The organism is Pseudomonas sp. 05N433, assembly GCF_056396925.1.
On record NZ_JBFTML010000024.1, the window covers coordinates 1 to 57,221 of the forward strand.

General features: G+C 60.1%; 57 protein-coding genes (1 of these 57 running past the window's edge). 56 read left to right on the forward strand and 1 reads right to left on the reverse strand.

The annotated features are described in order from the left end of the window. From AC1DIS_RS14505 to flhB, 43 genes are all read left to right on the forward strand, one after another. Positions 1–1,383 (forward strand): calcium-binding protein (locus tag AC1DIS_RS14505; RefSeq protein ID WP_477780939.1); only part of this gene is annotated, 1,383 nt, incomplete at its 5' end. Positions 1,384–1,695: 312 nt separating this feature from the next. Beyond that, entirely contained in the window at positions 1,696–2,469 is a 774-nt protein-coding gene (gene rfbF / locus AC1DIS_RS14510) for a glucose-1-phosphate cytidylyltransferase (protein ID WP_019579550.1), read from the forward strand. After that, positions 2,451–3,533 carry a CDP-glucose 4,6-dehydratase gene (gene rfbG / locus AC1DIS_RS14515; RefSeq protein ID WP_026286325.1) on the forward strand — a complete coding sequence of 361 codons (1,083 nt, stop codon included), beginning with the start codon at positions 2,451–2,453 and terminating at the stop codon, positions 3,531–3,533. Before rfbF ends, rfbG begins: the two co-directional genes overlap by 19 nt. Then, positions 3,530–4,090, forward strand: coding sequence for a dTDP-4-dehydrorhamnose 3,5-epimerase family protein (locus AC1DIS_RS14520; protein ID WP_064619535.1), 561 nt, complete (start codon positions 3,530–3,532; stop codon positions 4,088–4,090). Before rfbG ends, AC1DIS_RS14520 begins: the two co-directional genes overlap by 4 nt. Further along, a complete protein-coding gene (locus AC1DIS_RS14525; RefSeq protein ID WP_477744231.1) occupies positions 4,087–5,313 on the forward strand; it encodes a methyltransferase domain-containing protein in 1,227 nt (408 codons plus the stop codon). The genes AC1DIS_RS14520 and AC1DIS_RS14525 overlap by 4 nt, the downstream gene beginning before the upstream one ends. Further along, positions 5,310–6,167, forward strand: coding sequence for an NAD-dependent epimerase/dehydratase family protein (locus AC1DIS_RS14530; RefSeq protein ID WP_477744232.1), 858 nt, complete (start codon positions 5,310–5,312; stop codon positions 6,165–6,167). Before AC1DIS_RS14525 ends, AC1DIS_RS14530 begins: the two co-directional genes overlap by 4 nt. Further along, on the forward strand, positions 6,157–7,227 hold the full coding sequence (locus AC1DIS_RS14535) for a class I SAM-dependent methyltransferase (RefSeq protein WP_477744233.1): 1,071 nt from the start codon (positions 6,157–6,159) through the stop codon (positions 7,225–7,227). The genes AC1DIS_RS14530 and AC1DIS_RS14535 overlap by 11 nt, the downstream gene beginning before the upstream one ends. Positions 7,228–7,243: 16 nt before the next feature. Then, positions 7,244–7,981: a cephalosporin hydroxylase family protein gene (locus AC1DIS_RS14540; RefSeq protein WP_064619523.1), complete on the forward strand. Its 738-nt coding sequence runs from the start codon at positions 7,244–7,246 to the stop codon at positions 7,979–7,981. A gap of 51 nt (positions 7,982–8,032) precedes the next feature. Continuing rightward, positions 8,033–10,969 carry a glycosyltransferase family 2 protein gene (locus AC1DIS_RS14545; protein WP_064619520.1) on the forward strand — a complete coding sequence of 979 codons (2,937 nt, stop codon included), beginning with the start codon at positions 8,033–8,035 and terminating at the stop codon, positions 10,967–10,969. Between the two features lie 30 nt (positions 10,970–10,999). Beyond that, positions 11,000–12,001, forward strand: coding sequence for a UDP-N-acetylglucosamine 4,6-dehydratase (inverting) (pseB, locus tag AC1DIS_RS14550; RefSeq protein ID WP_019579558.1), 1,002 nt, complete (start codon positions 11,000–11,002; stop codon positions 11,999–12,001). Beyond that, on the forward strand, positions 11,998–13,161 hold the full coding sequence (gene pseC / locus AC1DIS_RS14555; RefSeq protein WP_064619517.1) for a UDP-4-amino-4,6-dideoxy-N-acetyl-beta-L-altrosamine transaminase: 1,164 nt from the start codon (positions 11,998–12,000) through the stop codon (positions 13,159–13,161). Before pseB ends, pseC begins: the two co-directional genes overlap by 4 nt. Positions 13,162–13,167: 6 nt before the next feature. Beyond that, positions 13,168–13,863, forward strand: a complete 696-nt coding sequence (pseF, locus tag AC1DIS_RS14560) for a pseudaminic acid cytidylyltransferase (RefSeq protein ID WP_064619514.1) — start codon at positions 13,168–13,170, stop codon at positions 13,861–13,863. Next, positions 13,860–15,362: a UDP-2,4-diacetamido-2,4,6-trideoxy-beta-L-altropyranose hydrolase gene (pseG, locus tag AC1DIS_RS14565; RefSeq protein WP_477744234.1), complete on the forward strand. Its 1,503-nt coding sequence runs from the start codon at positions 13,860–13,862 to the stop codon at positions 15,360–15,362. The genes pseF and pseG overlap by 4 nt, the downstream gene beginning before the upstream one ends. Continuing rightward, a complete protein-coding gene (pseI, locus tag AC1DIS_RS14570) occupies positions 15,359–16,411 on the forward strand; it encodes a pseudaminic acid synthase (RefSeq protein WP_064619507.1) in 1,053 nt (350 codons plus the stop codon). The genes pseG and pseI overlap by 4 nt, the downstream gene beginning before the upstream one ends. A 229-nt stretch (positions 16,412–16,640) precedes the next feature. Further along, positions 16,641–17,567 (forward strand): ketoacyl-ACP synthase III, encoded by a 927-nt coding sequence (locus AC1DIS_RS14575; RefSeq protein WP_018925031.1) that lies wholly within the window; start codon positions 16,641–16,643, stop codon positions 17,565–17,567. Positions 17,568–17,649: 82 nt separating this feature from the next. After that, positions 17,650–18,942 (forward strand): motility associated factor glycosyltransferase family protein, encoded by a 1,293-nt coding sequence (locus AC1DIS_RS14580; RefSeq protein WP_477744235.1) that lies wholly within the window; start codon positions 17,650–17,652, stop codon positions 18,940–18,942. Further along, a complete protein-coding gene (locus tag AC1DIS_RS14585; protein WP_477744236.1) occupies positions 18,939–19,205 on the forward strand; it encodes a hypothetical protein in 267 nt (88 codons plus the stop codon). Before AC1DIS_RS14580 ends, AC1DIS_RS14585 begins: the two co-directional genes overlap by 4 nt. 250 nt (positions 19,206–19,455) lie before the next feature. Then, positions 19,456–20,301, forward strand: a complete 846-nt coding sequence (locus AC1DIS_RS14590) for a flagellin domain-containing protein (RefSeq protein WP_019579566.1) — start codon at positions 19,456–19,458, stop codon at positions 20,299–20,301. A gap of 71 nt (positions 20,302–20,372) precedes the next feature. Continuing rightward, positions 20,373–20,738 carry a flagellar protein FlaG gene (locus AC1DIS_RS14595; RefSeq protein ID WP_007938606.1) on the forward strand — a complete coding sequence of 122 codons (366 nt, stop codon included), beginning with the start codon at positions 20,373–20,375 and terminating at the stop codon, positions 20,736–20,738. Between the two features lie 82 nt (positions 20,739–20,820). After that, positions 20,821–22,263, forward strand: a complete 1,443-nt coding sequence (gene fliD, locus AC1DIS_RS14600) for a flagellar filament capping protein FliD (protein ID WP_064619490.1) — start codon at positions 20,821–20,823, stop codon at positions 22,261–22,263. A gap of 126 nt (positions 22,264–22,389) precedes the next feature. Next, positions 22,390–22,785 (forward strand): flagellar export chaperone FliS, encoded by a 396-nt coding sequence (gene fliS, locus AC1DIS_RS14605; RefSeq protein WP_064619487.1) that lies wholly within the window; start codon positions 22,390–22,392, stop codon positions 22,783–22,785. 10 nt (positions 22,786–22,795) lie between these two features. Beyond that, on the forward strand, positions 22,796–23,092 hold the full coding sequence (fliT, locus tag AC1DIS_RS14610) for a flagellar protein FliT (RefSeq protein WP_096479714.1): 297 nt from the start codon (positions 22,796–22,798) through the stop codon (positions 23,090–23,092). A 172-nt stretch (positions 23,093–23,264) separates the two neighbouring features. Beyond that, on the forward strand, positions 23,265–24,740 hold the full coding sequence (locus AC1DIS_RS14615; RefSeq protein ID WP_026345697.1) for a sigma-54 dependent transcriptional regulator: 1,476 nt from the start codon (positions 23,265–23,267) through the stop codon (positions 24,738–24,740). A gap of 128 nt (positions 24,741–24,868) precedes the next feature. Next, positions 24,869–26,074, forward strand: a complete 1,206-nt coding sequence (locus tag AC1DIS_RS14620; protein ID WP_477744287.1) for a sensor histidine kinase — start codon at positions 24,869–24,871, stop codon at positions 26,072–26,074. Between the two features lie 5 nt (positions 26,075–26,079). After that, positions 26,080–27,465 (forward strand): sigma-54-dependent response regulator transcription factor FleR, encoded by a 1,386-nt coding sequence (gene fleR / locus AC1DIS_RS14625; RefSeq protein WP_477744238.1) that lies wholly within the window; start codon positions 26,080–26,082, stop codon positions 27,463–27,465. Positions 27,466–27,594: 129 nt separating this feature from the next. Beyond that, positions 27,595–27,924 carry a flagellar hook-basal body complex protein FliE gene (fliE, locus tag AC1DIS_RS14630; RefSeq protein ID WP_477744239.1) on the forward strand — a complete coding sequence of 110 codons (330 nt, stop codon included), beginning with the start codon at positions 27,595–27,597 and terminating at the stop codon, positions 27,922–27,924. A gap of 15 nt (positions 27,925–27,939) precedes the next feature. After that, positions 27,940–29,727 (forward strand): flagellar basal-body MS-ring/collar protein FliF, encoded by a 1,788-nt coding sequence (gene fliF / locus AC1DIS_RS14635; RefSeq protein WP_086945865.1) that lies wholly within the window; start codon positions 27,940–27,942, stop codon positions 29,725–29,727. Next, entirely contained in the window at positions 29,720–30,739 is a 1,020-nt protein-coding gene (gene fliG, locus AC1DIS_RS14640; RefSeq protein ID WP_003184041.1) for a flagellar motor switch protein FliG, read from the forward strand. Before fliF ends, fliG begins: the two co-directional genes overlap by 8 nt. Before the next feature lie 7 nt (positions 30,740–30,746). After that, complete coding sequence (gene fliH / locus AC1DIS_RS14645) at positions 30,747–31,556, forward strand: flagellar assembly protein FliH (protein ID WP_477780940.1); 810 nt, start codon at positions 30,747–30,749, stop codon at positions 31,554–31,556. Further along, positions 31,546–32,904 carry a flagellar protein export ATPase FliI gene (gene fliI / locus AC1DIS_RS14650; protein WP_018925045.1) on the forward strand — a complete coding sequence of 453 codons (1,359 nt, stop codon included), beginning with the start codon at positions 31,546–31,548 and terminating at the stop codon, positions 32,902–32,904. Before fliH ends, fliI begins: the two co-directional genes overlap by 11 nt. Positions 32,905–32,910: 6 nt before the next feature. Further along, positions 32,911–33,360 carry a flagellar export protein FliJ gene (gene fliJ, locus AC1DIS_RS14655; RefSeq protein ID WP_018925046.1) on the forward strand — a complete coding sequence of 150 codons (450 nt, stop codon included), beginning with the start codon at positions 32,911–32,913 and terminating at the stop codon, positions 33,358–33,360. 118 nt (positions 33,361–33,478) lie between these two features. After that, positions 33,479–33,784, forward strand: coding sequence for an STAS domain-containing protein (locus AC1DIS_RS14660; protein WP_477780941.1), 306 nt, complete (start codon positions 33,479–33,481; stop codon positions 33,782–33,784). A gap of 5 nt (positions 33,785–33,789) precedes the next feature. Beyond that, positions 33,790–35,493, forward strand: coding sequence for an ATP-binding SpoIIE family protein phosphatase (locus tag AC1DIS_RS14665; protein WP_477780942.1), 1,704 nt, complete (start codon positions 33,790–33,792; stop codon positions 35,491–35,493). Between the two features lie 32 nt (positions 35,494–35,525). Then, positions 35,526–35,873, forward strand: coding sequence for an Hpt domain-containing protein (locus tag AC1DIS_RS14670; protein ID WP_018925049.1), 348 nt, complete (start codon positions 35,526–35,528; stop codon positions 35,871–35,873). A gap of 105 nt (positions 35,874–35,978) precedes the next feature. After that, positions 35,979–37,370 carry a flagellar hook-length control protein FliK gene (locus AC1DIS_RS14675; protein ID WP_477744241.1) on the forward strand — a complete coding sequence of 464 codons (1,392 nt, stop codon included), beginning with the start codon at positions 35,979–35,981 and terminating at the stop codon, positions 37,368–37,370. 215 nt (positions 37,371–37,585) lie between these two features. After that, positions 37,586–38,086 (forward strand): flagellar basal body-associated protein FliL, encoded by a 501-nt coding sequence (fliL, locus tag AC1DIS_RS14680; protein WP_064619464.1) that lies wholly within the window; start codon positions 37,586–37,588, stop codon positions 38,084–38,086. Between the two features lie 9 nt (positions 38,087–38,095). Continuing rightward, on the forward strand, positions 38,096–39,064 hold the full coding sequence (gene fliM, locus AC1DIS_RS14685; protein WP_007938639.1) for a flagellar motor switch protein FliM: 969 nt from the start codon (positions 38,096–38,098) through the stop codon (positions 39,062–39,064). 56 nt (positions 39,065–39,120) lie between these two features. Further along, entirely contained in the window at positions 39,121–39,579 is a 459-nt protein-coding gene (gene fliN / locus AC1DIS_RS14690; protein ID WP_007938642.1) for a flagellar motor switch protein FliN, read from the forward strand. Continuing rightward, positions 39,580–40,029 carry a flagellar biosynthetic protein FliO gene (fliO, locus tag AC1DIS_RS14695; RefSeq protein WP_018925053.1) on the forward strand — a complete coding sequence of 150 codons (450 nt, stop codon included), beginning with the start codon at positions 39,580–39,582 and terminating at the stop codon, positions 40,027–40,029. Next, the gene (fliP, locus tag AC1DIS_RS14700) at positions 40,029–40,787 is read left to right on the forward strand and encodes a flagellar type III secretion system pore protein FliP (RefSeq protein WP_007938646.1); all 759 of its coding nucleotides are present in this window, start codon (positions 40,029–40,031) and stop codon (positions 40,785–40,787) included. Before fliO ends, fliP begins: the two co-directional genes overlap by 1 nt. After that, positions 40,784–41,053 carry a flagellar biosynthesis protein FliQ gene (gene fliQ / locus AC1DIS_RS14705; RefSeq protein WP_007938648.1) on the forward strand — a complete coding sequence of 90 codons (270 nt, stop codon included), beginning with the start codon at positions 40,784–40,786 and terminating at the stop codon, positions 41,051–41,053. Before fliP ends, fliQ begins: the two co-directional genes overlap by 4 nt. 3 nt (positions 41,054–41,056) lie before the next feature. Continuing rightward, complete coding sequence (fliR, locus tag AC1DIS_RS14710) at positions 41,057–41,839, forward strand: flagellar biosynthetic protein FliR (RefSeq protein ID WP_018925054.1); 783 nt, start codon at positions 41,057–41,059, stop codon at positions 41,837–41,839. 3 nt (positions 41,840–41,842) lie between these two features. Next, the gene (gene flhB / locus AC1DIS_RS14715) at positions 41,843–42,982 is read left to right on the forward strand and encodes a flagellar biosynthesis protein FlhB (protein WP_086945860.1); all 1,140 of its coding nucleotides are present in this window, start codon (positions 41,843–41,845) and stop codon (positions 42,980–42,982) included. Positions 42,983–43,030: 48 nt separating this feature from the next. On the opposite strand, the gene AC1DIS_RS14720 is transcribed toward flhB, so the two are convergent. Continuing rightward, a complete protein-coding gene (locus tag AC1DIS_RS14720; RefSeq protein WP_018925056.1) occupies positions 43,031–43,180 on the reverse strand; it encodes a hypothetical protein in 150 nt (49 codons plus the stop codon). A gap of 393 nt (positions 43,181–43,573) precedes the next feature. Here AC1DIS_RS14720 and flhA point away from each other — a divergent pair, with 393 nt between their 5' ends. The 13 genes from flhA to AC1DIS_RS14785 all read left to right on the forward strand — a co-directional run. Further along, positions 43,574–45,703: a flagellar biosynthesis protein FlhA gene (gene flhA, locus AC1DIS_RS14725; protein ID WP_007938653.1), complete on the forward strand. Its 2,130-nt coding sequence runs from the start codon at positions 43,574–43,576 to the stop codon at positions 45,701–45,703. Positions 45,704–45,714: 11 nt separating this feature from the next. After that, positions 45,715–47,040, forward strand: a complete 1,326-nt coding sequence (gene flhF / locus AC1DIS_RS14730) for a flagellar biosynthesis GTPase FlhF (RefSeq protein WP_018925058.1) — start codon at positions 45,715–45,717, stop codon at positions 47,038–47,040. A gap of 116 nt (positions 47,041–47,156) precedes the next feature. After that, entirely contained in the window at positions 47,157–47,987 is an 831-nt protein-coding gene (gene fleN / locus AC1DIS_RS14735; protein ID WP_477780943.1) for a flagellar synthesis regulator FleN, read from the forward strand. Beyond that, positions 47,984–48,724, forward strand: coding sequence for an RNA polymerase sigma factor FliA (gene fliA / locus AC1DIS_RS14740; protein ID WP_018925059.1), 741 nt, complete (start codon positions 47,984–47,986; stop codon positions 48,722–48,724). Before fleN ends, fliA begins: the two co-directional genes overlap by 4 nt. A gap of 167 nt (positions 48,725–48,891) precedes the next feature. Further along, the gene (locus AC1DIS_RS14745; protein WP_167331167.1) at positions 48,892–49,263 is read left to right on the forward strand and encodes a chemotaxis response regulator CheY; all 372 of its coding nucleotides are present in this window, start codon (positions 48,892–48,894) and stop codon (positions 49,261–49,263) included. A 21-nt stretch (positions 49,264–49,284) separates the two neighbouring features. After that, entirely contained in the window at positions 49,285–50,073 is a 789-nt protein-coding gene (locus AC1DIS_RS14750) for a protein phosphatase CheZ (RefSeq protein ID WP_477780944.1), read from the forward strand. Between the two features lie 37 nt (positions 50,074–50,110). Continuing rightward, positions 50,111–52,378 (forward strand): chemotaxis protein CheA, encoded by a 2,268-nt coding sequence (locus tag AC1DIS_RS14755; RefSeq protein WP_086945859.1) that lies wholly within the window; start codon positions 50,111–50,113, stop codon positions 52,376–52,378. Between the two features lie 49 nt (positions 52,379–52,427). Further along, positions 52,428–53,558: a protein-glutamate methylesterase/protein-glutamine glutaminase gene (locus AC1DIS_RS14760; RefSeq protein WP_018925063.1), complete on the forward strand. Its 1,131-nt coding sequence runs from the start codon at positions 52,428–52,430 to the stop codon at positions 53,556–53,558. Then, the gene (locus AC1DIS_RS14765; protein ID WP_477780945.1) at positions 53,558–54,298 is read left to right on the forward strand and encodes a flagellar motor protein; all 741 of its coding nucleotides are present in this window, start codon (positions 53,558–53,560) and stop codon (positions 54,296–54,298) included. Before AC1DIS_RS14760 ends, AC1DIS_RS14765 begins: the two co-directional genes overlap by 1 nt. A 15-nt stretch (positions 54,299–54,313) precedes the next feature. Next, a complete protein-coding gene (gene motD, locus AC1DIS_RS14770; RefSeq protein ID WP_018925065.1) occupies positions 54,314–55,207 on the forward strand; it encodes a flagellar motor protein MotD in 894 nt (297 codons plus the stop codon). A gap of 43 nt (positions 55,208–55,250) precedes the next feature. Further along, complete coding sequence (locus AC1DIS_RS14775) at positions 55,251–56,039, forward strand: ParA family protein (protein ID WP_018925066.1); 789 nt, start codon at positions 55,251–55,253, stop codon at positions 56,037–56,039. Between the two features lie 30 nt (positions 56,040–56,069). Then, positions 56,070–56,936, forward strand: coding sequence for a CheW domain-containing protein (locus tag AC1DIS_RS14780; protein WP_064619453.1), 867 nt, complete (start codon positions 56,070–56,072; stop codon positions 56,934–56,936). A gap of 74 nt (positions 56,937–57,010) precedes the next feature. Further along, positions 57,011–57,221, forward strand: the start of a protein-coding gene (locus AC1DIS_RS14785) for a chemotaxis protein CheW (RefSeq protein ID WP_007938663.1). 275 nt of this gene lie beyond the right edge of the window; only the first 211 of its 486 coding nucleotides appear in the window; its start codon is at positions 57,011–57,013; its stop codon lies off the right edge, out of view.

Below are 57,221 nucleotides of genomic sequence, written 5' to 3' on the forward strand. Positions count from 1 at the left end.
ACCAGCTACGCCACTTTCTCCATGGCGGCCAACGTTGAGCGCCTGACGTATACCGGGGCGGCAGCCTTTACCGGTTACGGCAACGCCAGCGACAACATCATCAGCGGCGGTGCCGGTAATGACGTGCTGTTTGGTGGCGGCGGTGCAGACCAGTTCTTCGGCGGCGCCGGTATGGACACTGTCGGCTACACCGACAGCACCGTGGCGGTGACCCTTAACTTGATGACAGGCATCCACTCCGGTATCGCGGCTGGCGATACTTACGTCGATATCGAAACCCTCCGTGGGACCGCGCTCAACGACATCTTCATCGGTGGCACCACTGCCATGGGGTTGGACGGCGCAGCCGGTCAGGACCTGGTCAGCTATGAACAATCCACCACTGCCGTGACAATAGATTTGAAAACCAATGTCAATGCGGGCGATGCCGCTGGCGATACCTTCACCGGGATCGAGATTTTCCAGGGCAGCAGTTTTGACGACACGCTGTCGGGATCCACTGGCAGCGACATTTTCATCGGTGGCGCCGGTGCCGACCGGATCGATGGGCGTGAAGGGCTGGACAGCGCCTGGTACATCAACAGCGCAACTGCCGTGAATATCAACCTACAGACCGGGGTCACTCAGGGTGGCGATGCGCAAGGCGACGTCTTGCTCAACATCGAACGCGTAGTGGGCAGCCACTTCGACGACACGCTGACCGGTGATGCGGTCGGGAACTACCTTGAGGGTGGTCTGGGCAATGATCTGGTTTATGGCGGCGACGGTGGCGATACCATCTACGGCGGTTTGTACTCCCAGATCGGGCCATTCTCCCTTGGCGGTGTAGCAAACGGGCCTCAGGCCGACATGCTGTATGGCGGCAATGGTGGCGATGTCATCACCAGTGCTGCCGATGATCGTGGAACCATGGCTTTTGGCGAAGCTGGCAACGATAGCCTCACGGTGGTCAGCGGCACGGCCGATGGCGRTGACGGCGACGATATTTTGAGCGGCACCGGTGACAACTTCGTGTTGCTCGGCGGCGTCGGCAATGACAAGTTGACCCTGAACGTGAAGGGTGAATTCGCCTGGAACATGAAGTCTGGAGGCTTTGCCAACGGTGGAGAGGGCGATGATACCTATACCGTTAATACCAGTAAGTTGGTGACTATCCGCGATGACGGAACAAGCATCAATGACACGCTGATATTGAACAATGTCAACTCCGCAGCCGACTTGCAGCTCATGCGAGTTGACAATGATCTCTATCTCTACGATCGCTTTGATACTCAAGGCGCTGTGCCCGACCATGGTGTGAAACTGCAGGACTGGTACGCAGGCTTCACTACCATTGAGCATTTCAAGACCGCCAATGGTGACGCGTTCGATTTGTTTGGTTGAGGTTTTGGATCTTCACTCGTAATGGAGTTGAAGGTCTTCTTTGAAGTAATTGGGGAATCTGGTTGTGATTGACCCGGTTCCCCTTTTTATTGGGTCCGCATAGCTGCTAATTACCCTCTGTCGCTGATTCAAGTGCTGTCCCCCGACCTGAAAGAGCTGGCGCGTTTCCTGCAAGTCCCCCCTCATATCGCCATAAAACGAGCGCTTGCGGCCGGTACGCCAGCGCCTGACACGGCAGAGCGTTTTAGCCAGACAGCCCGCAAAAGCATGAAATAGCTTGGCCGAGCTCTGTGAAGAACAAGAGGGGAGACGATGAAGGCAGTAATTCTGGCGGGTGGCCTGGGCACGCGCATCAGCGAAGAGTCGCACCTCAAGCCCAAGCCGATGATCGAGATCGGTGGCAAGCCAATTCTTTGGCACATCATGAAACAGTACTCCGCCCACGGGATTCATGACTTCGTGATCTGCCTTGGCTACAAGGGCTATGCGATCAAGGACTTCTTCGCCAACTACTTCCTCCACACCTCCGACGTCACCTTCGACATGCGCAACAACCGCATGGACGTGCATCAGAACTACAGCGAGCCGTGGAGCGTCACCCTCATCGACACCGGCGAGGAAACCATGACCGGTGGCCGCTTGCTGCGCGCCGGTCGTTACCTCAAGGACGAAGAGGCGTTCTGCTTCACCTATGGCGATGGCGTCTCCGATATCAATATCCGTCAACTGGTGGACTACCACAGCGCCCACGGTCGTCTGGCGACCGTCACCGCCGTACAACCGCCGGGCCGTTACGGCGCCCTGGAGCGTCACGGCGATCAGGTGCTCGGTTTCACCGAGAAACCCCGTGGCGATGGTGGCTGGATCAATGGCGGGTTCTTCGTGCTGTCGCCGAAAGTGCTGTCGTACATCGGCGGTGACGAGACCACTTGGGAAGCCGAGCCGTTGACCCGGCTGGCCCAGGACGAACAGTTGAAGGCTTTCGAACACGAAGGCTTCTGGCACCCGATGGACACCCTGCGCGACAAGAACCACCTCGAAGCGCTGTGGCAGAGCGGGGAGGCCCCATGGAAGCAATGGGCCTGAGTCCGGAGTTCTGGCGTGGCAAACGGGTGCTGCTGACCGGCCACACCGGTTTCAAGGGCAGCTGGTTGACGTTGTGGCTGCAAAGCCTCGGGGCCGAGGTCAGCGGGTTTTCGCTCGATCCGTCCACCGAGCCGAGCCTGTTCGAACTGGCGCGGGTACACGAGGGCATCAACGATCAGCGTGGTGATCTGCGTGATCTGGGCGCCTTGCTGGAACTGATCGTCGAAACCCAGCCGCAAATCGTCCTGCACCTGGCGGCCCAACCGCTGGTGCGCGAAGGCTATCGCGATCCGCTTGGCACTTACTCCAGCAACGTCATGGGCACGCTCAATCTGCTCGAAGCGATCCGCCAGGTCGGCGGCGTGCGTGCCTGTGTGCTGGTGACCACCGACAAGGTCTATGCCAACAAGGAATGGCTGTGGCCGTACCGCGAAGACGAAGCCTTGGGCGGTCACGATCCTTACAGCAGCAGCAAGGCTTGTTGCGAATTGTTGGCGCAGTCTTACGCTGCCTCGTTTTTCCCGGCTGACAAGTACGCCGAGCATGGCTTGGCGTTGGCCACCGCCCGTGCTGGCAACGTGCTGGGCGGCGGTGACTTTGCGCCTGAACGCCTGATTCCCGATGTGCTCAAGGCCTGGTCGGCCGACCAACCAGTGACCCTGCGCTACCCGCAGGCCGTGCGCCCCTGGCAGCACGCTCTTGAACCTTTGGCGGGTTACCTGCAACTCGCCGCAGGCCTCTATGAGCAAGGCCCGCAGTTTGCCGGCGCATGGAACTTCGGCCCAAGCGAAGCGGACATGTGCAGCGTCGGCGAAGTGGTGGAGTTGCTCGCCAGCCGCTGGCCGCAAGCGCGCGGATTGCGTATCGAGCCGAGTGATTTGCACGAAGCCGGCCTGCTGCGCCTGGACAGCAGTCGCGCCCGTCAACGGTTGGCCTGGCAACCGCGCTGGTCGTTGCAGCAGTGCCTGACCCAGACCCTCGATTGGCACCTGGCGTGGCAGAACGGTGATGACATGCGTGAAGTCACCCTGAACCAGTTGAACCTGTACCGAGGCGCGTTGTGAGCGAGTTCTTGTTGAAAGCCTTACCGCTGGCCGGTCTGTTCAGCGTGCAGCACAAACGCTTCGAAGATGATCGCGGGCACTTCGCCCGGTTGTTTTGCGAAGGCAGCCTGAGCGCTTTCGGCCAGCCGTTTCATATCCGCCAGATCAACCACTCCTGCACTCGTGAGCGGGGCAGTGTGCGTGGTCTGCATTATCAAAACTCCAATGCGCCGGAAGCCAAGTTGATTACCTGCCTGCGCGGCGAAGTCTGGGATGTGGCGGTGGACTTGCGCCCTGACTCCGAAACCTTTCTGCACTGGCACGCCGAGCACCTGAAGGCCGGTGACGGTCGCAGCTTGCTGATCCCGGAGGGGTTCGCCCACGGCTTCCAGACGCTGACCGATGACGCCGAATTGCTCTACTTGCACAGCGCTGATTACGCACCTGCGCACGAGGGCGGGTTGTCGGTGAACGATCCACGGCTGGCGATCGCCTGGCCGTTGCCTGTCAATAATCTGTCAGCCAGGGATTCCAGCCATCCCTTGCTCGATGAACACTTCGCTGGAGTGCGTCTATGAACTGCCGTGGTTGCGGTACTCATCTGGCCTTGCCGCTGATCGATCTCGGCACCTCGCCGCCATCCAACGCCTATGTGCACGCGGATCGCCTGGAACAAGCCGAGCAATGGGTGCCATTGAAGGTCGCGGTGTGTCAGCAGTGCTGGCTGGTGCAGACCGAGGATTACACCAGCGCCGATAGCCTGTTCGATGCCGAGTATGCGTATTTCAGTTCGTTCTCCAGCACCTGGCTGGCCCATGCCGAGCGCTATGTCGCCGAGATGGTCGAACGCTTCGGCCTGACCGCTGACAGCCGCGTGGTGGAAATCGCCGCCAACGACGGTTACCTGTTGCAGTACGTGGCCGGGCGTGGCATCCCTTGTCTGGGCGTTGAACCGACCCGTAGCACTGCGCAAGCGGCGCGGGAAAAAGGCCTGGAGATTCGCGAACTGTTCTTCGGTCGCGACACCGCCGCGCAACTGAAAAACGAAGGCTGGGCCGCCGACCTGATGGCCGCCAACAACGTGTTGGCGCATGTGCCGGACATTAATGATTTCCTCGGTGGTTTCTCCACCTTGCTCAAGCCGACCGGTGTGGCGACGTTCGAGTTTCCGCAACTGCTGACGCTGATGGCCGGGCAGCAGTTCGACACGCTGTATCACGAGCACTATTCCTACCTGTCCCTGACTGCCGTGCAGACCTTGTGCGAGCGCAATGGCCTGGAAGTGTTCGATGTCAGCCAGTTGTCGACCCATGGCGGTTCGTTGCGGGTGTTCGTCCAGCGTGCCGACGGTGTTCGCCGTGAGGTGCAGCCAGCCGTTCAACAGCAGTTGCAGGCCGAACTGGCAGCGGGAGTGAAAACCCCCGAGTACTACGCGACCCTGGCGCCCGCAGCAGAACGCATCAAGCACGGATTGCTGCGTTTCCTGTTGCAGGCCAAGGCCGACGGCAAGCGCGTGGTCGGTTATGGCGCGGCGGCCAAGGGCAACACCTTGCTCAACTACGCCGGGGTCAAACCGGACCTGTTGGCCTGGGTGGCCGATGCCAATCCGCACAAGCAGGGCAAGTACTTGCCGGGCAGTCGCATTCCGATCGTTTCGCCGGCGCAGATCGATCTGGAAAAGCCGGATTACGTTCTGGTATTGCCATGGAATTTGCTGCACGAAGTCAGTCAGCAGCTGGCGCAGGTGCGTCAGTGGGACGGCCGTTTCGTGATCGCCGTGCCTGAGTTGACCGTACTGTGAAGGTGCTGGTGACCGGTGCTACCGGGTTCGTCGGCCGACATCTGGTCGCGGCTTTGCTCGCCCGTGGCTGCGAGGTGCGGGCCGTGGCGCGTAACGCCGAGACCGCCGCGCAATTACCGTGGATCAACGCCGTGGAATTCGTGGCCGCGGACGTTCATGCCGCCGACCTGGACTTCGCCGCGCTGACCGATGGCGTCGATGCCTTGGCGCATCTCGCCTGGCCGGGGTTGCCGAATTATCAGGCGCTGTTTCACTTCGAACACAACCTGATGGCCGATTACCGCTTCATCAAGGGCGCGGTCGAGGCGGGCGTATTGCAGGTGTTGGTCACCGGCACCTGTTTCGAATACGGCCTGCAGAGCGGGCCGCTCAGCGAGCAGACCGAGGCGCGGCCAAGCAACCCTTACGGGCTGGCCAAGAACACTTTGCGTCTATTCCTCGAAAACCTGCAGCGCCAACAGCCCTTCACCCTGCAATGGGCGCGGCTGTTCTACCTGCACGGGGAAGGGCAGAACCCCAACAGTTTGCTGGCGGCGCTGGACCGGGCAATCGACGCCGGGGACGACAGCTTCAACATGTCGGCCGGCGAGCAGTTGCGCGATTACCTGGCGATCGACACGGCCGCCGATTACCTCGCCACGATCCTGCAACAGCGCGAATTCGATGGCGTGATCAATTGTTCCAGTGGCCAGCCGGTATCGGTCAGGGCGCTGGTCGAACAGCGGCTGCGTGAGCGTGGCGCGACGATCCGTTTGAACCTGGGCCATTACCCATACCCGACCCATGAACCGATGGCGTTCTGGGGCGTGGCGGACCGCTTGCAACAGCTACTGGGAGCAGAGCATGAGGCATGAGTTGTATCGGGTCGCCGACCTGCCGGTGTTGCAGAACCGTACCTTTGCCGACCCGGAGTCGGCCAGGGCTTCGGCCAGCGCCGACATGCTGTTGGTGCAGGACGAGACGAGCGGGCTGATCTTCAATCAGGCTTTCGACGCCGACAAGCTCAGCTACGACGCCGACTATCAGAACGAGCAGGCGCATTCCGGCCAGTTCCAGAAGCACCTGAGCGATGTCGAAGGGATCATTGCCCACCACTTCAAGGGGCAGGAACTGATCGAAGTCGGCTGCGGCAAAGGCTACTTTCTTGAGCTGCTCAAAGGCCTGGGCTACGCCATCACCGGTATCGACCCGGCCTACGAAGGCGACAACGCCGACGTGATCAAGGCGCCGTTCACCCGCGGCCTGGGATTGTCGGCGGGCGCTATCGTGCTGCGGCATGTGCTGGAGCATATCCAGGACCCGGTGAGTTTTCTCGCCGAGATGGCCGAGGCCAATCAGGGCGGGCAGATCTACATCGAAGTGCCGTGCTTCGACTGGATTCTTGAGCACCGCGCCTGGTTCGACCTGTTCTACGAACACGTCAATTATTTCCGCCTCGATGACCTGCGCCGGATGTTCGGCACCGTGCACGAGGCCGGTCACCTGTTCGGTGGCCAATACCTGTACATCGTCGCCGACCTGGCCACGCTGCGCCTGACACCGGACCAACCGGTGCCGCGCCTGGCATTGCCGGACGGTTTCACCAGCAGCCTCGAGCGCGCGGTGCAGATCATTCAAGCGGCGCCCGAGCAAGGTTCGGCGATCTGGGGTGCCTCGTCCAAAGGCGTGATTTATTCGCTGTTCCTGCAACGCGCAGGTGTGGCGGTGGATCGCGTGGTGGATATCAACCCGGCCAAACAGGGCCGTTATCTGCCCCTGAGCGGCGTGCGGGTGTCTTCGCCCCAAGAGGCCATGGATGCCTTGCCCGAAGGCGCCAACCTGTTTGTGATGAACTCCAACTACCTCGAAGAAATCAAGCGGATGACCGGTGGACGCTACGTCTATCACGCCGTCGACAGCGCTTCGTTCCAGTGACTATTGAGATTCTAAAATGACCGACAACACCATCAATAAAGCCTTCGAAGCCGAATGCCGGGAACAGATCGCCCAGCAGGGTGACGACCAGAAACTCACCGGCCTGGCCCGGGATTTCTTCAACGAATCGGCCAAGCACAAGTACAGCTACCACTTCTCGTGGATGGGCCGTCCGATCATCCAGCTGCCACAAGACATGATGGCGATGCAGGAAATCATCTGGCAGGTCAAACCGGACCTGGTGATCGAATGCGGCATCGCCCACGGCGGCTCGATCATTTACTACGCCTCCTTGCTGGAGCTGCAAGGCCACGGCGAAGTGCTGGGCATCGACCTCGATATCCGTGCACACAACCGTGAAGCCATCGAGAGTCACCCGATGAGCAAGCGCATCTCGATGATCGAAGGTTCGAGCATCGACCCGGCCATCGCCGCCCAAGTGCGTGCTGCCGCTGAAGGCAAGAAAGTCATTCTGGTGCTCGATTCCAACCACACCCACGATCACGTGCTGGAAGAACTGCGCCTGTACGCACCACTGGTGTCGGTGGACAGCTACTGCGTGGTCATGGACACCGTGGTCGAAGACATGCCAGCCGATTTCTTCCCGGATCGTCCATGGGGCCCGGGCGATAACCCGAAAACTGCGGTGTGGAAGTACCTGGAAGAGAACAAGGACTTCGAGATCGACCAGCAGATGCAAAACAAACTGCTGATCACCGTGGCGCCGGACGGCTATCTGCGTCGCGTTCGTTAATCAAAAACAGCTTCAGGTACTTGGCGATCGGCCGGTTGTGGGGATAGGAAAATGCAGGTTCAAAGCAGCACTCAAACCAACGTGACACCGCTGAACGAGCTGTTCACGGTGGTGGTTATCACCCACAACCGCAGGGCGTTCCTGCGACGCGCCTTGCAGTACTACAGCCGTTACTCCGCCAAGGTGCTGGTGCTGGATTCGTCCGTGCAGGGCGATGAGCGCATCGCAACCGACTTTCCGTCGGTCGACTATCGTCATTTGCCGCAGTTCACCTACACGGGGTTTCAGCAAAAGCTCGGGTATGGCGTCAGCCAGGTCACCACGCCGTACATGGTGTTGGCTTCCGACGATGACTTCCTGCTGCACGATGCACTGACCGAATCGGTGAACTTCCTCGAGGCCAACCCTGATTACGGCATGTGCCACGGCTACTGCCTGATGTACCTGACGCACTCCAACTATGTGCAGTACTACCGTCGCGACAAGAAGGTAAAAGAGGATTACAACGCCGAGCGCGCGCAGGATCGCGTGCTCGACTACATGGGCCAGTACATTCCGCCGTTCTATGCGGTGCACCGCACCTCGCTGTTGCAGGACTGGTATGCGGCCATGCCGGAGGGCACGATTTTCGAGTGGCAGGAAATCGGCCATGTGTATTACATGCTCGCGCGGGCCAAGGCGCGGATTCTGCCAATGCCTTATGTGGTGCGGGAGGTCAACTACGGCCGTTCGGATCACAATACCGAAATCATTCACGTCCTGAGTTTCAAAGACGCCCGTTCGGTCGCCGAGCGTGAGCGCTTTGCCGGTTTCCTCGCCACGCTGCCGACCGACATCAGTGACCTGAACCAGAAGCAGACCGCAGAGTTCGCCCTGCAAAGTTTCCAGGCGCTGGCCGACAGCCTGGCCACGCGCAATGCATTGACTATCGAGCCGATCTTCGAGTCCTACTGGAAAGATCCCACCATTGGCCCGAAACGCGCATTCGGCACCCAGCAATATGTCGAGATGCCGTTTTACAACCAGGCGTTTTTTGATCAACTGACCGAGTGCGAATTCCTGCTCCATGCGATGCCGGCCGGCCGCTTGCAGCTGGAAGAAATGGAGGGTGCATTACTTCAGCAGCATACGTTGCAGCGCACTTATTCCAACGACACGCCCGAGACCATCCAGACTCGTTTGCTGCATGCCGTGCAGTTGGGCGCCTTCAACCGTCAGGTCGTGCAAAAACTGGTGCAGCAACTGCTGGACATGGGCGAGAGCGCCGATGCGAAAATATTGACGGACTGGATTGCCCGCCTCGGCAGCCTACCGACCTACGACAGCCGTGAGTTGCTGGGCAGCATGCCCTCCGGCCGGCTGTTGAACTGGTTGCAGGCACGCCAGCCGAACGACACCGCGGTACGGAAAATCAATCAACACCTGGCGGCCAATGAGGGCGGGCCTCAGTTTGGCATTCTGTTGCTGGATCTTGAAGCCGACATGGACAAGTTGCAGGTCACCTTTGACAGTCTGATGGAAAGCGCTTTCCGCGCCTTCAAGGTGGTGGTCTTCACCACCGGTGATTTGCCTGACGTCACCACCGAACAAAATACCGTGCATTTTGTAAAGGTCAGCGCAAGCAACTACGTCGATAAACTGAACCAGATTGCCCAGCGCTCAACCTCGGACTGGCTGCTGTTGGCCGAGGCCGGCGATGAGTTCACCGCTGCCGGCTTCCTGCGCGCCAGCCTTGAGTTGCAGGACGCGGAAGGTTGCCGTGCGGTGGCGATGGATGAGATTCATCGCCGTAGTAACGGCACATTGACCGAGGTTTTCCGCCCGGCCTTCAACCTCGACCTGCTGCAAAGTCTGCCGACGTTGACCGCCCGGCATTGGCTGATCCGACGCGAAGTGCTGGTGGATGTCGGTGGTTATGCCCGCGAGTTCAGCGATGCACTGGAATTCGACCTGCTGCTGCGCCTGATCGAAGCTGGCGGGTTGGCAGGGCTGGCGCATTTGGCCGAGCCATTGCTGATCACCCCGGCGGTGGAGTTGGCGCCGAATGAGCACCAACGTCAGACCCTGGTACGCCACCTGGCAACCCGTGGTTATCAGGCGCAGGTCAGTGCCGAGGCATTTGGTGGCTTGCGGATCGACTACCGGCATGCCCAGCGTCCGAAGGTGTCGATCATCGTCCGCAGCGAAGGCGATCAGGAGCCATTGCAGCGCTGCCTGGTGAGCGTATTGCAGCGTACGCGCTATCAGAACAACGAAATTATCATCGCCGACAACCACAGCCAGTCAGCCGATCTGCTGACGTGGCTCGACAGTCTGGAGCAAAACGGTCGCGGGCGGATTCGCCTGATCAAGAACGAGCAGCGCGTGAGCCCGTCGGCACTGCTCAACCAGGCCGCCGCGCAGGCACAGGGTGAGTACTTGATACTGCTCGCGGCAGACGCCGAGGTGGTCAATGCCAATTGGATCGAAGCTTTGCTCAACCAGGCTCAGCGGCCGGAAGTGGGGGTGGTGGGGGCCAAGCTGGTTGATCGCGAGGGCAGCGTGACCGGCGCCGGTTTGATTCTGGGGCTGGGGGACGGCGTGGCCTCTGCGTTCGTCGGCGAGAAAAAAGACGCACCGGGTCCTATGCATCGACTGTTGGTCGAGCAGAATTATTCGGCAGTTTCCGACGCTTGCCTGATGGTGCGCAAAGAGGTGTTCGATGCACTGGGCGGGCTGGATGAAGAGCATTTCGAGCAAGCGTATGCCGATGTCGACTTGTGCCTGAAAGTCGCCGATGCCGGGTTGCTGACCGTATGGACGCCGCAAGTGCAAATCGCCCACCCCGGCTCATTGCCGGATCACCCGCAGGCGGTAGCCGCCCTGCGCGACAAGTGGCAATCGCGTTTCGAACAGGATCCAGCCTACAACCAGAACCTGGCCTTGACCGGCAAGGGCTTTACTCTCGGCGAACCGACCAGTGTGAACTGGGCGCAGTTGCTCGCATAAGCCTGGCTGACAGGTAAAAGGACTCAAGGCATGTTCAACGGTAAATCGATTTTCATCTCTGGCGGCACCGGTTCGTTCGGACGCAACTTCATCCGCCGCTTGCTGGAGCAATACCAGCCCAAGCGTGTGGTGGTGTTTTCCCGCGATGAGCTTAAGCAGTACGAGATGCAGCAGACGTTCAACGCGCCGTGCATGCGTTACTTCATCGGTGATGTGCGCGACGCCGACCGTTTGCGTCAGGCCATGCGCGGTATCGATTATGTGGTGCACGCCGCGGCGCTGAAGCAAGTGCCAGCGGCGGAATACAACCCCACCGAATGCATCCGCACCAACGTCAACGGCGCGGAAAACATCATTGCCGCGGCCATCGACAACGGCGTGAAAAAAGTTGTCGCGCTGTCCACCGACAAGGCTGCCAGCCCGATCAACTTGTACGGCGCGACCAAGCTGCTGTCGGATAAATTGTTCGTGGCTGCCAACAACATTGCCGGCGAGCAACAAACCCGGTTTGCCGTGGTGCGCTATGGCAACGTCGCCGGCTCGCGGGGTTCGGTGGTGCCGTTCTTCAGCAAGCTGATTGCCGAGGGCGCCAAAGAGCTGCCGATCACCGATGAGCGCATGACGCGGTTCTGGATCACCCTCGATCACGGCGTGAAGTTTGTGCTCGACAGCTTCGCCCGCATGCACGGTGGTGAAGTATTTGTGCCGAAGATCCCGTCGATTCGCATCGTCGACCTGGCGCAGGGCATGGCTGAACATTTGCCGCACAAACACGTCGGCATTCGTCCGGGGGAAAAACTCCATGAGCTGATGGTGCCGTTGGACGACGCGCGCATGACCCTGGAGTTCGACGATCACTACACCATTCAGCCGTCGATCCGTTTCACCAGCGTCGACGTGGATTTTGCCGTGGACAAACTGGGCGAGCAGGGCCGGCCGGTGGGCGAAGATTTCGAGTACCGTTCCGATACCAACCCGCACTTCCTGTCGGTCGGCCAGATCGCCGACCTGCACGCGGAACTGTCGGCATGATTCCCTACGGTCGGCAAAGCCTCGATCAGGCCGACATCGATGCGGTGGTCGCCGTGTTGCAGTCTGACTGGCTGACCCAAGGGCCGACCATCGAGCGTTTCGAACAGGCGATGGCCGAGCGGTGCCAGGCCGATTTCGCGGTGGCGGTGTGCAATGCCACGGCGGCGTTGCACATTGCCTGTCTCGCCGCGGGCCTGGGGCCGGGCGATCGGTTATGGACCACGCCGAATACCTTTCTGGCCTCGGCCAACTGCGGTCGCTACTGCGGCGCCGACGTCGATTTTGTCGACATTGACCCGCTGACCTGGAACCTCGATGCCTACGCCTTGGCGTCGAAGTTGGAAATCGCCGAGCGCGACGGCAAGCTGCCGAAAGTGCTGGTGGCGGTAGCGTTCTCCGGGCAGAGCTGCGATATGCGCATGATCGCCGAACTGGCCGAGCGTTACGGTTTCACGGTGATCGAGGATGCCTCCCACGCGGTCGGCGCGTCCTATGCCGGGCGCCCGGTGGGTTGCGGTGAATTCGCGGCAATGACCGTGTTCAGTTTCCACCCGGTGAAGATCATCACCAGTGCCGAAGGCGGCATGGTGCTGACCAATCGCCCGGAACTGGCCGAACGCTTGCAACGTCTGCGCAGCCACGGCATGACCCGTGACCCCGAGCAGATGACCGAACCCAGCCACGGCCCCTGGTACTACCAGCAAGTGGAGCTGGGCTTCAATTACCGGATCACCGATCTGCAAGCGGCACTCGGTCTGTCACAGCTGAACAAGCTCGATGGCTTTATCGAGCGTCGACGCGAACTGGCGGCGCGTTACGACCGGTTGCTGGCGTACTTGCCGCTGACCTTGCCCAGCACGCAGCCTGAAGCCGAATCGGCGTGGCATCTGTACGTGGTGCGCTTGCAGACGGAGCGGATCAGCCTCAGTCATCGACAGGTGTTCGAAGGCTTGCGAGCGGCCGGTGTCGGGGTGAATCTGCACTATATTCCCGTGCACTTGCAGCCGTACTATCGCGACCTGGGTTTTGCCGAGGGTGATTTCCCCCAGGCCGAACGTTATTACGCCGAGGCCATCAGCCTGCCGCTGTTTCCTCTGCTGAGCGATGAACAACAGGACTATGTGGTCGAGCAATTGCGACGGCTGATCCTTGAGGAGTAGTGACTCTTGAGCTGTGTTGCGATCATTCCGGCCCGTGGTGGCAGCAAGCGAATCCCGCGCAAGAACCTCAAGCCGTTCGACGGCGTGCCGATGATCGTCCGTTCGATTCGCACGGCGTTGGAGTCGCGCCTGTTCGACCAGGTGATCGTCAGTACCGACGATGAGGAAATCGCCGACGTCGCACGAGCCAATGGCGCTCAGGTGCCGTTCATGCGGCCTTCGGCACTGGCTGACGATTTCACCGGGACTGCGGCAGTGATTGTGCATGCCTTGAATCAATTGCCACCGTTCGACCATGCCTGCTGCATCTATGCGACGGCGCCGTTGTTGCAAGCGCGTTATCTGCGTCAGGGGCATGAGTTGCTGGTGCAGCACCCGGACAAGTCTTTCGCGTTTTCAGTCACCGGTTTTGGTTTTCCGGTGCAGCGGGCCTTGACCCTCGACGCGCAGGGCGCCCTGACCTCGCTCTATCCGGAGTTTCGTGACACCCGCTCCCAGGACTTGCCCGAAGCCTTTCAAGACGCCGGCCAGTTCTACTGGGGACGCAGCGAGGCCTGGTTGCGTGGTGATGCACTGTTCTCGCCAGCGAGCCTGCCGGTGATTCTGCCGCGCTACCTGGTACAGGACATCGACACCCTTGAAGACTGGAAACGCGCCGAATACCTTTACGCCGCATTGAAGGCTGGTGGTGAGTTGCAATGAGGATACTGATCCGCGCTGACGCGTCGCCAACCATTGGCAGCGGCCATATCGCCCGCTGTCTGACCCTGGCCAGGGTGTTGCGCAAGCAGGGCACGCACGTTGCCTTCGCCTGTCGCCTGCTGCCGGGGCATCGACTGGACAGCCTGGCAAGCGAGGGCTTCGAGACCTTCGCGCTGCCGGCACGCTACCCCGATGAAGATCCGCAGCAGGCCATCGAATCGATGCTGCCCTGGCAGGCGGACATCGCCGCGCTGGCGCAAGCCCTGGAAAGCCATCCGGCTTTCGACTGGATCATCGTCGACCACTATGGCCTCGATCATCACTGGCAGACTGCGGCCCGTCGCTGGGCATCACGGATCGCCGCGGTGGATGACCTGGCCACTCGGCAGTACCGCGTTGATCTGCTGCTCAATCAAAATCTGTCGGGCACCCCAGAGGCTTATGCCTCGCTGCTGACGCCCGACTGCCAGACCTTGCTCGGTCCACGTTTTGCGATGTTGCGCGATGAGTTCTGCTGCCCGGCGGTCGAGATCAAGCCTCGGGCCAGGCGAGTATTGGTGAACTTCGGCGGCTTCGATGCGGCCATGCAGACCCACCACGCGATGTTGGCGCTGGCGGACCTTCATGAGCTGGAGGTCGATTTCGTGGCGGGGGCCAACAACCCGGCCTGGGAGCAGATGCAGGCGCTGGCGGCGTATCGTCCGAACTGGCGCCTGCACAGTTTTGTCAGCGATTTCTATCGGCTGATGACCGAGGCTGACCTGTTTATCGGTGCCGGTGGCGGCACCAGTTGGGAGCGGGCGGCCATGGGGCTGCCGACGATTTGCATTGCGGTCTCGAATAATCAGCAGGCCAACGGCGAGGTGATGGCGACCTCGGGCGCTCATGTGTTCCTGGGCAACCGCGAGCATGTCAGCGTCGAGCAGTTGCGCCAAGCCATCGGTTTTGTCGTAGGCAATCAAGGTTTTCGTCAAAGTATGGCCGAACGCTCACGGCAGTTGGTCGATGGCCGTGGCGCGCAGCGGGTGGCGGCAGCACTGGCGGGAGCGGTACTGCAGGTGCGTCGAGCCGATCCGGACGATGCGCAATTGTTGTTCGAGGGACGTAATGCCGAGGCAGTACGGCGCTGGTCGCTGGACACCCACGCCATCGATTGGCAGCGGCATCAGGTCTGGTTGGCCGCGAGCCTGAACAACCCTCAGCGACTGCTGTTGATTGCCGAGGCGGATGACGGCCCGGTCGGTATGCTGCGCTATGACCTTGACGGTACTCGGGCCGAGGTCTCGATCTATCTGTTCGAAGGCCGATTCGGCCTGGGCTGGGGCAGGGCGCTGCTGGCGCGGGGCGAAGCGTTCGTCACGGCGCATTGGCCACAACTTGAGGCCATCACCGCTCAGGTGCTGCCGGCCAATCAGCCATCGCTGAAGGTTTTCCGCGAGGGTGGTTTTACTCAGAGTGCTTGCGCGTTCACGCGCGTGTTGAAGGATCCAGAACAATGACCAGTTTCAAGATCGGTAATCGCTCGATCGGTGCCGATGCGCCGCCGTTCATCATTGCCGAGATGAGCGGCAACCATAACCAGTCGCTGGACATGGCGATAAAAATCGTCGAAGCCGCGGCCAAGGCCGGCGCCCATGCCTTGAAGCTGCAAACCTACACCGCCGAGACCATGACCCTGGACTTGTCCGAAGGCGAGTTCTTCATCAAGGACCCCAACAGCTTGTGGGCCGGTTCTTCGCTGTATGCGCTGTACGAAAAGGCCCACACGCCGTGGGAATGGCACGCGCCGATTTTCGCCCGGGCCAAAGAGCTGGGCATGCTGGCGTTCTCCACACCGTTCGATGACACCGCGGTGGACTTCCTCGAGAGCCTCGATGTGCCGGCCTACAAGATCGCCAGCTTCGAGAACACTGATCTGCCGTTGATTCGTCGGGTTGCGGCCACCGGCAAGCCGCTGATCATTTCCACCGGCATGGCCAGCATCGCCGAGCTCGATGAAACCGTGCGTGCCGCCCGTGAGGCCGGTTGCAAGGATCTGGTGTTGCTCAAGTGCACCAGCACTTACCCGGCGACGCCCGCCAACAGCAACGTGCGCACGATTCCTCATCTGCGTGAGTTGTTTGGCTGTGAAGTCGGTTTGTCCGACCATTCGATGGGTGTCGGGGTGTCTGTCGCCGCCGTAGCGCTGGGGGCGACGGTGGTGGAAAAACACTTCACCCTCGACCGTGCCGCCGGAGGCGTGGATGCCAGTTTCTCGCTGGAACCGGCCGAACTCGCCAGCCTGGTGGTCGAAACCGAGCGCGCCTGGCAGGCCATGGGCCAGGTGCATTACGGCGTGACTGACGCCGAGCGCAAGTCCCTGGTGTACCGCCGGTCGCTGTATGTCACCCAGGACATGATCGCCGGAGAGCCATTTACCGCCGCCAATCTGCGGGCCATCCGTCCGGGCCTGGGGCTGGCCCCGAAACACGCTGAAACCCTTCTGGGCCGCCGTGCCCGCCAGGCCATCAAGCGCGGAACGCCGCTGGACTGGTCGCTGGTCGAATAACCGCTTGTGGGGCTGATTCGGCAAAATAGCGTGACCTGCGAGTCATTACGCGCATCTTCACTGTATTGTATAAATAGGGAAGAGGGCGCCTGGCCTGCTTTTGGCTCAGTGATGGCCTTTTACTCTTCCCGCTGTCACCTCGTTGAGGGCGACGTTATTCGTTGTTTGTCGGCGCCCCTCGATTCCTTGCGAGCGGTGGTATTGGGCTGTTTATTATTGGGAAGCCGTAATGATTGGCATAAAGAGCATTGCGAGCTACGTTCCTGTAGCCGGCGTGGACAATTACGCACAAGGTGCAAAATTCGAGAAGGATGAAGAGTTCATCCTGGGCAAGATCGGTTCGGCTTTCCTGCCGCGCAAAGACGCCGGGCAAGAAACCTCGGACCTGTGTGTCGAAGCAGTCAACGCGCTGTTCGCCAACAACCCTGAATTGAAGCGTGAAGCCATCGACGTGCTGATCGTCGTGACCCAGAACGGCGACGAAGAAGGCCTGCCGCACACCGCCGCCATCGTTCAGGACAAGCTGGGCCTGCCGACGACCGTGGCCGCGTTCGATATCTCCCTGGGCTGCTCCGGTTACGTCTACGGCATCTACGCYATCAAGGGCTTTATGGAAGCCGCAGGCCTGAAGAATGGCTTGCTGGTGACCGCCGATCCGTATTCGAAGATCGTCGACCCGGAAGACCGCAACACCACCATGTTGTTCGGCGATGCCGCCACCGCCACCTGGATGGGCGAAGACGCTCCATGGCAGTTGGGCAAGGCCAAGTTCGGCACCGACGGTTCCGGTGCGCCGCACCTGAAGGTCACCGACGGGGTGTTCTTCATGAATGGCCGTCAGGTCTTCAACTTCGCGCTGCTCAAAGTCCCTGCGCATTTGCACGAGCTGCTGGGCGACTCGGGTCTGACGGCCGACGATATCGATGCCTTCTGCATTCACCAGGGCAGTGCGGCGATTGTCGATGCCGTGGCGCGACGCTTCGAAGGCGAGCCCGAGAAGTTCCTCAAGGACATGGTCGAGACCGGTAACACCGTGTCGTCGAGCATTCCATTGCTGCTGGAAAAACACGTGCTCGATTCCAAGTGGAAGCGTGTGGCACTCAGCGGTTTTGGTGTTGGTTTGTCCTGGGGTTCGGCGATCATCTATCGCCCTTGATCTTCTAAAAGCCGGACACAAAAAAAGCGCTCAAGGTGTAACCTTGAGCGCTATTTTTTTGCCCGAATCACAGCGAGGCGCCATGAGCGAGTTTTTTCAACCCAACGCCGAACTCATTCAGCGTCGCTGGCCGGCCGTGGCTGAGCGTCTGCTGTCTGAAGATCCGGGCCCGTTGCAGGCCGATCTGGTGGAAGGGCTCGGCTCGACCCTGAGCATCAACGGCATCCAGTTGACCAGTCGCCATGACCGTACCCGTGAAGCGCAGCTTCAAGCCGAAAGCCTGCCGGTCGACAGTCCAGTGTTGCACGTTTATGGCACGGGGCTGGGTGATCTGCAACTGGAACTGCTGCAGCGTTCGGAGCTGATTCAGTTACACGTACATATCCTTAACGGCGCAGTGTTTGCGCTGGTGTTGCAATTACTCGATCAGCAGCCGTGGCTCAGCGATTCGCGGGTCGAGCTGCACTACGCCGGTGATTTAGCTGAGATTTGTTTGCCGTTCTTTGCCCTGCCTTCGGAGCTGGTGCTGGCCGATGACTTCAACGCGAAGATTCGCGACCGCTTGATCAGCGAAACCCATCTGACGTTCAACAACCGTGAGTTCGATCCGGACAATCCGGAAATAGCGACGCGCCTGCTGGAAAGTGTCGAACAGATCCGCGTCGATAGTGACGCCGCACAATTGTTCGCAGCACACGCTGGCCAGCCGATGTTTGTCATCGCCACCGGGCCGAGCCTGGAACAGCACTTCGTGACCTTGCGATCAATTCGCGGCCAGACCCCGCGACCACTGTTCGTTTGTGTCGATACCGCTTATAGGCCGCTGATCGAAAATGGTATCAAGCCGGATGTGGTCGTCACGATCGATCAGCGTATCTCGCTGCGCCATCTGCCGCCCGAGGACAGCGCAAACATCACGCTGGTCTACATGCCGCTGGTGGCCCCTGCCGTCTTGCAGGCCTGGCAAGGCAAACGCTATGTCGCCTACTCGGCAAGCCCGGTTTTTCGGGATCTGCGCGCGCAGCTCCCACGGGCAGAGCTGTTTGCAGGCGGCAGCGTGATTCATCCGGCGGTGGACCTGGCGGTGAAAATGGGTGCCAGTCAGATCACGCTGTTCGGGGCTGACTTCGCGTTCCCCAACAACAAGACCCATGCCGGCTGGAATGACGGCGACCTTGGCCCCCAACTGGGCGCGGCTCGCCATTGGGTATTGGACGGGCATGGGCAGCGGATCAAGACCCAGCTCAATTTCCGCAGCTACCTGTGTGAGCTGGAGCGCTATATCGCTGCGAATCCACACGTCGTCTTCTACAACAGCAGTCGAGCCGGGGCCATGATTGCCGGCACGACATTTCATCCGGAGTTCAGTCGATGAGCGAAGTGCTACTCGTCGATCAGGCCCGGCAATGTTCAGCGTTGTTTCGCCTGGGAAGGGATGTCGAGGCCGCGCTGGTCATGGTCGAGGTGGCGGAGCAAGTGCAGTCGCGGGTCGGCGGGGCAGGCAGCCAGATCGCAACCCAGTGGATGGCATTGCTGACAGGCATGCTGGATAGCCAGGAACGACAGGACTGGCTGGCGCTGGCGGATTACCTTGAATACGAACTGGTCGATTTGCTGATGGCTGTCAATTCCGCGTAATGCCGTGACAGATCAGCGGGAGCGGGGCTGTAAGAAAGGGGGGGTGGCAGTTCTCTGGCGTCATTTTTTGGTGGTTGGATCGTCGCTAAGCCTCGGTTTTACAGGGGGTGGCAGGGTGATGGCAAAAAATTTCAAAAATCCCCTCAAGCAACCTGCATTGGCGACGATAACTATTACGAAGGTTCTCTAGGCCATACCGGGCGGTTGCCAGGGCCGGAAGCCGCAGTACCCAACCAACGAGGAATTCGTCATGGCTTTAACAGTAAACACTAACACTACTTCCCTGAGTGTTCAGAAGAACCTGAACCGTGCGTCCGACGCACTGTCGACTTCGATGACCCGCCTGTCCTCCGGCCTGAAAATCAACAGCGCCAAAGACGACGCCGCCGGCCTGCAGATCGCTACCCGTATGACTTCGCAGATCCGTGGCCAGACCATGGCTATCAAAAACGCCAACGACGGTGTTTCGATCGCTCAGACCGCTGAAGGCGCTCTGCAAGAGTCGACCAACATTCTGCAGCGTATGCGTGAAATCGCAGTGCAATCGCGAAACGACTCCAACGGCACTGCTGACCGTACCGCTCTGGACAAAGAATACCAACAGTCGGTTGCTGAACTGACCCGTATCGCTCAGTCGACCAACCTGAACGGTAAAGCGCTGATCGACGGTACTGCAGGTGCGATGCAGTTCCAGGTAGGTTCGAACACTACTTCCGACAACCAGATCACTCTGACCCTGTCGACCAGCTTCGACGCCAGCGCCCTGGGTATGACCGGTACTGTTATTTCCGGTACTTCCAACGCTACTAACCACACCAACGTTGATGCCTCTATCTCGGCTATCGACGCTGCTCTGGCAAACATCAACGCCACTCGCGCTGACCTGGGTGCTGCTCAAAACCGTTTCTCGACCACCATCTCCAACCTGCAGAACATCAACGAAAACGCCAGTGCTGCACTGAGCCGCGTACAAGATACCGACTTCGCTGCTGAAACTGCACAGCTGACCAAGCAACAAACTCTGCAACAAGCTTCCACCGCAGTTCTGGCTCAGGCCAACCAACTGCCATCCGCTGTACTGAAACTGCTTCAGTAATAGCCGATGAGTTTTGGCGGGGGAGTGCGCTTGTCGCGCTCTCTCGCTTTTTACTTTAAGAGGTGATGGACATGGATATGAGCGTCAAGCTGAACTTGTCTTATCCTGCGGCACAGCAGGCGACGACTGTTGCCGATAAGCCTGCGGAAAAGCCTCGAGCGGAAACTGCGCCAGTGGTTACCGTCAAGGAAGAAGGTAAAAAAGACCAGACCGAGCAGGAAAAACTGAAGATGGCCGTTCAGGAAATCGAAAAGTTCGTTCAGTCGGTCAAGCGTAACCTGGAGTTCTCGATTGACGAGCCTTCAGGCAAAGTTGTGGTCAAAGTGATTGCCAGTGACTCCGGTGAGGTGATTCGTCAAATCCCCAACGAAGAAGTCCTTAAGCTGGCGAACAGTTTGAATGATGCAAGCAGCCTGTTGTTCAGCGCAAAAGTCTGACAACTGGCACGAATTTTGTTGCTATGTTCTTTTGGGCGTTGTAGTGGTCAAAAGGCCGGCGACACACTGAAGGGAGTTCCACATGGCAAGTCCAATTCTACCGGGCACGGGCTTAGGTTCCGGTATTAATACCGGTGATATCGTCAAGGCTCTGGTCAACGCCGACAAGGCGGCCAAGCAGAATCAGATCGATCGTCAGACGACCACCAACACTGCGCAGATTTCCGGTATTGGTACTCTCAAAAGTGTCCTGGCGAACTTCCAGGCTGCGATCAAGAAGCTGCAAGATACGCAGGCTCCGCAATTCCTCGGCTACAACGCCACTTCCGCCGACGCGAAAGTATTGACCGCTGTGGCCAGCAACACCGCCGTCAACGGCTCTTACGTGGTCAAGGTCTCTAACCTTGCGACCTCGTCCAAAGTGGCCACCGCAGCCTTTGCCGGCGGCGCCAGCAGTGCCATTGCGAGCGGCACGCTCAATATCACGCAAAACGGCGTATCCAGTTCTGTCACCATTCCGGCGGGCGCGACGTTGCAATCGGTTCGCGATGCGATCAACACCCAGCAGGGCGCGAATGGCTTCAGTGCCAACATCGTGACTGACTCGTTTGGCTCGCGTCTGGTGATGGGTTCCACGGCGACCGGTGCCGGTTCCGATATCACCCTCAGCGGTATTGCGGGTCTGGAAATCAATGCCGGCCAGCAAATGGGCGCAACACCGACAGCGACTTCGGCTGGTGCTATCGGCGATTTCGCGAAGGACGCCAATTTCACCGTGGACGGGCTCGCGCTGACCAGCAAAAGCAACAAGGTTGACTCGGCTGTTTCTGGCTTGACCCTCAATCTGGTCGCCGGTGGTGATGTAACCACGACGGTGACGGTCGGTCCGAACAGTGATGGTCTGAAAAAGTCCATTCAAGCTTTCGTCGACGCTTATAACCAGGTTGTGACCAGTGTAAATACGTTGACCAAGCCATCCCTGGATGCAGACGGCAAGCTGACCGTTGCTGCTGCACTGACCGGTGACCCATTGGCGCGCGGTATCATGGCATCGATTCGTTCACCGTTGGTGACTACCGGTGCTGGCGACAAGCTCACTGTTCTGTCGCAATTGGGTATCACCACCAATCAGAAAACCGGTGCGCTGGATTTCGATAGCGCCAAGTTCACCAATGCGATGGACACCCAGAAGCTCGGTGGTGAGGTTCAGAAGCTGTTCCTGGGCGATCCGACGGCGACTGGCGATGCCGCCAAGGGGCTGCTCACGCGCATGAACGATGCCATCACCCCTTACACGATCACTGGCAGTGAGGGGATCCTCGACACCCGTTCGAGCAACCTGTCCAAGGCCAAGAGCAATCTGGCCAACCAGCAGGCAGCCCTGGATCGTCGGGTCGAGACGCTGACGGCGGTGCTGACCAAAAAGTACAACGACATGGATACCCTTGTCGGCAAGCTGAAGGCAACGGCGAGCAATATCACTTCGATGTTCGACGCGATGAATGCGCAGAAAAACGCTTCATAGCGCATAAACGCCAAAAGCCCGGCAGCGGATTCCGCTTGTCGGGCTTTTTTAGTTTCGGGCTAAAGATTTTTGACGCTATGTCGATAGCCTAATTATACGAATCACAGAGTTTAGATGAGGTACAGCATGAACCCGATGTTAGCCCTTCGGCAGTACCAGAAGATTGGCGCGCAAGCCCAGACTTCCGAGGCCAGCCCTCATCGTCTGGTGCAAATGCTTATGGAAGGCGGTCTGGATCGCATCGCTCAGGCTAAAGGCGCCATGGAGCGCAAGGATGTCGCCAGCAAGGGTGTTCTAATCGGCAAGGCCATCGGCATTATCGGTGGTTTGCGAGAGGGATTGGACCTGGAGAAGCAGGCGGAGTCCGTTGGTGAGTTGGACAATCTCTATGCTTACATGATGAAACGCCTGGCAGAAGCCAACCTCAAGACCGATCCGAAAATCCTCGACGAAGTTGCCGATTTGCTTCGCACGGTGAAAGACGGTTGGGATGCTATTGGCGCACCTGCTCCCCAGTTTTAAGGAGATCACCATGAGTCTTGTATTGCAGCGAATCGAACAAACCCGGGACGCCCTGGTCGAGGCATTGGCCGAGCGTAACTGGGAAGCCATCGGTGAATTGGACCTGGCTTGCCGTTCCTGCATGGAAGACGTCTTGAGTGAAGCTTCGGTGGACGAGACCGCGTTGCGCGAAAACCTGGAGGAGTTGCTGGGGGTGTATAAACAGCTCCTGGAAGCGGCGACGGGGGAGCGACAAGCGATAGTCGACGAGATGTCGCAGATCCACCAAGCACAGAACGCGGCAAAGGTTTACCATCTGTTTGGTTAATTAACCCTCAGTTAATCCAAACATAGTGCGCCATAAATTTGACTGTGCACGGTTTTTTGACTTAACTAGTGGCTGGTTCCAGATTTCAGGCGTCTACAGGCACAACGTGTCTGCAAGCGTCTAGCTTGCCCCTCATTTTGGGCATTGAGTTGACTAGGGAAGTTGCTATTGCATGTGGCGTGAAACCAAAATTCTGCTGATTGATGACGATAGCGTCCGCCGCCGCGATTTGGCGGTGATTTTAAATTTTCTCGGCGAAGAAAATTTACCCTGTGGCAGCCATGACTGGCAGCAGGCGGTCGGCTCTCTGTCATCAAGTCGTGAAGTAATCTGTGTCCTCATCGGGACGGTAAATGCTCCTGGTGCACTTTTGGGCCTGTTAAAGACACTCTCAACCTGGGATGAGTTCCTTCCAGTTTTGTTAATGGGCGATAATTCTTCCATTGACTTGCCGGAAGACCAGCGTCGCCGAGTGCTTTCGACGCTCGAAATGCCGCCCAGCTACAGCAAACTGCTCGATTCGTTGCACCGTGCCCAGGTCTATCGCGAGATGTATGACCAGGCCCGTGAGCGCGGTCGTCACCGTGAACCGAATCTTTTCCGCAGCCTTGTCGGCACCAGCCGGGCGATTCAACACGTCCGTCAGATGATGCAGCAAGTCGCCGACACCGACGCCAGCGTGCTGATCCTCGGTGAGTCCGGCACTGGCAAGGAAGTGGTCGCGCGCAATCTGCACTACCACTCCAAGCGTCGTGAAGCGCCGTTCGTTCCGGTCAACTGCGGGGCGATTCCGGCCGAGTTGCTGGAAAGCGAATTGTTCGGTCACGAGAAGGGTGCCTTCACCGGGGCGATCACCAGCCGTGCCGGGCGTTTCGAGCTGGCCAACGGCGGTACGCTGTTCCTCGACGAAATTGGCGACATGCCGTTGCCGATGCAGGTCAAGCTGTTGCGCGTCTTGCAGGAGCGCACGTTCGAGCGCGTGGGCAGCAACAAGACCCAAAGCGTCGATGTGCGGATCATCGCGGCAACCCACAAGAATCTCGAAAGCATGATCGAGATCGGCACGTTCCGCGAAGACCTCTACTATCGCCTGAACGTGTTCCCGATCGAGATGGCGCCGTTGCGTGAGCGCGTCGAAGACATCCCGTTGCTGATGAACGAGTTGATCTCGCGCATGGAGCACGAGAAGCGCGGGTCGATCCGGTTCAACTCGGCGGCGATCATGTCGCTGTGCCGTCACGGCTGGCCGGGCAACGTTCGCGAGCTGGCCAACTTGGTGGAGCGCATGGCGATCATGCACCCGTACGGGGTGATCGGCGTGGTCGAGTTGCCGAAGAAATTCCGCTACGTCGATGACGAAGACGAGCAGTTGGTCGACAGCCTGCGCAGTGATCTCGAAGAGCGGGTGGCCATCAACGGTCATACCCCGGACTTCACCGCCAATGCGCTGCTCCCGCCGGAAGGCCTGGACCTGAAAGACTACCTCGGCGGTCTGGAGCAAGGGTTGATTCAGCAGGCGCTGGATGACGCCAACGGCATTGTGGCGCGGGCGGCCGAACGGCTGCGTATTCGTCGCACGACCCTGGTGGAGAAGATGCGCAAGTACGGCATGAGCCGTCGTGATGGTGATGAACAGGCGGATGATTGACGCCTGTTTTTCAACCCCTTCATTTATAGGCAGTTTTTTTTAGGCACGGGTATTGCTACATCCCTCGCAACGTTCCGTTTAACTGACGGTCAACCACGCGAGAGAGCACAATGCCCCAAGCCGCCCAGATGTCTCCTGTCCCTGATGTTTCGGGGCAACCGTCGTCCGTAGAGCAGGCAAGCCGGCTTGGCCTTGAGCAGGCGTTTGCGCTGTTCAACCAGATGTCGAGCCAATTGACCGATTCCTACAGCATGCTCGAAGCCCGGGTCACCGAGCTCAAGGGTGAGCTGGCGGTGGTCAGCGCCCAGCGCATGCAGGAGCTGGCGGAAAAAGAGCGTCTGGCCAACCGGCTGCAAAACCTCCTCGATCTATTGCCCGGCGGCGTCATCGTCATCGACGCCCAAGGCATCGTGCGTGAAGCCAATCCTGCTGCGTGTGAGCTGCTCGGCTTACCCCTCGAAGGCGAGTTGTGGCGCCACGTCATTGCGCGATGCTTTGCGCCGCGCGAAGATGACGGTCACGAAATCTCCCTCAAGGACGGTCGGCGCCTGTCRATCGCAACCCGCTCGCTGGATGCCGAACCCGGTCAGTTGGTGTTGCTCAACGACCTGACTGAAACCCGTCATCTGCAAGATCAACTGGCCCGCCATGAGCGCCTGTCGTCGCTCGGTCGCATGGTCGCCTCGTTGGCCCATCAGATTCGTACGCCGTTGTCCGCCGCGTTGCTCTATGCCAGTCATTTGACTGAGCAGGAACTACCGGTCGCCACGCAGCAGCGTTTTGCCGGCCGCCTGAAAGAGCGACTGCATGAGCTGGAACACCAGGTGCGCGACATGCTGGTGTTCGCTCGCGGTGAGCTGCCGTTGACCGATCGTGTCACTCCAAAAATGCTGATGCAGTCGCTGCAAGCGGCGGCGCTGACTCTTGTTCAGGATCTGCCGGTGCGCTGGCAATGCGACAGTCATGCCGGTGAGTTGCTGTGCAATCGCGACACGCTGGTCGGGGCGATCCTCAATCTGATCGAAAACGCCATTCAGGCCAGCGCCGGCGACGTCCGTTTGAAAGTTCATCTGTATACCCGCGACAACAACCTGCGCGTATCGGTCAGCGACAGCGGCAGTGGTATCGACACGAAGGTATTGGCACGTTTGGGCGAGCCGTTTTTCACCACCAAAACCACCGGCACCGGTCTGGGGCTGACCGTGGTCAAGGCAGTGGCCCGTGCTCATCAGGGAGAATTGCAGTTACGTTCGCGGCCGGGGCGCGGTACTTGCGCGCAGGTGATCCTGCCGCTTTTTGCGGGTGAGCAGCCCTGCGCTCAGGGAGTGAAGTGAAGGACATGGCCATCAAGGTTTTACTGGTCGAGGACGATCGCGCGCTACGGGAAGCACTGGCCGATACGCTGGTGCTTGCCGGACACGCTTACAAGGCGGTCGGTTCGGCGGAAGAGGCGCTGGCTGCGGTTGGCGCCGAGGCATTTAGCCTGGTGGTCAGTGACGTCAACATGCCGGGCATGGACGGTCATCAGCTGCTTGGATTGCTGCGGGCTCGTCAGCCGCAACTGCCGGTGTTGTTGATGACCGCTCACGGTGCGGTCGAACGTGCGGTCGACGCCATGCGTCAGGGTGCGGCGGATTACCTGGTCAAGCCGTTCGAGCCCAAAGCCTTGCTCGACCTGGTGGCGCGTCACGCCTTGGGCAATCTCGGCGCGACCGAGAGCGAGGGGCCTGTGGCGTTCGAGCCGGCCAGTGCGCAATTGCTGGAATTGGCCGCGCGCGTGGCGCGCAGTGATTCCACGGTGTTGATCTCCGGTGAGTCCGGGACCGGCAAGGAAGTGCTGGCGCGTTACATCCATCAGCACTCCCATCGCGCCAGTCAGCCATTCATTGCGATCAACTGCGCAGCGATTCCGGACAACATGCTTGAAGCCACTTTGTTCGGTCACGAAAAAGGTTCGTTCACCGGCGCCATCGCGGCGCAGGCCGGCAAGTTCGAGCAGGCCGATGGCGGGACGATCCTGCTCGATGAAATTTCTGAAATGCCCCTCGGCCTGCAGGCCAAGTTACTGCGCGTATTGCAGGAGCGCGAAGTCGAACGAGTCGGCGCACGCAAGCCGATCACGCTGGATATTCGAGTGGTCGCTACCACTAACCGTGACCTGGCCGGTGAAGTGGCGGCGGGGCGTTTCCGCGAAGATCTTTACTATCGCCTGTCGGTGTTCCCGTTGGCCTGGCGTCCGTTGCGTGAGCGCACCGCCGACATCCTGCCGCTGGCCGAGCGCCTGCTGGCCAAACACGTCAATAAAATGAAGCATGCCGCGGCAAAGCTTTCGCCCGAGGCGCAGGCCTGCCTGATCGGCTATCCGTGGCCGGGCAACGTGCGTGAACTGGATAACGCGATCCAGCGGGCCTTGATTCTGCAGCAGGGCGGTTTGATCCAGCCGCAGGATTTTTGTCTGGCCGGGCCCGTGGCGTGTGCGCCATTGCCAGCATTGGCGCCGGCGCCTGCACGAGCAGTGGAAGTCGAAGTCGAATCGGCGGGCGCCCTCGGCGATGACCTGCGGCGCCGTGAGTTCCAAATGATCATCGACACCTTGCGCGCCGAGCGCGGCCGCCGCAAAGAAGCCGCCGAGCGACTGGGCATCAGCCCGCGCACCTTGCGCTACAAGCTGGCGCAGATGCGCGATGCCGGAATGGATGTGGAAGCGTATTTGTTCGCCACGTAACGGTCGGCAAACAAAAGCACAGGAGAGCTTTTGTTTAGAGCGGCCACGGAGCTGGCACCCTTGTTGCTAACACCTCACTACTCGCCGAGTGAGTGTCAAAAAATTGCGAGTAGCCAAAGAGAGCAGACCATGAGCCAAGGTATTGAATTCAACCGGTTGATGCTGGATATGCGCGCCATGCAAATGGATGCCATGTCTGCGCCGAAATCGACTGCCGCAGTCCCTGAAGCGGGTGGCAGCAGCTTTGCCGACATGCTCGGTCAGGCCGTCAATAAAGTGAACGACACCCAGCAGGCGTCCAATCAGTTGGCCAGTGCCTTCGAGATCGGTAAAAGCGGCGTCGACCTGACGGACGTGATGATTTCCTCACAGAAGGCCAGCGTGTCTTTTCAGGCACTGACCCAAGTGCGTAACAAGCTGGTTCAGGCTTACCAAGACATCATGCAGATGCCGGTTTAAGGACGAGATTGAGTCATGGCAGAAGCAATCGCCGATAATGTTCCGGCCAAGGCCACTCCAATAGACGGCAAACCGCCGCTGTTCGGGTTGTCTTTCCTGGAAAACCTCTCCGAGATGACCATGTTGCGTCAGGTGGGCCTGTTGGTCGGCCTGGCTGCGAGCGTGGCGATTGGTTTTGCCGTGGTGTTGTGGTCCCAGCAGCCGGACTACCGGCCTCTATACGGCAGCCTTGCCGGCATGGACGCCAAACAGGTCATGGAAACCCTGGCCGCCGCCGACATTCCCTATACCGTCGAACCGAATTCCGGTGCCTTGCTGGTCAAGGCCGATGACCTGTCCCGTGCGCGGCTCAAGCTCGCGGCCGCTGGTGTCACTCCCAGCGACGGCAATATCGGTTTCGAGATTCTCGACAAGGAGCAGGGGCTGGGTACCAGTCAGTTCATGGAGGCGACCCGCTATCGTCGCGGCCTCGAAGGCGAACTGGCCCGGACCATCTCCAGCCTGAACAACGTCAAGGGTGCCCGCGTGCACCTGGCGATTCCGAAAAGTTCGGTGTTCGTGCGTGACGAGCGCAAGCCAAGCGCTTCGGTTCTGGTTGAACTGTATTCCGGTCGCTCGCTGGAGCCGGGCCAGGTCGTCGCCATCATCAATCTGGTGGCGACCAGCGTTCCCGAACTGAGCAAATCGCAGATCACCGTTGTCGACCAGAAGGGCAACCTGCTGTCGGATCAGGCGGAAAACTCCGAGCTGACCATGGCCGGCAAGCAGTTCGATTACAGCCGTCGCATGGAAAGCATGCTGACTCAGCGCGTGCATAACATCCTGCAACCGGTGCTGGGCAACGACCGCTATAAAGCCGAAGTCTCGGCCGATGTGGATTTCAGCGCCGTCGAATCGACTTCCGAGCAGTTCAACCCGGATCAACCGGCGTTGCGCAGCGAGCAGTCGGTCAACGAACAACGTACCGCCAGCAATGGCCCGCAAGGTGTGCCGGGTGCCTTGAGCAACCAGCCGCCGTCGCCTGCCTCGGCGCCGCAAACCACTGGTGGCGCCACTGCGTCGGCCGGCATGGTGCAGCCAGGCCAGCCACTGCTTGATGCCAACGGTCAGCAGATCATGGACCCGGCCACTGGTCAGCCGATGCTGGCGCCGTACCCGGCCGACAAGCGTCAACAATCCACCAAGAACTTCGAGCTCGACCGTTCCATCAGCCACACCAAACAACAGCAGGGCCGTTTGAATCGCCTGTCGGTGTCGGTGGTGGTGGACGATCAGGTCAAGGTCAACGCAGCCAATGGCGAAACCACCCGTGCGCCGTGGAGCGCCGATGAATTGGCGCGCTTCACTCGCCTGGTGCAGGACGCGGTCGGTTTCGACGCCAGCCGTGGCGACAGCGTCAGCGTGATCAACATGCCGTTCTCTGCTGAGCGCGGTGAAGTGATCGCCGAGATTCCGTTCTACTCCCAGCCGTGGTTCTGGGACATCGTCAAGCAAGTGCTGGGGGTGTTGTTCATCCTGGTGCTGGTGTTCGGTGTGTTGCGTCCGGTGCTCAAGAACATCACCGGCGGGGGCAAAGACAAGCAACTCGCGGCCTTTGGCAGCGACGTGGAACTCGGTGGCATGGGCGGCCTGGACGGCGAACTGGCCAACGACCGCGTCAGCCTCGGTGGCCCGACCAGCATCCTGCTGCCGAGCCCGAGCGAAGGCTATGACGCACAGTTGAATGCAATCAAGAGTCTGGTGGCAGAAGATCCGGGTCGCGTGGCCCAGGTCGTGAAAGAGTGGATTAACGCAGATGAGTGATAACCGAGCCGCTGTCGCCAAACTGTCCCGGGTTGATAAAGCCGCGATCCTGCTGCTGTCCCTGGGTTCTACGGATGCCGCACAAGTGCTGCGCCACATGGGGCCCAAAGAGGTCCAGCGTGTGGGCGTGGCCATGGCCCAGATGGGTAACGTGCACCGCGAGCAGGTCGAACAGGTCATGAGCGAGTTCGTCGACATCGTCGGCGACCAGACCAGCCTGGGCGTCGGCTCCGATGACTACGTGCGCAAAATGCTCACCCAGGCCTTGGGCGAAGACAAGGCCAACGGCCTGATCGACCGGATCCTGCTGGGCGGCAACACCAGTGGCCTCGACAGTCTGAAGTGGATGGAACCGCGCGCCGTCGCCGACGTGATCCGCTACGAGCACCCGCAGATCCAGGCGATCGTAGTGGCGTACCTTGATCCGGACCAGGCCGGTGAAGTGCTGGGCAACTTCGACCATAAGGTGCGGCTGGACATCATCCTGCGGGTGTCTTCGCTGAACACCGTGCAGCCGGCGGCCCTGAAAGAGCTCAACCAGATTCTCGAGAAGCAGTTCTCCGGCAACTCGAATGCCTCGCGCACCACCCTGGGTGGCATCAAGCGCGCGGCAGACATCATGAACTTCCTCGACAGCTCGATCGAAGGTCAGTTGATGGACTCGATCCGCGAAGTCGACGAAGACTTGTCCGGTCAGATCGAAGACCTCATGTTCGTGTTCAACAACCTGTCCGATGTCGACGACCGCGGTATTCAGGCGCTGTTGCGCGAGGTGTCCTCGGACGTCCTGGTGCTGGCCCTCAAAGGCTCGGACGAAGGCGTCAAGGAAAAGATCTTCAAGAACATGTCCAAACGAGCGGCCGAACTGTTGCGCGACGACCTCGAGGCCAAAGGCCCGGTGCGTGTCAGCGACGTGGAAACGGCGCAGAAAGAAATCCTCACCATTGCCCGCCGTATGGCCGAAGCCGGAGAAATCGTTCTCGGCGGGAAGGGCGGCGAAGAGATGATCTAAGGTCACTATGTCGTCCAAACATGATGAGTCCCAGACCGACCTGATCCGTGGCAAGAACGTCGCAGGTTTCGATGTCTGGGCGCTGCCCAGCTTCGACCCGTTTGTGCCARAACCCGAGCCGGAACCGGAACCCGAACCGCCGGAAATGGAAGAAGTGCCGCTGGAAGAAGTCCAGCCACTGACCCTCGAAGAGCTCGAAAGCATTCGCCAGGAGGCCTACAACGAAGGCTTCGCGGTTGGCGAGAAAGAAGGTTTCCATAGCACCACGCTCAAGGTCCGTCAGGAAGCCGAAGTGGCCCTGACGGCCAAGATCGCTTGCCTGGAACAGTTGATGGCCAACCTGTTCGAGCCCATTGCCGAGCAGGACACCCAGATCGAAAAGTCGCTGGTCGACCTTGTACAGCACATCACCAAACAGGTTATTCAGCGCGAGCTGGCCATCGACTCGACGCAGATCGAACACGTCATGCGTGAAGCGCTCAAGCTCTTGCCACTGGGCGTGGGCAATGTGCGGTTGTACGTCAACCCGCAGGATTTCGAACAGGTCAAAGCCCTGCGCGAGCGCCATGAGGAAACCTGGCGCATCGTCGAGGACGAGTCCTTGTTGCCGGGCGGTTGCCGGGTCGAGACCGAACACAGCCGTATCGATGCGACCATCGAAACCCGTGTGACCCAGGTCATGGCCAAGCTGTTCGACCAATTGCACGATCAGGCGTTGCACCCGGCCGCGCCGGACCTCAGCCTGGAATTGCCGATCGACAAGAAGCCTGCCGTCACCCCGGTCGAACCGGAACTGGACCATCCCGATGCGCCTTGATCGCACCAGCTTCGCCAAGCGCCTCGGCAGCTACGCCGAGGCCACGGAGCTGGCTGGCGCGCCGATCCTCGAAGGTCGCCTGTTGCGTATGGTCGGCCTGACCCTCGAAGCCGAAGGCTTGCGCGCCGCCATGGGCAGCCGCTGCATGGTCATCAACGATGACAGCTATCACCCGGTGCAGGTCGAAGCCGAAGTCATGGGCTTCTCCGGCAGCAAAGTGTTTCTGATGCCGGTCGGCAGCGTCGCCGGCATTGCGCCAGGCGCACGCGTGGTTCCCCTGGCGGACAACGGTCGCTTGCCGATGGGCATGAGCATGCTCGGGCGGGTGCTCGATGGCGCCGGTCGTGCGCTGGATGGCAAGGGCGGGATGAAGGCTGAAGACTGGGTGCCAATGGACGGCCCGACCATCAACCCGCTCAAGCGTGACCCGATCAGCCAGCCGCTTGACGTGGGCATTCGCTGCATCAACGGTTTGTTGACGGTCGGTCGCGGTCAGCGCCTCGGGCTGTTCGCCGGTACCGGCGTCGGCAAGAGTGTGCTGTTGGGCATGATGACCCGTTTCACCGAGGCCGACATTATCGTGGTCGGGCTGATCGGTGAGCGGGGTCGAGAAGTTAAAGAGTTCATCGAGCACATCCTCGGTGAAGAAGGGCTCAAGCGTTCGGTGGTGGTGGCTTCGCCGGCGGACGATGCGCCGCTGATGCGTTTGCGCGCGGCCATGTACTGCACGCGGATCGCCGAGTATTTCCGCGACAAGGGCAAGAATGTCCTGTTGCTGATGGATTCCCTGACCCGTTTCGCTCAGGCCCAGCGGGAAATCGCCCTGGCCATCGGCGAACCGCCGGCGACCAAGGGCTATCCGCCGTCGGTGTTTGCCAAGTTGCCGAAACTGGTGGAGCGGGCCGGTAACGCCGAAAAGGGCGGCGGCTCGATCACCGCGTTCTACACGGTATTGTCTGAAGGCGATGACCAACAGGACCCGATCGCCGACTCGGCGCGGGGCGTGCTTGACGGGCACATCGTGCTGTCCCGGCGTCTGGCCGAGGAAGGGCATTACCCGGCCATCGACATCGAAGCGTCCATCAGTCGGGTCATGCCGTCGGTGGTCGGTATCAAACACCTGAACCACGCGCAGATGTTCAAGCAATACTGGTCGCGCTATCAGCAGAGCCGCGACCTGATCAGTGTCGGCGCCTACGTGCCCGGCGGTGACCGGGAAACCGACACAGCGATCAATCTGCAACCGGCCATGTCCCTGTACCTGCGCCAGGGCTTGAACGACAACATCAGCATGGGCGCCAGCGAAAACCATCTTGCTTCGGTCTTCGCGCCAGCGCCAGGCGGTTAACCGGTCATGGCCTCGAGTCGCGCGGCACGCCTGGCGCCTGTGGTGGACATGGCTGAAAAGGCCGAGAAAACCGCCGTCCAGCGCCTGGGGCACTTCCAGGGCCAGGTTCGTTTGGCGGAAAGCAAACTCGCCGACCTCGAAGCCTTCCGTCTCGACTACCAGGAACAATGGATCGTGCGCGGCAGTGGCGGCGTTTCGGGTCAGTGGCTGCTGGGCTATCAGGGTTTTCTCGCGCAATTGGGCACGGCCATCGACCAGCAGCGCCAGAGCCTGAACTGGCATCAAAACAACCTGAACAAGGCCCGAGAAGCCTGGCAACAGGCATTTGCCCGGGTCGAAGGCTTGCGCAAACTGGTTCAGCGCTACATGGATGAGGCACGGCAACTGGAAGACAAGCGCGAGCAGAAGTTGCTGGATGAATTGTCCCAGCGGTTGCCGCGTCAGGATTCGTATTGAATCAGGTAGCCCGCGAAGGCGATTTCACAAACCGTACAATTTTTTCAGCCTTGCTCCAGCCCCCATCAGGTGCTAAACCTTCTACACGTACGTTCGTCAATGACAAGGAAGCCGTGAAATGTCAGTCGTTACAGAAGTATCCTCGGATGGGAAAAAGCTGACGATTTCGATCGAGGGACGATTCGATTTCGGTCGGCATCAGGAGTTTCGCGAGTCCTACGAGCGACTCAACAGTAAACCCGAGTCCATTGTGGTGGACCTGAAGAAAGCCACTTATCTCGATAGCTCGGCGCTGGGCATGTTGCTTTTGCTGCGCGATCACGCCGGTGGCGACAACTCCGATATTCGTGTCGTCAACAGCAGTAGCGATGTGAAKAAAATCCTCGCCATCTCCAACTTCGACAAGCTGTTCGACATCAGTTGACTGTCATGCAGCCGCYCGAGCCGCTGACGATTCTGATCGCCGAAGACAGTGCGGCCGATCGTATGCTGCTGTCGACTATCGTCCGTCGTCAGGGTCATGAAGTGCTGACAGCCAGTAATGGCGCCGAGGCGGTCGAGGCGTTTCGCTCGCAGCGGCCGCACCTGGTGCTGATGGACGCCATGATGCCGGTGATGGATGGCTTCGAGGCCGCGCAGCAGATCAAGGCGCTGGCCGGCGAAACCTTGGTGCCGATCATCTTTCTGACGTCGCTGACCGAAAGCGAAGCCCTGGCTCGTTGTCTGGAGGCCGGGGGCGACGACTTTCTGGCAAAGCCTTACAACCAGGTGATCCTCGCGGCCAAGATCAAGGCAATGGACCGCCTGCGGCGTTTGCAGGCCACGGTGCTGGAGCAGCGCGACCTGATCGCCAGGCACCATGATTACCTGCTCAACGAGCAGCGAGTGGCCAAAGCCGTGTTCGACAAGGTGGCCCACTCCGGTTGCCTGAATGCGCCGAACATCCGTTATCTGCAATCGCCCTATGCGCTGTTCAACGGTGATCTGTTGCTGGCCGCGTTTACCCCGGTCGGCGACATGCATGTGTTGCTCGGTGATTTCACCGGCCATGGTTTGCCGGCCGCTGTCGGTGCCATGCCGTTGGCCGAAGTTTTCTATGGCATGACCGCCAAGGGTTATGGCTTGTCCGAAACCCTGCGCGAGATGAACGCCAAACTCAAACGTATCCTGCCGGTCGACATGTTCTGCTGCGCGACCCTGCTGCGCCTGAGCTTTCAGCGAGGGTCGGTGGAGGTCTGGAACGGCGGGATGCCGGACGGCTATTTGCACAACGCCACCAGCGGCGAGCGTACAGCGCTCACGGCACGGCACTTGCCGCTGGGTGTGCTGAGCCCGCAAACCTTCGATGACCGCACCGAGGTGTTCCCGATGGCCGTCGGGGATCGGGTGTTCCTGTTGTCTGATGGAGTGATCGATACCTGCGATGCCAATGAACAGTTATTTGGCGTAGAGCGATTGGAGCAGGTGTTTGCAGCCAATCGTCAGCCCGATGCGCTGTTCGAAGAAATCGAGCAGGCCCTGCGGGACTTTCGCGGCGAGGCTCGCGATGACGTGAGCATGGTTGAGGTCAGCCTGTTGGATGCGGCGCAACTGAGCCCGCCAGCACCGGTATATTCCGACAGCGGTCAGTCCTGCCCGCTGGACTGGTCGGTGAGTTTCGAATTTCGCGCCGCCACCCTCAAACGCTTCAACCCGCTGCCGTACCTGTTGCAATTGCTGTTTGAGGTGCACGGCCTGCGCGCTCAAAGTGGTGCGCTCTACAGTGTGCTGGCAGAGCTTTACTCCAACGCCCTGGAGCATGGCGTGCTAGGTCTGGATTCGAGTCTCAAGCGCGATGCTTCGGGTTTTGCGCGTTATTATCAGCAGCGCAGTGCGCGCCTGGACGAATTGCGGGACGGCTATGTGCGGGTACATTTGCAGGTGACGCCAAAAGGCGAAGGTGGTTGCCTGACTGTTCGAGTCGAAGACAGTGGCAAGGGCTTCGATGTGGTGCGGGTGATGGAGCGTCCCGTCGATGATGTCCGTTTGTCGGGACGTGGAGTCAGTTTGATCCGACAGTTGAGTCATCATGCGAGCTGGTCCGATAATGGGCGCAGCGCTCGCGTGGAGTTTTTCTGGGAGGCTCAGGCATAATCCCGGGCATTCTTGATCAAAGGAGTGAACAAGTGGACAACACACATCTGGATCGTGACGTGCTGAGCGCGTTGCAAGAAGTTATGGAGGATGGGTATCCAGAATTGCTCGATACCTTTCTCAGCGATTCCGAAGAGCGATTGAGCTTGCTGCGCAAGGCTGACGATGCCGATCGGTTAGGTGCCACGGCGCACAGTTTCAAGGGCAGCAGCAGCAACATGGGCGCGACTCGGTTGGCTGAGCTGTGCCATGAGCTGGAGCAGCGAGCCAAAGAGAAAAAACTCGAAGGCATAGAAGCGCTGGTTGGAGAGATCGACGGCGAATTCGCGATTGTTCGACCGCTTTTTGAGGCAGAGCGCCAACGTTCCCTGGCTGAATAAGACAACCATCCAGCGCTTTTGGCGGCCAGCGAACAAAGCTGGCTCGACCCTTGCAGTCAACTCACTCAACTGTACCTACGATCCCAGTGCAGCGGAGACCGTTCCATGCCCGTTACCCCCAACATTCTTATTCAGGCCGCTGCTGCGGCCAAGACTCAAGCCGCGTCCGCCAATACACCGGCGTCGACGGTTGAGCCCGGGGACAAGGCGTCCAGCTTCGCTGAGGTCTACGCCAATCAAGCCCAGAACAAGCCTTCGGCTACGGCGGACGGATCGGCTAAACCTGTACGTGACAAAGCCTCGGACAACACTGGCAAAAAGGACGTGGGCAACGACTCGTCTGCCGCCCAGGAACCGACGGTTGCCGATAGCGGCAAATCCTTGCCCGCCGATAAACCGGCGCAGGCCGATGACAAGACCGCCAGCGATGACGCGCCGGATACCGCTGAGCCGACGACGCCGGTAGTCGATACCGCGCCTGTCGATCCAGCCCTCGATCCAGCCCTCGATCCGGCGTTGATGCAAGTGGTGCAGCCGGTGCTGCCAGCCCCTGTACCGGAAACCCCACCGGTTGTCGCCGCTGTGCAGTCAACCGTACAAGCACCCGTCGCGGCCGCCGTTACCGCAACAGCGACGCCGGCCGCTGCGACCACCGATCCTGATTTCGATCCCGAAGCCGATCCTCTTGATGCGCTGCCGGCCGTGCGTATGGCGTTGGAGCAGAGCGGGCACGTTTCGGCCGCCAGCCAGGCTCAGCCAAAAGCGGCGCCGACTCAGGCTCACGTCGACGGCGAGCTGACCTCGGCACAGAACTTTGCTGCAGGCATGGCGAGCATGCTCGACGTGCAGGCTGATCAGGACAGCACCAGCCAGGGCGGCGAGAAGGCGTTCAGTGGCCTGATCGATGACGGCCTCAAGGATCTCAAGTCCGCCAGCAGCGACACCCGTGTCGATGACTTCGCCAATCGTCTGGCGGCTCTGACCCAAGCGGCAACACCCAAGACTGCCAATGCATTGCCGGTGAACCAACCGATCGCCATGCATCAGAGCGGTTGGACCGAAGAGGTGGTCAACCGGGTCATGTACCTGTCCAGCGCCAATCTCAAGGCGGCGGATATCCAGTTGCAACCGGCCGAACTGGGACGCCTCGATATTCGGGTGAACATGGTTCCGGATCAGCAGACCCAAGTGACCTTCATGAGCGCTCACCCAAGCGTTCGCGAAGCACTCGACGGGCAAATGCATCGCCTGCGAGACATGTTCGCGCAGCAGGGCATGGGCCAGGTCGACGTCAACGTTTCCGATCAGTCCCGTGGCTGGCAGGGCCAGGGCCAGGGCCAGGGGCAGGAACAGGCTCAACAGGGGCAGGGCGGGCGCACCAATGCCAGTGGCGGTCGCCTCGATTCGATGGATGAAGAGCTTCCTGCGACGGTCGCTGATGTGGCCGCCAACACCACCAGCGTGATCGGCACCAGCGCGGTCGATTATTACGCCTGATAAATCAGGACGCCCCCTCAAAAGATCGCAGCCTTCGGCAGCTCCTTGTATCTACGGGTGTACACCATCCAAATGCAGGAGCCGCCGAAGGCTGCGATCTTTTGATTTCCGTTGCCTGCCTGCCGCCTCCACATAGCCCCAGACACTTCTGGCATAACACTTGCTCTTGCCTTGCCGTGCGACTGTGAAAACCCGAATAGTGACGGATTATTGGCATGGCGAAGAGTGAAGCAGTAGTAAAAGACCCCGCAACCAAAGGCAAAATCAAGCTGATCATTGTGATCGTCGTGGCCCTGCTGCTGGCGATCGGCTTGTCCGTGGGGGCGACCTGGTTCTTCATGCACGGCGCCCAGAGCAAGCCTGCCGCCGCGACTGAAACCGCTGTGGTCGGCAAGCAGCCGGCGATCTTCGAGCCAATGGCTCCAGCCTTCGTAGCCAACTACACCCAGAACGGCCGTCAGCGCTACATGCAGGTGAGCATCACCATGCAGGGGCGTAATCAGGCTGATCTGGAGGCGCTCAAAGTCCACATGCCAGTGATCCGCAATAACCTGGTCATGCTGTTTTCCGGTCAGGATTTCGCCACGCTGGCGACCCCGGTCGGCCAGGAGATGTTGCGTCAGAAAGCCACGGCCAGCGTTCAGGAAGTGGCGCAGAAAGAGCTGGGCAAAGTGGTGATCGAACAGTTGCTTTTCACTAATTTCGTACTGCAGTAGGAACACGACATGGCCGTGCAGGACCTGCTGTCCCAGGATGAGATCGATGCGCTGTTGCATGGCGTCGACGATGGTCTGGTACAGACCGATAACGCTGCCGAACCCGGCAGTGTCAAAAGCTACGACCTGACCAGCCAGGATCGCATCGTCCGTGGACGCATGCCGACGCTGGAAATGATCAACGAGCGTTTCGCCCGCTACACCCGCATCAGCATGTTCAACATGCTGCGCCGCTCGGCGGACGTTGCCGTCGGTGGCGTGCAGGTGATGAAGTTCGGTGAATACGTGCACTCGCTGTACGTGCCGACCAGCCTCAACCTGGTCAAGATCAAGCCGCTGCGCGGCACCGCGCTGTTCATCCTCGACGCCAAACTGGTGTTCAAGCTGGTGGACAACTTCTTCGGCGGCGACGGCCGTCACGCGAAGATCGAAGGGCGTGAATTCACCCCCACCGAACTGCGTGTGGTGCGCATGGTGCTGGAACAGGCTTTCGTCGATTTGAAGGAAGCCTGGCAGGCGATCATGGAAGTGAACTTCGAGTACATCAACTCGGAAGTGAACCCGGCCATGGCCAACATCGTCGGGCCGAGCGAAGCCATTGTGGTGTCGACGTTCCACATCGAACTCGATGGCGGTGGCGGCGACCTGCACGTGACCATGCCGTACTCGATGATCGAGCCGGTGCGCGAGATGCTCGATGCCGGCTTCCAGTCGGACCTCGACGATCAGGACGAGCGCTGGATCAACGCCTTGCGCCAGGACGTGCTGGACGTCGACGTACCGATCGGTGCCACCGTTGCCCGCCGCCAGCTGCGCCTTCGCGACATCCTGCACATGCAGCCCGGCGACGTGATCCCGGTCGAGATGCCGGAAGAAATGATCATGCGCGCCAACGGCGTGCCGGCCTTCAAGGTCAAGATGGGCTCGCACAAAGGCAACCTCGCGTTGCAAGTGATCGAGCCGATCGAGCGCCGCTGACCGGCGCTCGTACCCCCTACGCATTTAACTGAATTGTTGCTCGCCGAGGACAAATGATGAACGACGATATGAACGCCCAGGACGACCAGGCACTGGCCGACGAATGGGCTGCGGCCCTGGAAGAGACCGGTGACGCCGGGCAGGCTGACATTGATGCGCTGCTGGCGGCCGATGCCGGTACGTCGGGCTCCAACCGTCTGCCGATGGAAGAGTTCGGCAGCGTGCCGAAGAACAACGATCCAGTGACGCTGGACGGACCGAACCTGGACGTGATCCTTGATATCCCGGTGTCGATTTCCATGGAAGTCGGCAGCACCGACATCAACATCCGCAACCTGCTGCAACTCAACCAGGGTTCGGTGATCGAGCTCGATCGCCTGGCCGGCGAGCCGCTGGACGTGCTGGTCAACGGCACGCTCATCGCCCACGGCGAAGTGGTAGTGGTCAACGAAAAGTTCGGCATCCGCCTGACCGACGTGATCAGCCCAAGCGAACGCATCAAGAAGCTGCGCTGAGTGAACAAGGTTCTTGCGGTTCTGTTGGCCTTGCCATCCAGCGTGCTGGCGGCCGAGTCGGTGACGACTGCTGCGACAGCGGCCGCCGCGCCAGCTGTCAGCAGTGGTGTGGCCGGGCAATTGACGCAATTGGTGTTCGGCTTGCTGCTGGTGTTGGGGTTGATCTTCTTCCTCGCCTGGCTGCTGCGCCGGGTTCAGCAGGCCGGTCCGGCGGGCAAGGGGCAAGTGATCGAGTTGATCGGTTCCCGAGCCCTCGGCCCCCGTGACCGCTTGATGCTGGTACAGGTCGGCAACGAACAGATTCTGCTCGGCCTGAGCCCCGGCACCATCACCGCGTTGCATGTGCTCAAGGAGCCGGTACAAGTGCCGGGCGCAACCGAGAAAGCGACTCCGGAGTTTGCCCAGCGTCTGTTGGAGATGCTTGGCAAGGATCAGAAGGATAAGAAGTAATGGGTGCGTTACGCATCGTCTTGACGCTGGCCCTGATGCTGGCTGCGCCACTGGCGTTCGCCGCCGATCCGTTGTCGATCCCGGCGATCACCCTGGGCACCAATGCCAATGGCGCCCAGGAATACTCGGTCAGCCTGCAAATCCTGCTGATCATGACGGCGCTGAGTTTCATCCCGGCGTTCGTCATGCTGATGACCAGTTTTACCCGGATCATCATCGTGTTCTCGATCCTGCGTCAGGCCCTGGGCTTGCAGCAGACACCGTCGAACCAGATCCTCACCGGCATGGCGCTGTTCCTCACCATGTTTATCATGGCGCCGGTGTTCGATCGGGTGAATCAGGATGCCTTGCAGCCGTATCTGGCGGAGAAACTCACCGCTCAGGATGCTGTCGCCAAGGCTCAGGTGCCGATCAAGGACTTCATGCTGGCCCAGACTCGCAGCAGCGATCTGGAGCTGTTCATGCGCCTGTCCAAGCGCACTGATATTGCTACGCCGGATCAGGCGCCGCTGACGATTCTGGTGCCGGCGTTCGTGACCTCGGAACTGAAAACCGCGTTCCAGATTGGCTTCATGATCTTCATTCCGTTCCTGATCATCGACCTGGTGGTGGCCAGTGTGCTGATGGCGATGGGTATGATGATGCTCTCGCCACTGATCATTTCCCTGCCGTTCAAAATCATGCTGTTCGTGCTGGTGGATGGCTGGGCGTTGATCATCGGCACGTTGGCCAGCAGCTTCGGCGGTGTTTCACCATGACGCCCGAAGTTGCCGTGGACATCTTTCGCGAAGCGCTGTGGCTGACCACCATGATGGTCGCCGTGCTGGTGATTCCGAGCTTGCTGGTGGGGCTGTTGGTGGCGATGTTCCAGGCGGCCACGCAGATCAACGAACAGACCCTGAGCTTCCTGCCGCGTCTGCTGGTGATGCTGGTGACGCTGATCGTTGCCGGCCCGTGGCTGGTGCAGACTTTCATGGAATACATTCTTCAGCTGTACCACAGCATTCCTCAGGTCATCGGTTAAGCCATGTCGCTGCTGCAACTGACCGATACCCAGATCAGCACCTGGGTGGCGACGTTCATGTTGCCGCTGTTTCGCATCGGCTCGTTGCTGATGGTCATGCCGATTTTCGGCACGACGCTGGTGCCCAAACGCGTGCGTTTGTACTTCGCGCTGGCGATCACTGTGGTCATCGCACCGGGTCTGCCGCCCATGCCCGCGGTCAACGCGCTGGACTTGAGTGCGATGCTGCTGATTGCCGAGCAGATCATCATCGGTGCGGTTCTCGGTTTCTCCTTGCAACTGTTCTTCCAGGCGTTCGTGGTCGCCGGGCAAATTGTCGCGATCCAGATGGGCATGGGCTTCGCTTCGATGGTCGACCCTACGAACGGCGTGTCAGTGGCGGTGATCGGGCAGTTTTTCACCATGCTGGTGACGCTGTTGTTCCTGTCGATGAACGGCCACTTGGTGGTGTTCGAAGTCCTCACTGAAAGCTTCACCACGCTGCCGGTCGGTGGCGGGTTGATGGTCAATCATTTCTGGGAACTGGCCGGCAAGCTCGGCTGGGTGCTTGGTGCGGCGCTGTTGCTGGTGCTGCCGGCGATCACCGCGTTGCTGGTGGTCAATATTGCATTTGGCGTGATGACCCGGGCGGCGCCGCAGCTGAACATCTTCTCGATCGGTTTCCCGCTGACCCTGGTACTTGGACTGTTCATCGTCTGGGTCGGCCTGGCGGACATTCTCAATCAGTATCAACCGCTGGCCGCCGAGGCCTTGCAGTTGTTACGCGAACTGGCACAGGCGCGCTGAGTCATGGCTGAGAGCGAAAGCGGTCAGGACAAAACAGAAGACCCCACGGAGAAACGCAAAAAGGACTCCCGTGAGAAGGGTGAGATTGCGCGCTCCAAGGAGCTCAACACCCTGGCGGTCATGCTCGCCGGCGCCGGTGGGCTGCTGATTTTTGGTGGCGCCCTGGCCCAGGATTTGATGGAGCTGATGCGCATGAACTTCTCGCTCTCGCGAGAGGTGATTCTGGATCAGCGCTCCATGGCGACTTATCTGCTGCATTCGGGACAGATCGCCTTGTTCGCGATTCAGCCGGTGATGATCACCTTGCTGCTGGCCGCGCTGATCGGCCCGATTTCCCTGGGGGGCTGGCTGTTTGCGGCTGGCTCCATGGCGCCCAAGTTCAGTCGCATGAATCCCGCCGCAGGGCTGAAACGAATGTTCTCGGTCAAGGCGCTGGTGGAGCTGCTCAAGGCTCTGGCGAAGTTTTTCATCGTGTTGTTCGTGGCGTTGGCCGTCTTGTCGTCGGACATCGACGATCTGCTGCGCATCGCTCATGAGCCGTTGGACATGGCGATCATTCACAGCCTGCAAGTGGTCGGCTGGAGCACCTTGTGGATGGCTTGCGGGCTGATCATCATCGCGGCGGTCGACGTGCCGGTGCAGCTCTGGGAAAGCCACAATAAGCTGCTGATGACCAAGCAGGAAGTGCGTGACGAGCACAAGGATCAGGAGGGGCGGCCGGAGGTCAAACAGCGCATTCGCCAGTTGCAGCGCGAGATGTCGCAGCGGCGAATGATGGCCGCGATCCCCGACGCCGACGTGGTCATCACCAACCCGACCCACTACGCCGTGGCGCTCAAGTACGATCCGGAGAAGGGTGGTGCGCCGATGCTGATCGCCAAGGGTAGCGACTTCCTGGCCTTGAAGATCCGCGAAATCGCCGTGGCCAACCAAGTGCAGTTACTCGAATCGCCCGCCCTGGCGCGTTCGATTTACTACTCCACGGAACTGGATCAGGAAATTCCAGGCGGGCTGTATCTGGCGGTGGCTCAGGTATTGGCGTACGTCTACCAGATCCGCCAGTACCGCGCGGGCAAGGGCAAACGTCCGGATCCGCTGAAAGATGATTTGCCGATTCCGCCGGATCTGCGACGCGATTCCTGATCGGGTCTACGGTTCTGAAATCAAAAAGATCGCCGCCTYCGACAGCGCCTACGGGCGCTGATGCCGCCTCTTGGCTTTTTCATTGCCGGGCTCTTTCGCGATACTGTTTTCCTGTTTCTTCCTGTCGTCCTGTTGCTTGGGCGCAACCAGATCGAAGCCTTTGGCATCGTTGAATGACTTGACCGCTTTCTTGGGCATGATCGCTGCTCCGGCGCTTGGTATTACCAACGCTGATGATCACCATCCAATACCCATAAGGCCGTTTTGGCTACTATCAAAACTTACGGCTGTGCAGGTCTTTGGACGAATGGTGGGGCAGTGAACTTGAGCGATGTCATGTCCCGCCTCTGATCCACCTTGTTCGTAGCAGCTGCCGAGCTTGCGAGGCTGCGTTCGAGGACGCAGTCCTCGCACAGGATTTGCGACTGCTGCGCAGCCGAACGCAGCCTCGCGCAGCTCGGCAGCTGCTACCCCGGGCTCAACAAATCTATCTATTTCCCTCCTTGGCAAAAGTTGGAAGGCTTCTTGCAATAGCCGCCCTGCGCCTGCTTCAGGCGTCAAAAGTTTGCTTTAAAGGAACGGGGAAAACCGGTGGATCGCTCTCAGTTAATCAACAGTGCCCGCACAAACGTCGCCGACCTCAGTCGGGGCAATCTGGGCGTGCCGCTGTTGCTGCTGGTCATGCTGGCCATGATGATGTTGCCGGTGCCGCCGTTCCTGCTGGACGTGTTTTTCACCTTCAACATTGCCTTGTCCATCGTCGTGTTGCTGGTCTGCGTGTACGCCTTGCGGCCGCTGGATTTTGCGGTGTTCCCGACCATTCTGCTGGTGGCGACATTGCTGCGACTGGCGCTGAACGTGGCCTCCACGCGGGTGGTGATGCTCCACGGTCAGGACGGCCATGCCGCCGCCGGTAAGGTGATCCAGGCCTTCGGTGAAGTGGTGATCGGCGGTAACTACGTGGTCGGTATCGTGGTCTTCGCGATTTTGATGATCATCAACTTCGTCGTGGTAACCAAGGGCGCCGGGCGGATTTCCGAGGTGAGCGCGCGTTTCACCCTCGACGCGATGCCCGGTAAACAGATGGCGATCGACGCCGACTTGAACGCCGGCCTGATCGATCAGAACCAGGCGAAACTGCGCCGGATGGAAGTCGCCCAGGAGGCCGAGTTCTACGGTTCCATGGACGGTGCCAGCAAATTCGTGCGCGGTGATGCCATCGCCGGTCTGCTGATTCTGTTCATCAACCTGATCGGCGGCATGGCGGTGGGTATCTTCCAGCACGGCATGAGCTTTGGTGATGCCGGCAAGGTTTATGCGCTGTTGACCATCGGTGACGGTTTGGTGGCGCAATTGCCATCACTGCTGTTGTCGACCGCTGCCGCGATCATGGTGACCCGTGCTTCCGGCTCGGAAGACATGGGTAAACAAATCAATCGTCAGATGTTCGCCTCGCCGAAAGCCTTGGCGGTGGCCGCAGGCTTGATGGCGGTGATGGGCCTGGTGCCCGGCATGCCACACGTCTCCTTTCTGTCCATGGCAGCCCTGGCGGCCGGTGGCGCTTACCTGTTCTGGAAGAAGCAGAACGCGGTCAAGGTTCAGGCCCTGCAAGAGGTCAAGCGTCAGCAGGAGTTGCTGCCGTCACCGGCCCGGGCTCAGGAAACCAAGGAGCTTGGCTGGGATGACGTGACGCCGATCGACATGATTGGCCTGGAAGTGGGCTACCGCCTGATTCCGCTGGTGGATCGCAACCAGGGTGGGCAGTTGCTGGCGCGGATCAAGGGGGTGCGTAAAAAGCTCTCCCAGGACCTGGGCTTCCTGATGCCGACTGTGCATATCCGTGACAACCTCGACCTGGCGCCTAGCGCCTATCGCCTGACCCTGATGGGCGTGATCCTGGCTGAAGCGGAGATTTACCCGGAGCGCGAACTGGCGATCAACCCGGGTCAGGTCTACGGCACGCTCAATGGCATCACCGCCAAAGATCCGGCTTTTGGCCTGGAAGCGGTGTGGATCGAAATCAGCCAGCGTGCCCAGGCGCAATCCCTCGGTTACACCGTGGTCGATGCCAGTACGGTGGTGGCGACCCACTTGAACCAGATTCTGTACAAGCACTCCAGCGAGCTGATCGGCCACGAAGAAGTCCAGCAACTCATGCAATTGCTGGCCAAAAGCTCACCGAAGCTGGCCGAAGAGCTGGTGCCGGGGGTGGTTTCGCTGTCGCAACTGCTCAAAGTCTTGCAGGCGTTGCTGGCCGAACAGGTGCCRGTGCGGGACATCCGCAGCATCGCCGAAGCCATCGCGAACAACGCCGCCAAGAGTCAAGATACCGCCGCTTTGGTGGCCGCAGTGCGCGTCGGCGTATCCCGTGCAATCGTGCAAAGCATTGTAGGCACTGAGTCGGAGCTGCCTGTGATCACCTTGGAACCAAGGTTGGAACAAATATTGCTCAATAGTCTTCAGAAGGCAGGACAAGGCTCGGAAGAGGGCGTTCTGCTGGAGCCAAGCATGGCGGAAAAACTGCAACGCTCGTTGATCGATGCGGCGCAGCGTCAGGAAATGCAAGGTCAGCCGGTGATTCTGCTGGTGGCCGGTCCGGTTCGCGCGATGCTCTCGCGATTCGGTCGGCTGGCGGTGCCGGGTTTGCACGTGTTGGCTTACCAGGAAATTCCTGACAACAAGCAAGTGACCATCGTTGCGACAGTAGGGCCCAACGGCTGAGGTAGTGGTTTATGCAAGTTAAGCGTTTTTTCGCCGCCGATATGCGTCAGGCCATGAAACTGGTTCGTGATGAGCTGGGCGCTGATGCCGCCATCATTGGCAATCGCCGGATCGCCGGCGGTGTCGAGCTGACGGCTGCCCTGGATTACAAATTGTCGGCGCTGGCCCCGCGTGTTCCGAACATGGAACTCGAGGATGAGCTGCGCAAGACCCAGTCGCGGATCGTCACCGCCCAGGCCGAACTGAGCCTGCGCGGCGATGGCGAGAGCGACAAGACCACCAATCGCCAGTTGTTCGCCGGCCTGCCGTTGACCGCCGCCGAACCGCTGATCGAACCGGCGCTCGCCGAACCTCGGCGTCCGGCCCCCGCGCCTGCTGCGGCGACCGGTGTCGATCCGCGCGCATTCGATTCGATGCGTTTCGAGCTCAACAGCCTGCGTGAACTGATGGAAGTGCAGCTTGGCTCGCTGGCCTGGAATCAGCTGCAAGGCAGCCGTCCGGCCCAGGCCAACCTCTGGCGTCGCCTGCAACGCATCGGCCTGTCCGGCCCGTTGTCGCGCGATCTGCTGGCACTGATTACCGACATTGAAGAGCCTCGTCAGGCCTGGCGCATGTTGCTCGCGCACCTGGCGCGGATGATCGCCACCCCGGAAGTCGAGCCACTGGAAGAGGGCGGTGTGATTGCCATGGTCGGTCCGGCCGGCATGGGCAAGACCACCACGCTGGCCAAGCTCGCGGCCCGTTACGTGCTCAAGTACGGCGCGCAGAACATCGCGCTGGTGAGCATGGACAGCTATCGCATTGGTGCCCAGGAACAGCTCAAGACGCTGGGCCGGATCCTTAACGTGTCGGTGACCCACGTCGATCCGGGTCAATCCCTGGTGCAGGCGCTGGAGCCCTTGCTGCGCAAACGCGTGGTGCTGATCGATACCGCCGGCCTTCAGGCCAGCGATCCGGCACTGCGGATGCAGCTCGAAAGCCTGGCCGGGCGCGGCATCAAATCAAAAAATTATCTGGTCCTGGCAACCACCAGCCAGAAACAGGTTCTAACTGCCGCTTATCACAGTTACAAACGCTGCGGCCTCGCCGGCTGCATCCTGACTAAACTGGATGAAACGGCAAGTCTGGGCGAGGTGTTGAGCCTGGCGATCAGTCATGAGTTGCCGGTGGCTTACCTGACCGATGGTCCACGGATTCCGGATGATTTGCATCTGCCACGTCGTCATCAGTTGGTCAGCCGCGCCGTTAGCGTACAAATGCAGGAAGAACCCAGCGAAGAAGCCATGGCTGACATGTTCGCTGATATTTACCACAGCCCGACCAAGCAGGTTGGCTGAGGTGTTAATGAACATTTTTTGTACCTACATCGATGGTCTGCCATGCATTGTTCCGATGGTGAACGCGCAGCCAGTAATGTGGCCTCCGTCTAAGTAAGACAAGGTAAAGAAATAACATGGGCAGCATGCATCCCGTACAGGTGATCGCGGTGACCGGCGGCAAAGGTGGCGTCGGGAAKACTAACGTGTCAGTGAACTTGTCCCTGGCTCTAGCTGAGCTCGGCCGGCGCGTCATGCTGCTGGATGCCGATCTGGGGCTGGCGAACGTCGACGTTCTGTTGGGACTGACACCCAAACGCACGCTGGCCGACGTGATCGAAGGCCGCTGTGAGCTGCGCGACGTGCTGTTGCAAGGGCCTGGCGGTATCCGCATCGTCCCGGCCGCCTCCGGCACCCAGAGCATGGTTCATCTGAGCCCGGCCCAGCATGCCGGCCTGATCCAGGCGTTCAGTGATATCGGCGACAACCTCGACGTATTGGTGATCGACACCGCTGCGGGCATTGGTGACTCGGTAGTCAGCTTCGTGCGCGCCGCGCAGGAAGTCTTGCTGGTGGTGTGCGACGAACCGACCTCGATCACCGACGCCTACGCGCTGATCAAACTGCTTAACCGCGACTACGGCATGAACCGCTTCCGCGTCCTGGCCAACATGGCGCAGAGCCCGCAGGAAGGCCGCAACCTGTTCGCCAAGTTGACCAAGGTCACGGATCGCTTCCTCGACGTCGCCTTACAATACGTCGGCGCAGTGCCTTACGACGAAAGCGTACGCAAGGCGGTGCAGAAGCAACGCGCGGTGTATGAAGCCTTTCCGCGTTCCAAGTGCGCCCTGGCGTTCAAGGCCATTGCGCAGAAAGTCGATACCTGGCCACTGCCGGCCAACCCTCGTGGACATCTGGAGTTTTTCGTCGAGCGCCTCGTGCAACAAACTGCAGGACCCGTGCTATGACAGCCAGCGGTTACAACCTCTACAAGCAGTCGGCACGTGACGCGCAGTACGAGCTGATCGAGCGTTACGCGCCACTGGTCAAACGCATTGCCTACCACTTGCTGGCGCGTCTGCCGGCCAGTGTCCAGGTCGAAGACCTGATCCAGGCCGGGATGATCGGCCTGCTTGAAGTATCAACCAAATACGACGCCAGCAAAGGCGCGAGTTTCGAGACGTACGCGGGCATTCGAATCCGCGGCGCGATGCTCGATGAAGTGCGCAAGGGGGACTGGGCGCCACGTTCGGTCCACCGCAATACCCGCATGGTCAGCGACGCGATTCGCTCGATTGAAGCTAAAACCGGCCGTGACGCTAAAGATCACGAAGTTGCGGCCGAACTCCAATTGAGTCTCGACGATTATTACGGGATTTTGAACGACACCCTGGGCAGCCGGTTATTCAGTTTCGACGATCTGTTGCAGGACGGCGAACACGAAGGGCTGCATGAGGATGGCGCGAGTGCTCATCTCGAGCCGTCACGCGATCTGGAAGATGAACGCTTCCAGGCGGCGCTGGCGGACGCGATTGCCAATTTGCCGGAGCGTGAGCGACTGGTGTTGGCGCTGTACTACGACGAAGAGTTGAATCTCAAGGAAATCGGTGAGGTCCTGGGGGTCAGCGAGTCGCGGGTCAGCCAGTTACACAGCCAGTGCGCGGCCCGTTTGCGGGGGCGTTTGGGGGAGTGGCGAGCGCGCTGAAGGCAGTGTGGGGACACTGCGAATGGAGCTGGTGTGGTGTTGAACCGTACCGGTCTCGATCTGTTGTGCTCCAGACAGTCATTGAGTGCTTTGCCGGATTGATTGAAATGGCGCGTCCAGGTGCTGGGCGCGTTTAAGACTGCTTGGAGGTCGAATTGGACAAGAACATGAAAATCCTCATCGTTGATGACTTCTCAACGATGCGGCGGATCATAAAAAACCTGTTGCGTGACCTTGGGTTCACCAACACCGCCGAAGCCGATGACGGGCTGACCGGGTTGCCGATGCTGCAAAGCGGTAACTTCGATTTTCTGGTTACCGACTGGAACATGCCCGGTATGACCGGCATCGACCTGCTTCGTGCGGTGCGCGCCGATGAAAGGCTCAAGCACCTGCCGGTGCTGATGGTGACCGCCGAAGCCAAGCGCGAGCAAATCATCGAAGCGGCCCAGGCCGGTGTTAACGGCTATGTGGTCAAACCCTTCACAGCCCAGGCGTTGAAAGAAAAAATCGAGAAGATTTTCGAACGCATCGGCTGATGTACTGCGCACGGGGGAGCTATGGAGCATAACGAATCTTCACAGGGCGATTTTGAGTCGACCCTGAAAAAACACGCGGTCGAACTGGTCGACAGCCTTGAAAAAGGCAAGTTTGGCGACGCTGTGCAACTGATCCATGAGCTCAACCAGACCCGTGACCGCGGCCTGTATCAGGAAGTGGGCAAGCTCACCCGCGAGCTGCATAGCGCGATCGTCAATTTCCAGATTGACCCGCACATGCCGCAAGCTGAGGAAGTGTCTCAGATCACGGATGCCACCGAGCGCCTGTCCTATGTGGTCAAGCTGACCGAGGCCGCGGCCAACCGCACCATGGACCTGGTGGAAAACGCCACGCCGCTGATCAACAGCCTGAGCGATGAAGCCCAGGCGCTGAGCACGGATTGGGGACGGTTCATGCGTCGCGAAGTCGGGGCTGAAGAGTTCCGCGAACTGGCCCGGCGGGTCGATGGTTTCCTGACACGCAGCAGTGAAGACAACCGCGTCGTGTCGAGCAACCTCAACGACATTCTGCTGGCCCAGGATTACCAGGACCTCACCGGTCAGGTGATCAAGCGTGTGRCCCAATTGGTCACCGAAGTTGAAAGCAATCTGCTCAAGCTCGTGCTCATGGCCAGTCACGTAGACCGCTTTGCGGGTATCGAACACGACCGTGAGGCGATGCTTGCTGAAAAAGATCCACAAAAACATCTCTCTCAGGGTGAAGGTCCGCAGATTCATGCCGATAAAAGAGAAGACGTTGTGTCCGGTCAGGACGATGTGGACGATTTGTTATCCAGTCTTGGATTTTAGTTTTCTGGGTTTTTAGACCTGTAGGAGCACCCCCTTAATGAGCTTCGGCGCCGATGAAGAGATCCTTCAGGATTTCCTGGTTGAGGCCGGCGAGATTCTAGAGCAACTGTCCGAGCAGCTGGTCGAGCTGGAAAGCCGACCTGATGATGCGGACTTGCTCAATGCAATTTTTCGCGGTTTTCACACTGTAAAAGGGGGCGCCGGCTTCCTCCAGCTCAACGAGCTGGTGGAGTGCTGTCACATCGCCGAGAACGTGTTCGACATCCTGCGCAAGGGTGAGCGTCGCGTCGACTCGGAACTGATGGACGTGGTTCTCGAAGCGCTGGACGCGGTGAACAGCATGTTCAGCGAAGTCCGCGAACGCAGCCCGATCACGGCTGCCACGCCTGAATTACTCGCGGCGCTGGCCCGTCTGGCCGAGCCGCAAATGGAAGCTGCACCGGCGCCGGTCGCTGAAGTGGTTGAAGCACCGGTCGCCGAAAGCGAATCGGGCGACATTACCGATAACGAATTCGAACAACTGCTGGACTCGCTGAACGCCGTCAAGGCCCAGGCCGAGGCGCCCGTAGCGGCTGCGCAGCCTGTTTCGCAGCCTGCCGCCGATGCAGCCGCCAGTGACGAAATCACCGATGCCGAGTTCGAGTCGTTGCTCGATCAATTGCACGGCAAAGGCCAGTTCGCCGCCGATGCAGTAGCCGCTGCGCCTGCTGCTCCGGCTGCTCCGAAAGCCGCCGGCGACAGCTCCGACATCACCGACGACGAGTTCGAAGCACTGCTCGACCAGTTGCACGGCAAAGGCAACTTTGCGGTCGATGCGCTGGAATCGGCAATCGCTTCGGCGCCAGCCCCGGCTGCGCCAACCGCCGCTGCGGCCGGTAGCGATCTGATCTCCGATCATGAATTCGAATCGCTGCTCGACGAATTGCATGGCAAGGGCAAGTTCACTGAAGTGGGCACTGCGTCTGCTGTTGCTTCGGTAGCGACTCCGGTTGCCAAGGCACCAGCACCTGTGGCCAAGGCACCCGAGCCAAAAGCCCCCGAGCCCAAAGCAGAAGCACCGAAGCCTGCTGCCGCCGCAGCGCCGGCTCCTGCTCGTGCCCCGGCCGCGCCGCCCGCGGAAAAGCCAACCAGCGAAGCCGAGACCACCGTGCGGGTCGACACCGCGCGTCTCGACGAAATCATGAACATGGTCGGCGAGCTGGTACTGGTTCGTAACCGCCTGGTTCGTCTGGGCCTCAACAGCGGCGACGAAGCCATGTCCAAGGCCGTGTCGAACCTCGACGTGGTCACGGCCGACCTGCAAACCGCGGTCATGAAGACCCGGATGCAACCAATCAAGAAAGTCTTCGGGCGCTTCCCGCGTCTGGTTCGCGACCTGGCTCGCCAGCTCAAGAAAGAGATCAACCTGGAACTGGTCGGCGAAGAAACCGACCTCGACAAGAACCTCGTCGAGGCCCTGGCCGACCCGTTGGTCCACTTGGTGCGCAACTCGGTCGACCACGGTATCGAAGAGCCGGCTGATCGCGAAGCGATGGGCAAGCCTCGCAGCGGCAAAGTGATTCTGTCCGCTGAACAGGAAGGCGACCACATCCTGCTGTCCATCTCCGATGACGGCAAGGGCATGGACGCTGACGTTTTGCGCGGTATCGCCGTGAAAAAAGGTTTGATGGACAAGGATGCGGCGGACCGTCTCAGCGAGTCCGATTGCTTCAACCTGATCTTCGCGCCGGGCTTCTCGACCAAGACCGAGATCTCCGACGTGTCCGGTCGTGGCGTGGGCATGGACGTGGTGAAAACCAAGATCGCCCAGCTCAACGGCACCATCAATATCTACTCGACCAAGGGCAAAGGCTCGAAGATCGTCATCAAGGTCCCGTTGACCCTGGCGATCATGCCGACGCTGATGGTCATGCTCGGCAACCAGGCGTTCGCGTTCCCGCTGGTGAACGTCAACGAGATCTTCCACCTCGACCTGTCGCGCACCAACGTGGTGGACGGCCAGGAAGTGGTGATCGTGCGGGACAAGGCGCTGCCCTTGTTCTACCTCAAGCGCTGGCTGGTCAGCTCCGCCGCTCACGAAGAGCAGCGCGAGGGCCATGTGGTGATCCTTTCGGTGGGCACTCAACGGATCGGCTTCGTCGTCGATCAGTTGGTGGGCCAGGAAGAAGTGGTCATCAAGCCATTGGGCAAAATGCTCCAGGGAACCCCGGGCATGTCCGGTGCCACCATCACCGGTGACGGCCGCATTGCTCTGATTCTCGATGTTCCGAGCATGCTCAAGCGTTACGCCGCACGGCGTATTTGATTCTGGGGGAGCGGGGCGCCAGAGCCTCGCCCCGTCTAACGGAGTGTTTATGGTAGTCAAAGTCCTGGTGGTGGACGATTCGGGGTTTTTCCGCCGCCGCGTCTCGGAAATTCTTGCAGCGGATTCAAACATCCAGGTCGTCGGTACGGCGACCAACGGAAAAGAGGCGATCGATCAGGCCCTGGCCCTCAAGCCAGACGTGATCACCATGGACTACGAGATGCCAATGATGGATGGCATCACGGCGGTGCGGCACATCATGCAGCGCTGCCCAACCCCGGTGTTGATGTTCTCCTCGCTGACCCACGAAGGCGCCCGGGTCACCCTCGATGCGCTGGACGCCGGCGCGGTGGACTTCCTGCCGAAGAATTTCGAAGACATCTCCCGTAACCCGGAGAAGGTCAAGCAACTGCTGTGCGAGAAGATTCTCAGCATCTCGCGCAGTAACCGTCGTGTCAGCGCCTACACCCCTCCGGCACCGGTCGCTGCGCCAGCCCCGACGCCTGCGCCTTCGAGCGTCGGCAGCTACGGCAGCAGCGCGCCTGCGCGTCCGGCACCGGCACCGATTGCGGCGCGCCCCCATGCAGCGGCTCCGTCATCTCCCGCGCCGAAACGCAAAGCCTACAAATTGGTCGCCATCGGTACCTCCACCGGTGGCCCGGTTGCGCTGCAACGGGTTCTGACACAGTTGCCGGCCAACTTCCCGGCACCCATCGTGTTGATCCAGCACATGCCGGCAGCCTTCACCAAGGCCTTCGCCGAGCGCCTGGACAAGCTGTGCCGCATCAGTGTCAAGGAAGCCGAGGATGGCGACATCCTGCGTCCGGGCCTGGCGCTGCTCGCACCCGGTGGCAAGCAGATGATGATCGACGGCCGTGGCGCGGTGAAAATCCTGCCGGGCGACGAGCGTCTGAACTACAAGCCGTGCGTGGACATTACCTTCGGTTCCGCGGCCAAGTCCTACGGCGACAAAGTTCTGGCGGTGGTACTGACCGGCATGGGCGCCGACGGTCGCGAAGGCGCGCGTCTGCTCAAGCAGGGTGGCAGTGCGATCTGGGCCCAGGATGAAGCCAGTTGTGTGATCTACGGCATGCCAATGGCCATCGTCAAAGCCGAACTCGCGGACGCGGTGTACAGCCTCGACGACATCGGTCGGCACCTGGTTGAGGCTTGCATCTGATGGATGTGCTCAGCCTTATCGGGATCATCATGGCGTTCGTCGCCATCATCGGCGGCAACTACCTTGAAGGCGGTCACCTCGGCGCACTGGCCAACGGCCCGGCGGCGTTGATCGTACTCGGTGGCACCATCGGTGCCGCGCTGCTGCAATCGCCGATGAGTGCCTTCAAGCGTGCCATACAGATTCTCGCCTGGATTCTGTTTCCGCCTCGCGTGGACCTGGCCGGCGGCATTGATCGCGTGGTGAACTGGAGTCTGACCGCTCGCAAGGAAGGTTTGCTCGGGCTGGAAGGGGTGGCCGACGCCGAACCTGACAGCTACTCGCGTAAAGGCCTGCAATTGCTGGTCGACGGTGCCGAGCCGGAAGCGATCCGCAGCATTCTGGAAGTGGATTTCTACACCCAGGAAAGCCGCGACATCGAAGCCGCCAAGGTCTTTGAAAGCATGGGCGGCTACGCGCCGACCATCGGTATCATCGGTGCGGTGATGGGCCTGATCCACGTCATGGGCAACCTGGGCGACCCATCGCAACTGGGCAGTGGCATCGCCGTCGCCTTCGTCGCTRCCATCTACGGCGTGGCCAGTGCCAACCTGGTGCTGTTGCCGATTGCCGCCAAGCTCAAGTCCATCGCGTTACGGCAGTCGCGCTATCGCGAAATGTTGCTGGAAGGGATCCTGTCGATCGCCGAAGGTGAAAACCCTCGCTCTATTGAGTTGAAGCTTCAGGGCTTCATGGATTGATGGGGGAAATGGATCATGGCTCGTCGCAGGCAACATGAAGAACATGTGAACCATGAACGTTGGCTGGTTTCCTACGCCGACTTCATCACCTTGCTGTTCGCGTTCTTCGTGGTGATGTACTCGATCTCGTCGATCAACGAAGGCAAGTACAAGATCATTTCCGAGGCGTTGATCGGGGTGTTTACCGACTCTGACCGCGCCCTCAAGCCGATCCCCATTGGCGAAGAGAGACCGAAGACCGTGACCCCGGCCAAACCGCTGGTCAAGGACAGCGAGCAGATCGACGCCGGCATCGCCCAGGCCGCCAACGATCCACTCAAAAGCATCGCCGATGACATCAGCGCGGCGTTCGGCGACTTGATCAGCTCCAACCAGATGACCGTGCGTGGCAACGAGTTGTGGGTCGAGATCGAACTCAATTCCAGCCTGTTGTTCGGCAGCGGCGACGCCATGCCCAGCGACATTGCGTTCAACATCATCGACAAGGTCGCTGCGATCCTCCGGCCGTTCGACAACCCGATCCACGTCGAAGGTTTCACCGACGATCAACCGATCCGCACCGCGCAATACCCAACCAACTGGGAACTGTCCTCGGCCCGTTCGGCGAGCATCGTGCGGATGCTGGCGATGCAGGGCGTGAACCCTGGTCGCCTGGCATCGGTGGGTTATGGCGAATTCCAGCCAGTGGCCAACAACGCCACCGCCGAAGGCCGTGCGCGCAACCGTCGGGTGGTGCTGGTGGTGTCACGCAATCTTGATGTACGCCGTAGCCTCACCGGTACCGGAACGGCTCATGCACAACCGGATGCCGCATTGAAGCGGGCTGGCACACAAACTGCACCGACCCCGGTCAAGTCGCCGGGACGCGAGAGTGCCGTCAATTCTCCGTCACCCGCATTAATACGTTGAGCTATTTCTCGGTCGACGTTTTCGACCGGGAGGAACAATCCGAATGAGAGTCTGGGCAGTTGCCAATCAAAAGGGTGGTGTCGGTAAAACCACTTCCTCCATTGCTTTAGCCGGTTTACTGGCGGAGGCGGGCAAGCGCGTGGTTGTGGTCGATCTCGACCCCCACGGCTCCATGACCAGCTACTTCGGTTACGACCCCGACAGCCTGGAGCACAGCAGCTACGACCTGTTTCTGCACAAGGGCAACGTGCCGCAAGGCTTGCCCGGTCAGTTGTTGATGCCCACCAGCGACGAACGCATTTCCCTGTTGCCATCGAGCACCGCGCTGGCCACCCTTGAGCGCCAGTCGCCGGGCCAGAGCGGTTTGGGCCTGGTGATCGCCAAGAGTCTGGCGCAGTTGTGGCAAGACTTCGATTACGCCGTGATCGACAGCCCGCCGTTGCTCGGCGTGCTGATGGTCAATGCCTTGGCGGCCAGCCAGCAGTTGGTGATTCCGGTGCAGACCGAGCACCTGGCGGTCAAAGGCCTGGAACGCATGGTCAACACGCTGGCGATGATCAACCGCTCGCGCAAACTGGCGTTGCCGTTCAACATCGTGCCGACCCTGTTCGACCGCCGCACCCAGGCTTCGCTTGGCACTCTGCGCGTGCTGCGCGACAAGTACCCGGAAGAAATCTGGCAAGGCTACATCCCGATCGACACCCGCTTGCGTGACGCGAGCCGGGCAGGGCTGACGCCGTCGCAATTCGATGGCAAGAGTCGCGGCGTTCTCGCCTACCGCGCACTGCTCAAGCATCTGTTGGCCCAGCAACTTGTTCCGCAGGTGGCTTGAGATGAGCCTGATTCCTACGATGGTATTCGCATGACCCGGCCGGTGAAGATCACCTCGCGCCCGCAATTGGCCCTTCAGTCTTATCTGGATGGCTTGCTGCAGGACGCGACCGAAGAGCTGTTGCCTGAAGTCGAGGCGCTCCCTGAGGTTGTCGAGGCTGAAGCTGCGCTGGACGAGTTCCAGGCGGCGGTGCTCGAAGAGCAGGCGCGCGATGCGCAGAAGCCGGCAGTGGTCGCGGCCCCCGTTGTTGCGCCAGTGGCGAAGGCACCGGTGGCCGTGATCGAAGCGCCGGCACCGATTCTGGCGTCCGTGTCGACGATTGCGCCGTTGCTGCAAGCGTTGGTGCCGCCGGTGGTGGAAGTTCATCTGCCGCCGAGCAACACGCCGCCTCCGGTGGAAAATGACGATCGTCCGGCCTGGGCGGCCGAGCCGTTCGAATGCCTGTTGTTCGATGTCGCCGGGTTGACCCTCGCGGTGCCGCTGGTGTGCCTGGGTTCGATTTATTCCCTGGCCGGCCACGAGCTGACGCCGTTGTTCGGTCAGCCGGAATGGTTCCTCGGGATCCTGCCAAGCCAGGCCGGCAACCTGAAGGTGCTGGATACCGCACGCTGGGTCATGCCGGACCGCTACCGCGACGATTTCCGCCAGGGCCTGCAATACGTTATTTCAGTTCAGGGCTATGAGTGGGGGCTGGCGGTGCATCAGGTCAGCCGCTCGTTGCGCCTGGACCCGAATGAAATCAAATGGAGAAGTCACCGGGGGCAGCGGCCATGGCTCGCCGGCACGGTGATTGAACACATGTGCGCTTTGCTCGATGTCGCCGCACTGGCCGAATTGATCGCCAGCGGCGGGGCGAAGCACATGGGCGGCAGTAAGCCGAACCACAAACCGACATAAAAAACACGCATCGGCATTCAAGTGCCGGTGCACTGAATACACACCGCTAGGGCGGTTTTTCGAGGGGTCAGGGTATGAATGACAAGGCGACGGCGGCAAAAGGTTCCGAAGATCCGATCCTGCAATGGGTCACCTTCAAGCTGGACAATGAAACCTACGGCATTAACGTGATGCGCGTTCAGGAAGTCCTGCGCTACACCGAAATCGCTCCGGTACCGGGTGCCCCGAGCTACGTGCTGGGTATCATCAACCTGCGCGGCAACGTGGTCACCGTGATCGACACCC

What these genes read in the sequence shown, in the direction of transcription:
- pseI (WP_064619507.1), top strand. Translation starts at nt 15,359, where the DNA reads ATGACCAGTTTCAAGATCGGTAATCGCTCGATCGGTGCCGATGCGCCG.
- fliG (WP_003184041.1), top strand. Translation starts at nt 29,720, where the DNA reads ATGAGTGATAACCGAGCCGCTGTCGCCAAACTGTCCCGGGTTGATAAA.
- pseC (WP_064619517.1), top strand. Translation starts at nt 11,998, where the DNA reads ATGATTCCCTACGGTCGGCAAAGCCTCGATCAGGCCGACATCGATGCG.
- fleR (WP_477744238.1), top strand. Translation starts at nt 26,080, where the DNA reads ATGGCCATCAAGGTTTTACTGGTCGAGGACGATCGCGCGCTACGGGAA.
- fliJ (WP_018925046.1), top strand. Translation starts at nt 32,911, where the DNA reads ATGGCCTCGAGTCGCGCGGCACGCCTGGCGCCTGTGGTGGACATGGCT.
- fliA (WP_018925059.1), top strand. Translation starts at nt 47,984, where the DNA reads ATGACAGCCAGCGGTTACAACCTCTACAAGCAGTCGGCACGTGACGCG.
- AC1DIS_RS14595 (WP_007938606.1), top strand. Translation starts at nt 20,373, where the DNA reads ATGGATATGAGCGTCAAGCTGAACTTGTCTTATCCTGCGGCACAGCAG.
- AC1DIS_RS14780 (WP_064619453.1), top strand. Translation starts at nt 56,070, where the DNA reads ATGACCCGGCCGGTGAAGATCACCTCGCGCCCGCAATTGGCCCTTCAG.
- AC1DIS_RS14615 (WP_026345697.1), top strand. Translation starts at nt 23,265, where the DNA reads ATGTGGCGTGAAACCAAAATTCTGCTGATTGATGACGATAGCGTCCGC.
- AC1DIS_RS14545 (WP_064619520.1), top strand. Translation starts at nt 8,033, where the DNA reads ATGCAGGTTCAAAGCAGCACTCAAACCAACGTGACACCGCTGAACGAG.
- fliI (WP_018925045.1), top strand. Translation starts at nt 31,546, where the DNA reads ATGCGCCTTGATCGCACCAGCTTCGCCAAGCGCCTCGGCAGCTACGCC.
- fliD (WP_064619490.1), top strand. Translation starts at nt 20,821, where the DNA reads ATGGCAAGTCCAATTCTACCGGGCACGGGCTTAGGTTCCGGTATTAAT.
- AC1DIS_RS14675 (WP_477744241.1), top strand. Translation starts at nt 35,979, where the DNA reads ATGCCCGTTACCCCCAACATTCTTATTCAGGCCGCTGCTGCGGCCAAG.
- fliF (WP_086945865.1), top strand. Translation starts at nt 27,940, where the DNA reads ATGGCAGAAGCAATCGCCGATAATGTTCCGGCCAAGGCCACTCCAATA.
- AC1DIS_RS14755 (WP_086945859.1), top strand. Translation starts at nt 50,111, where the DNA reads ATGAGCTTCGGCGCCGATGAAGAGATCCTTCAGGATTTCCTGGTTGAG.
- AC1DIS_RS14525 (WP_477744231.1), top strand. Translation starts at nt 4,087, where the DNA reads ATGAACTGCCGTGGTTGCGGTACTCATCTGGCCTTGCCGCTGATCGAT.
- fliR (WP_018925054.1), top strand. Translation starts at nt 41,057, where the DNA reads ATGTCGCTGCTGCAACTGACCGATACCCAGATCAGCACCTGGGTGGCG.
- AC1DIS_RS14590 (WP_019579566.1), top strand. Translation starts at nt 19,456, where the DNA reads ATGGCTTTAACAGTAAACACTAACACTACTTCCCTGAGTGTTCAGAAG.
- flhF (WP_018925058.1), top strand. Translation starts at nt 45,715, where the DNA reads ATGCAAGTTAAGCGTTTTTTCGCCGCCGATATGCGTCAGGCCATGAAA.
- AC1DIS_RS14580 (WP_477744235.1), top strand. Translation starts at nt 17,650, where the DNA reads ATGAGCGAGTTTTTTCAACCCAACGCCGAACTCATTCAGCGTCGCTGG.
- AC1DIS_RS14535 (WP_477744233.1), top strand. Translation starts at nt 6,157, where the DNA reads ATGAGGCATGAGTTGTATCGGGTCGCCGACCTGCCGGTGTTGCAGAAC.
- fliP (WP_007938646.1), top strand. Translation starts at nt 40,029, where the DNA reads ATGGGTGCGTTACGCATCGTCTTGACGCTGGCCCTGATGCTGGCTGCG.
- rfbG (WP_026286325.1), top strand. Translation starts at nt 2,451, where the DNA reads ATGGAAGCAATGGGCCTGAGTCCGGAGTTCTGGCGTGGCAAACGGGTG.
- rfbF (WP_019579550.1), top strand. Translation starts at nt 1,696, where the DNA reads ATGAAGGCAGTAATTCTGGCGGGTGGCCTGGGCACGCGCATCAGCGAA.
- AC1DIS_RS14745 (WP_167331167.1), top strand. Translation starts at nt 48,892, where the DNA reads ATGAAAATCCTCATCGTTGATGACTTCTCAACGATGCGGCGGATCATA.
- fliL (WP_064619464.1), top strand. Translation starts at nt 37,586, where the DNA reads ATGGCGAAGAGTGAAGCAGTAGTAAAAGACCCCGCAACCAAAGGCAAA.
- pseB (WP_019579558.1), top strand. Translation starts at nt 11,000, where the DNA reads ATGTTCAACGGTAAATCGATTTTCATCTCTGGCGGCACCGGTTCGTTC.
- fliE (WP_477744239.1), top strand. Translation starts at nt 27,595, where the DNA reads ATGAGCCAAGGTATTGAATTCAACCGGTTGATGCTGGATATGCGCGCC.
- AC1DIS_RS14775 (WP_018925066.1), top strand. Translation starts at nt 55,251, where the DNA reads ATGAGAGTCTGGGCAGTTGCCAATCAAAAGGGTGGTGTCGGTAAAACC.
- pseG (WP_477744234.1), top strand. Translation starts at nt 13,860, where the DNA reads ATGAGGATACTGATCCGCGCTGACGCGTCGCCAACCATTGGCAGCGGC.
- fliT (WP_096479714.1), top strand. Translation starts at nt 22,796, where the DNA reads ATGAGTCTTGTATTGCAGCGAATCGAACAAACCCGGGACGCCCTGGTC.
- flhB (WP_086945860.1), top strand. Translation starts at nt 41,843, where the DNA reads ATGGCTGAGAGCGAAAGCGGTCAGGACAAAACAGAAGACCCCACGGAG.
- fliN (WP_007938642.1), top strand. Translation starts at nt 39,121, where the DNA reads ATGAACGACGATATGAACGCCCAGGACGACCAGGCACTGGCCGACGAA.
- fliM (WP_007938639.1), top strand. Translation starts at nt 38,096, where the DNA reads ATGGCCGTGCAGGACCTGCTGTCCCAGGATGAGATCGATGCGCTGTTG.
- AC1DIS_RS14760 (WP_018925063.1), top strand. Translation starts at nt 52,428, where the DNA reads ATGGTAGTCAAAGTCCTGGTGGTGGACGATTCGGGGTTTTTCCGCCGC.
- AC1DIS_RS14540 (WP_064619523.1), top strand. Translation starts at nt 7,244, where the DNA reads ATGACCGACAACACCATCAATAAAGCCTTCGAAGCCGAATGCCGGGAA.
- AC1DIS_RS14585 (WP_477744236.1), top strand. Translation starts at nt 18,939, where the DNA reads ATGAGCGAAGTGCTACTCGTCGATCAGGCCCGGCAATGTTCAGCGTTG.
- AC1DIS_RS14720 (WP_018925056.1), bottom strand. Translation starts at nt 43,180, where the DNA reads ATGCCCAAGAAAGCGGTCAAGTCATTCAACGATGCCAAAGGCTTCGAT.
- fliS (WP_064619487.1), top strand. Translation starts at nt 22,390, where the DNA reads ATGAACCCGATGTTAGCCCTTCGGCAGTACCAGAAGATTGGCGCGCAA.
- fliQ (WP_007938648.1), top strand. Translation starts at nt 40,784, where the DNA reads ATGACGCCCGAAGTTGCCGTGGACATCTTTCGCGAAGCGCTGTGGCTG.
- motD (WP_018925065.1), top strand. Translation starts at nt 54,314, where the DNA reads ATGGCTCGTCGCAGGCAACATGAAGAACATGTGAACCATGAACGTTGG.